Source organism: Succiniclasticum ruminis DSM 9236 (genome assembly GCF_900112895.1).
GTDB classification, from domain to species: Bacteria; Bacillota; Negativicutes; order Acidaminococcales; family Acidaminococcaceae; genus Succiniclasticum; species Succiniclasticum ruminis.
Genome location: NZ_FONL01000008.1, coordinates 57,672 through 112,887, shown reverse-complemented (window position 1 = coordinate 112,887; position 55,216 = coordinate 57,672). Strand labels below are relative to the sequence as shown.

Here is a 55,216-nt window from a genome sequence, read left to right as displayed (position 1 = left end):
GTCAGGTCGGCTTTGTTGATCGTACTGGTGGTATTGTCCGCATACGTTACGTTGTAGTTCCCGCCTTCATTGCCGTCACTGACCGTTGCTCCGGAAACCGTCACGGTTTTATTTGTTCCGGCGTTCTTGTCCGTGAAGGCGAAGGTTCCGCCGCTTACGCTGTCATCGCCGAACAGTTCACCGGCAGAGACTTTCCATTTCCTGTCTGCAGAAGCTACTTCCGTCGTCCCATCGTAGGTCTTCGTTACGTTTTCCGCCATCAGCGTTATATCAGCTTTTGTTATGTCACCGGTTCCCACTGCCGCAATGCTGTAGTTTCCTGCATCTGTTCCGGTCAATACGCCAGTATCAGTCGTATAAGTTACCGACTTGCTGCCGCTAACGTTCACGTTTTTGTCTTCATACGCACCGGTGACCTTACTGCTATCAAAAATAACAGCGTCACCTTCAATGATATCTGTTGCTAAAGCTATATCGCCGGCTTCCACTTCGGTTGTTCCATCATATGTCTTGCTCACATGGGCCAAAGACAGCTCTTTTGCCGTAATGGTTCCCGACCCTGTAACAATTGATGCTATTAAATAATTATTTGCATCTTCTCCAGTCAATGCGCCAGCATTAACTGTATAAGTCACCGTCTTACCGGTGCCTGCATTTTTATCCTCATATACTCCGGTTACTTTTTCTCCATCTAAACCAACTGCATCATTACCAAATATGTCGTCTCCGTTAATGCTTATTTCAGATGTCACATTTTGATTACCGTCGTACACCTTACTCACATCTGCAATACTCAGCCTCTTCGGCTGGATAACCAATATTGTATCCCCGATATCGTAGCCTCCCTGTTCGGAATAATACACTTTATATCCCGGATTATTATTATCCGTGTTATTGCCAAAATATTTCCCGGCATCCGTGCCTTTTACCAAATCGCCACTTTCCGTCGCATAAATATGGTTAGCTGCGCCCTGTGCCAGCGTATTATCAAATGTTTGCTCCGTACCGTCATATTCCGTAGCTGTCACAACGTCTTTTGTTTTCAAAAACGCAGTCAGAAGAGGCCCGGTCTGCCCTTCGTAGATACGCCAGACTGTTCCGGAGCCACCTGTTTTGGACATGTTAGATGCTAAACTGGTTCCTTCAAAAGTAGCAAACTCTTTTAGTTTGCTTTCATCACTAATCAGTGTACCTTTCCCATTATTATTACCCTGGGTAAAAAACGATGCGATGGGACCGGTACCACTGTTATAACCGACAATTCCTCCAAGATTAGATCTGCCGGAAACCGTTCCAGTATTATACGTATTCTGTATACTTCCACTAGAGCTATTAGAGCCGGCAATTCCACCTACATAAGATCCTCCCTCTATCGTTCCTGTGTTATAGACGTTAATAATACTTCCACTATTTGTTCCTGCAATACCGCCGGTATAGTTTCCACCCGTTTTTGTGCCGACGTTTGCTGAATTATAAGCTTCACTGATACGGGCTCCTGAAGCGTTTGAACCGGCAATACCGCCTACATTGGAACCGTTATTGTTATTACTCCTTACCGTCCCTAAAACATAAGCCTTTTCAATAATCCCTCCAGGTAAAGGAACACCTTCCTGCGTGTTTTTCCCGTCTTGCGCCCCTGCAATTCCGCCAACATTACGGTTTCCTTCTACCAAGCCTGAAAAATAGACGTTCCGGATAATTCCGCAGCCCTTATTTGCCCCTACAATGCCGCCAACCCAGCTCTTCGATGACAAATCTACGGTACCATTGACCACGCCAAAATTTTCCACAGTACCGGCGTTGCTGCCGATGATCCCTACATCAGTGCTATAGGACTCATTATTTGTATTTGTAATATTAATATTCCGGATCACATGATTCAAACCATCTAATCTTCCCTGGAACATACCGGGCTGGCTGCCCCAATAGTTTCCTTTGCTACCAAGAGATTTAAAATATCTTATAGTCCAGTTTCCATTTTCATCAATAAAATCGATATCGTTCGCTAGCATATAGTTGCCGGTAAGATTATTGTTTATATTCTGCAACTCATAGGGGTTACGTACAAGCATGTACTTGACAGGCGTAACATTTGTCGAGTTATCAAGTCCCTTGAAATTCCAGTTTGTCAGATCCGGCTCATTGACTGTAGTATATTCTGTACTGTTGATTGCCGTAGCGGCTGTTGCATCGTTGGCAAAGCCTACATGCACTTCGCCGGAGGCACGCACGTTAATGTTATTCGTTGCCGTAATATCCGCATAATTCTTAAAGGAAACATTGTTGCCTTCCACCGTAATGTTGGCTGCTTTTAATGTTCCCAGGTTTGCAATATCACCCACTGCTGCGGTTACAGTTGTTCCAAAGGGATTGGTCCCACTAACAGTGAAGGCATCCAATTCACTTTGGGCAAGACTCCGCGAAGATAGATACAGATTCCCGACATTCACCTGCGCATCGGAGCCAAACAGCATCCCGTTGGGGTTGATAAGATAAATGGCGCCACCACCCTTTAGCGTTCCGTTAATTTCCGACCGCCCATGGCCGGTCACGTAGTTTAGGTAGTTATTCTCGTCAAACTGAACGGTGCCGCCACTGCCGATGGAAAAGTCAATCCATTTCAGCACGTTATTTAATTGTATACTGCTGATTGCCATGGTATTCGCTGTCGTCGCGGAATCAATCGTAACATCGGCAGAAGCTCCTCTGTAATCCAGCTGCGGCATCACGTCAACAGCAATAGTGAAGGCCTTCCCATTCGTTGGGGAGTTACTAAATGTATAATTCTTAAATGTGTTATCTGTACTGTAAACCCCATTCGCCTGATAGTCTCCGCTTTCACTGTCTTTCAGCATGCCAATGACAGCATAACTGCCAGCCATTGTTGCTCCCGGTGTGGCAAGTTCAAATTTTAAATCATCTTGTGAAGCAAGACCCTCTTCTCCCACAAACCCTATTACGTTTCCTGTAAATGATGTGGGAACCGCTTCACCGTTTTTGATTGTGACTTTATCTGCCACAAGGGTCAGTTCTTTCGGCGTAATGCTGTTACCTGTAACCGCTGCATCGGAATCAATCGTGTAGTTCCCTGCCTTAGCGCCCGAAAGAGAAAGCCCTGTATAATTAACATCTAAGTTATCACCTACATTTTTATCACTATAGGTTGCGCTCGTTGCGGAAATACCCAGGTCCAACAAATCGTCCTCTATCGCATTTGTCAACGCATAAACCGTTACCAGTGCATGGTCTGTTCCGTCATACACCTTGCTGACACTGCCCATGGTCAGAGGTCTTGCTGTAATTTCGTTGCCCGTTGTGCTAGTCCCGTTGGCTGCAATCGAATAGTTCACCGACTTTGTGCCGCCCAGCGTCAGACCCGAATAATCCACGGTTTTGCCCGTCCCGGCATCTACGGCATTATCGCCAGTGTAGTTAGCCGTCACTCCCGAAATCGACAGGTCCGCTGCGTCACCATCAACCACGCCAATCAGATTATTAAGCGTCAATATTGCTTCGGCAGTACTGTCGTATACCTTGCTGATATTGCCTACTGTCAGGGTTTTCGCTGAAATCGTGCTCGTTGTGTTCTGGGCTGTCGTTGCTATGCTGTAGTTCCCTGCGTCAGTGCCACCCAATGCGATGCCACTGTAGTTTACCGTCTTGTTCCCCGTTCCTGCAGTTGGACTGGCATATGCTGCGGCGATGTTGGCCGTATCCAACGTTACCGTATCGCCCGAAATGATATCATCAGTTGAAAGGGTCCCCGTACCCGGCGTTGCGTTTGTGTTTCCATCATATGTCTTACTGATATCAGCAAACGAGACTGTAAGCGCTTTTGCTGTAATCGTGCCTTTGCCTTCCGCCGTCTCGGCAATGCTGTAGTTCCCTGCATCCGTGCCGCCCAATGCGATACCACTGTAGTTCACAGTTTTATTTTCGCCAACATTTTTATCTGCATACAATGCATACATGTTAGCCGTATCCAGCGTTACCGTATCGCCCGAAATAATGCCTGCCGTTGATAGAGTGCCTTCGCCGGGCGTTGCCGTAGTACTCCCGTCATACGTCTTGTCTGTATTGGCAAACGACACGGTAAGCTCTTTCGCCGTAATCGTGCCTTTGCCTTCCGCCGTCTCGGCAATGCTGTAGTTCCCTGCGTCAGCGCCTCCCAATGCGATGCCACTGTAGTTCACAGTTTTATTATCGCCAACATTTTTATCTGTATACAATGCAGAAATGTTGGACGTATCCAACGTCACCGTATCGCCCGAAATAATAACTGCAGTTGAAAGCGTGCCATCGCCGGGCGTTGCCGTAGTATTTCCGTCATACGTCTTGTCTGTATTGGCAAACGACACGGTCAGCGCTTTAGGCGTAATCGCGCCTGCACCTGTTGCGGTGTCAGCAATTATATAATTGCCTGCACTCGCTCCCGTCAACGCAATATTACTGTAGGTAACATCCTTGTTCGTTCCAACGTTCTTATCTGCAAACACACCGGTAATCCCGTCCGCAAAATCAACTGTATCTCCACTAATTTTACCTGACAGACTCTTTGTATCTGCTGTTGCTGTTGTGTCTCTGTCATATACCTTGCTGATATCTGCAAATGTAGCCGTCAGTTTCTTCGGCTGGACGATAAGCTTCATGTCTGCAATATCGTATCCATCCTGTGTTGAATAGAATAAACGCTTATCATATTGACCATTCGCTGAAGAAGAATAGTCTAAAACTCCTGCATTTGTAACGTGTATCTTTATCCAAGAATTTACTGGACCTTTTTTAATATTAATATCATTGAATATCTCATCATTATAACTATCTATCGTATGAGGTTGACCATCATATTCATATACCTTTATTAAATCTTTTGGCTTTAAAAACGCAGTCAATAAAGGATATGGATAGGCTGTGCTGCTTGTGTTTTGTCCCTGATATAATCGCCAGGTCTTACCCGATCCCCCCTCAGCAGAAATATCCCAGCCTTCAAAAGTGTCAATTTTGTGCAAATCCGCGTTTGTTTTGAGCGTACCATAGCCATTATCGTTGCCATTGCTGAAATACGATGAAACAATATTAACATTAGAACCCGATGGCAATACACTTCTTCCAAAAATACCTCCACCAGAACTATCATCGTTTTTATTCGTGACAGTACCTGTATTGTAGGTTTGTTTAATATGAACAGCAACACCCTGATTATATGTGGATGCGCTCATTCCTAAAATACCCCCGACACCAGTACCCCTTCCTGCAACCGTTCCTGTGTTATAAGCATTTTCGATTGTTGTTCCAGTACTGCATTGACCAACAATCCCTCCACTATTTCCGGCACTACTAATAGAACCAGTATTATAAACATTATTTATGTTCGAACTTGGGCCAGGATTAAACCCTGCAATACCGCCTGCGTTACTATCGCTTGCAACAACGTTACCCGTATTGTAAGCTGTTTCTATTAGCGAATAATTCTGGTTAGCGCCTGCAATACCGCCAACGGCTCTTGTCCCTTTTACATTGCCTGTATGATAAACATTTCGGATTGTTCCATTGGTGTTCCAACCAACAACACCTCCGACAGTGTACGTTGTAACATCTATATTCGTATTTTCAACGCCTACATTTTCAATCAGACCACTGTTAACACCAAACAAACCAATATTATGATCAACAGGATCTTCATCTGTTGATACTGCCTCTAATGTGGCATCTGTAATGGTTAGGTTTCTAATTCTAAAATTCAAGCCATCAAACTTTCCTCCGAATCTATGGACTGTTTCACTCGAGCCATTGTCTGAATATCCTATTGGTTTGAAGTTGAAGCTGACATCATTAAAATCAATATCATTCGCCAGCATATAATTGCCTTCAATTCTATAATTTCTATCACTAACCTTTGTCTTTCTGTTTTGCATATTCTGCAACTCAAAAGCATTGCGGACAAGCATGTATTGCGTTGGTTCGACTGCAGCAGAACTATCCAGCCCTGTAAAACTCCATTTTGAAAGGTCCGGTGCAGTAATATTCCCATCGGTATATTGCGTAGCATTTACTTCATTGACTGCTTCACTGGCGGCATAACCCACATGCACTTCACCGCTGGCACGCACGTTCACAGCAGTTGCCGGCGTAACTTCCTCCACATTTTTAAAGGAAATATTATTGCCTTCCACCGTAATGTTGGTCGCGTTCAGCGTACCCAGGTTGACGATGTCGCCCGCGGCGGAAGTTGCTGCCGTGGCAAGGGGATTCGTGCCGTTTTCAGCAAAGGCGTCCAGTTTGCTCTGGTCAAGTTCCCGCGTGGAAAGATACAGGTTCCCAACATCCACCTGCGCAGTGGAACCGAACAGAATCCCGTTCGGGTTGATCAGGTAAATACTACCCGTACCTTTTAACGCTCCGTCAATTTCCGAACGCCCGTGGCCGGTCACATAGTTCAGGTAATTATTCGCGTCATACTGTACTGTGCCGCCATTTCCGATGGAAAAGTCGATCCACTTCATCACATTGTTTGTCTTTGTACTGGAAATGTTCATGGTAGCGGATGTGTCAGAAGAGGTGGAAGCAATCGTCACGTCCGCTGTTGCGCCACGATAATCCAGCGTCGGCATCACCGGCGCAGCTAACGCAATACGCACTGGCAGCAACACGGAAAACATGCCCGCCAGCAAAGAGGCGCCCACCATCGACAGTGTAACAGGGCTCACTTTCGCGCCGCAGTTTACGCTGGTACAGCTCTTGCCGTTGCGTTTTGCGATTTCCGATACTGCTACGTAACAGTTTCTCACTTTGCTCCAGATCACTTTGTAAATCTTATTCATGGTGGCTTCTCCTTTGCAGTACAATGATGTTCACAAATCTGTGGGGTAACGCCTTCCCTTTTTCTTCACCAACGGATTACGCTAACACTGGAATCTGACACATACTGAAAATTACATACTTATCCATTAAAGATTATACAACGGTTTTCCGGCGATTTAAACCTCTTCGCTTCATTTGTCATTGACAATTTTTTGGGAAAAAATGACACTTTTGTCAACAGTTTGTCGTTTTTTAATCCCCGCAAAGCAGGATGGTTACTTGCCTGGCAGCGCATTCTCAAATGTTGCAAACTTTATGGAACTAAAGCGTTTCGCGGGCAGGAGGGAGGGGTTGACGGCTTCTTTGTTTTATAATCCAAATAGTCCGCACCCCCTATATAGCAAAAACTGCGGCCTGCCATTTCTGACAGAGAGCAGTGGAAAGATAATATTTAAAGTGCCTCCAAATTACCTAAAATTGGCTAAGTCTACTCATAAGTCTACTTTTCAGTAGACTTAGCCTTGTTTTTTGGTAGACTTAGCACTTAGGCAAGGCCAAGTTTAAACTCCTGTCTTTCATTTTCCGTTCCAAGATTCATGACGATCCTCCCAAGGTTCTACCCATACAATTAGCTGACAGTTAAACGTTCTGATGGTGCTTTATTGGAATTATATCATAAATTTCATCGCTAAGTCTAATATTTAGTAGACTTAGCAGTAGACTTTAAAAAAGAAGAACGGGCGACTTAACGTTTTTTTTACTTCACTTTCACCGTAGGCAAGTAGCGGAACCAAATCCCAGTATCCATGCAGGTTTGCGCTTCAAGGTTGGTCGTTTTACGACCAACCCCAATACCGGATGCCGTCTTAGAGCCTTCGAACCTCTGATTCCCTCTCCCGGTCACTTTAGTGACCGGACTTTTTTCGTAACTCCAGTCATGGTGCGGTTTTCCAGCCTGCTTTCTGTTATAAATATAGACAGCGTTATTTGTCTGTCTCCAGGTGACACTTCTTTCGTTCATCTTATTGCTTTGTTCGGGAAAGCTGCCACTGCGCCGACGCGTAAATTTCAGGCTACGCAATAAAAATGATACAACGCGATTTACACCTCTCCGCTTCATTTGTCATTGACAATTATTTGGACAAAAATGACACTTTTGTCAACAGTTTGTCGTTTTTTAATCCCTGCAAAGCAGGATGAATACTTGCCTGGCAGCATATTATCAAACGTCGCAAACTTTATTGTACTAAAGCGATTCGTTGACAGGAGGGAGGGGCTTGACGGCTTCTTTGTTTTCTGTTTTTATGTTACACTGGTAACAGACAGATATGACTTACGTTTTCTACAAAATCGGATGTTCCCCTTGCGCGTCGCATACGCCGGAAAGGATACGCTCATGAAACATCTCATTGCAGATAAGCTGAATTTTTTGATGAAGGCCACCGCCACCAGGAACAATATGCTGAGCCGGGCCCTTGCCTTTGATGCGTCTCACATCAGCCGCATCCGGAACGGCGAGCGGGGCCTGCCCAGTCATCGCGAATTTATTCTGCCGACCGCCGGCTTTTTCGCCCGGGCGGTCCGCACGGCGTCCCAGAAGCGGGTCCTGGCCGCACAGCTCTGCCCCGGCAAGCCCTGGCCGGAATCGGTGGAAGCTGCCACGCGTTTGATTGCCCGGTGGCTGGGAGAAGGCAGGCAGATCGATCACGATGAATGGAATCTTTATCTGGAACAAGCAGACCCGAATGGGGTACCGGCTAACGGCACGGGTGCTTCTGCGGAGGCTTACGTCACAAACTACTATCCGGGCGACGAGGGCAAGCGCCAGTGCGTCCTCCGTTTTCTTTCAGACCTGGTTGCGGCGGAAGAACCGGTGACACTGTTGCTCCATTCGGAAGAGCGCATGGAATGGATTTACGAGAATCCGGATTTTGCAAAACAATGGGGCGCCTTGCTGGTCACGCTGCTGCAACGCGGCAGCCGGATCGTTATCGTCCACACCATCAACCGTTCCTTTGAGGAAATGGTGGAGGCCGTGTCCAAGTGGGCGCCCCTGTATGCCACCGGCGCCATTGAACCCTATTACACGTCCCGGCTGCGGGACAACGTGTTCCAGCGCACCCTGTTCATCGCCAAAGGAAAATCGGCCATCATGGCCACAGCACCGGCAACCCCGGCGTGAACCGGCTGAACATTCTCACCACCGATCCGGTGGCGGTCAATGTGCTGGAGCAGGAGTTCAACGATTTCCTAGCCATGTGCCAGCCGCTCATGCAGATTTTTACCCCGTCCAGTTTCCTGAAGATTATTCCGGTGCTGGGCACGTTCCGTAAAGCAAAGGACGCCCTTATGCAGTTACACATCACCCCGTCCCTGATCACCCTGCCGGACGCCGTGGCGGAAAGTCTGTCCACCCGGCCCGGCTGCCAGGATTTCAGCGAGTACCTGGCCAATCATAAGAAGTGGCTGTTTCTGCGGGGCAAGGCTCCTGCCGGCGACATTAAGGATATCATCTGCCTGCCGGAGATCTCCACTGTACTGGAGGGAAAAGTGCCGGTACCCCTTCCGTCATGTTCTACACCAGGGAACAGTTCCTGACTAATTCTTTCTGGGAATACCTGAACCAAATGATCAAAGATGCGCCTACGCTGGAAGAATCCATGGACAGACTGCAGCAGTATATTGATAAATTGAAAAGCACGATGGAAACGAAAAAAGACAAATGAAAATGGACAGGTGAACGAAATACAATCGTTCCCTAATCCAAATCGTCCGTCCGGTCACGTTACGTGGCCGGGCATTTTTCGTTAGCGCAAATACAAAACCACTCCCATATAGCAAAAAAAAGCAGCCTGCCATTTCTGACAGACTGTTTTCACAGTTTTATTGCATTTCAGAGTAACGCAGCGCGCAAAATGTGATATAATAAGGTATTACAGATTTAATCTGATTCTTTGCAAAACATTCAAGGAGTACCTATCATGTTTTTTAAATCATATTTGCCCAAACAATATCTGGTCGCAGCCATCGTCGCGTCCCTGTTGCAGGGTGTTGTGACCGCTGCTCCCGTGTTTGCGGAACCGGCCGCGAAAACTGAAGCAACGGTTACGCAGGAAGCTACAACTGCACAGGAACCCATGCAGAGCAAAGCATCAGCGGCATCAGATAAAAGGTCTTCACTGGCAGACACGGCTGAGCAGAATACGATTGATCATTCCGCCGAATTCAAACCGATTCAGAATGAATTCCTGAAGGAAGGAGAAGGCATTCCCGGCAGCGAGGTTCCCTATCAGAGCGAAAGAGCCCTCTCACGCGAAGAATGGAAAACAGTAGCGCAATTGGAAAAAGATGTCCGGATACTCCAGCGGGAACGAGAAAAATTTATCAAAAACCGCATAAAAGAAAAGGATGAAAAAGAAAAAGCGTTTACCAATGCGTTTAAGGGCAGACAGGAATACAGTATCGTGTTTAATCCGGAGGATTATTCCACAAAAACAATGAATGCCAACGGCGAAGACGTAACTTTCCGTGCCTACGAGCATCTTGTATACGTGAAAAAGCCGTATGATCCGGAAAGCCAGATGCTGAGCATTTATATTCCGGAAGCGTACCTGAAAGGCGGAACCGTAAACGGCTTTACCGCAGAAACGGCACCCATCTTTATGCCGAACGGCGTGGGCGGGTATATGCCGGGAACCATTGCAGAACCCCAGGAAGATTCCCGTTACGGCGGAGCCAATGCCGCGTTATATGCGTTGAGCAACGGTTACGTGGTGGTCTCCCCTGCGATCCGGGGCCGGTCCCTGAAACATAAGAACGGCTATGAAACCGGTAAGGCGCCTGCACTGATTGTCGATTACAAAGCCGCTGTACGTTTTGTGCGATTCAACCGCAAGGCCGGGCGCATTCCCGCTGGCGATACGGAAAAGATCATCGCCAGCGGTACCAGCGCGGGAGGCGCGTTGTCTGCATTGTTAGGGGCAACGGGAAATGCTAAAGATTATGATCCCTATCTCAAAGAAGTGGGCGCAGCCAAAGAACGGGACGACATTTTTGCTTCCATGGCCTACTGCCCTATCACCAATCTGGAAAATGCAGATATGGCCTACGAGTGGATGTTCCATAACGCGAATGAGTATTACAACGCAGGCCCGGCCAGAAGAATATCGCCTGCCAGCAGTAACGCTGCACCCGAAAGCAACGTACAGAACCGTCCGACCAACGCACCGGTGGAAGCTGCCAAAGGCACTGCCATTACACCGGAACAAAAGGAAATTTCTGCAGAATTAAAAGAGAATTTCACAGATTATCTGAACAAACTGAATTTACGCGATTCCCTCGGCAACCGGCTGAACCTGGCACCGGACGGATACGGTCTATTCCGCGAGTACATTGAGTCCCTGTATCTGGAGTCAGCCCAGAACGCCATTGACACCGGGGAAGATATCAGCAAAACCCCCTGGATCACTGTCAGTGAAGGGACTGCAGTCCATATGGATTTCGACAAATACGTTGCCACGGTAAAGCGCCTGAAAGGAGTTCCCGCTTTCGATGCCTTTGATATGACAACAGGTGAGAATAACGAATTCGGCACCTATGACATTCCGAATAAACATTTTTCACGCTACGCGCTGGAACACAGCCAGCTTGTTACGGTTCCTAAATTAGAGGAAGAAAAAGAAATTGCCCAGGAAAAAGCGCGTCAGTACAGCCTGGCCCTTCCTGTTGAAAAACGTCAGTTGCAGAAAGCAAATCTGGTGGAACAAATGGAAAGGGATAAAATTGATCTTTCCCAATACATGGCAAACTGGCAGATTATAAAAATGATGAACCCCATGTACTATATCGGAAATCCTGATGTTCAGACTGCCCCTAACTGGCGTATCCGTCACGGCAGCCTTGACAGAGACACAGCGTTGGCAATCCCCGCAATCCTTGCCTTGAAATTAAAGAATAAGGGTAAAGCCGTTGACTTCAAGGTGGCCTGGGGTTACGGCCATGCCGGAGATTACGATCTGCCGGAACTGTTCGCCTGGACAGACCGTATCTGCAAAATCAAAGACAAAGCGGATGCAATTTTAAAAGAAGGACAGAAAAAGAAAGCTGAAACAGATAATACAGATACCGATAATGACGGAAGTAACAGAATAGAAAAGAATCGCGTTTCGACGGAAAACAAAATTCTTAACAGCGAACTTTCGAAGGAACCGGAAGATACCGCTGCTGCTGTTAACCCGTCGGAAGGTGCAACCGCTGTAAAAGAACTTGAGGGAACCGCAACGGCTAAATCTTATGAAGACACAAGTACTGCGAAAGAACAGTCGGAGATTGCGGCAAAAGAAACTACAGCCATATAACTTTTTTAATTCTTCAATGCATAAAAAAGCAACAGCAGATTATATTACAACGTCTGCTGTTGCTTGTTTTTTGTTTCAATTTTGGAAATCACTATTTTTCTTGCAGTTTTTATTCAAAGGCCAGATTTAAAAATCCGGATACATCCCACTACTCTGCATCTTTCTTCAGCGCCGGCGGCGTAATAGGTTCCTTGTCAATGACCCGCACAACCAGCAGCGTGATGGTGCAGATGATCCATTCAAAGTAAATGGGATGCGGCAGAATCCGCACCGACGGGAATATCTGCCAGGCCAGAAGACCGATAAGCCCTACCAGCGTGGTATAGAACGCCGTATTGCGGCGGCACAGGTCCGGCGCAAACATGGTAGCCAGAAAAACAAGTGTGAAAGCCGTGGTCAGGCTCAGTCCCGTCAGCATCATCTTCACAATGCCCACGGCGTTGAAAGCCATCCAAAGTGTCACCAGACCAACCGCGAAAATGATGAAGCGGCTTGCCTTCATGTATTTATCCGGTGTGATGTCCGGATTGAAAAAGCGTTTGTAAATGTCCTGCGCGATTAGAGTACCGGCCCCCAGTAAAATAGTACATGCTGTGGAGACGTCCGCTGCCCACAGGGCCGCCAGGGTGATACCGGAAGAAAACGGATCCAGACTCATGATGATCTGGGGCAATGCCAGCGTAGGATTGATGTCCGGATAATGGGCCTTGGCCGCCATACCCAACACAGCGGAGAAGAAGCCAATGGGGAAAATGATGAGGCCGCCCAGGATAAAGCCGTTCCGGGCCGCACTTTCCGATTTGGAGCTGGTGGCAATCTGCACCGGCGCACCGCTTACAGTCTGGGTCATCATGACGATGATCCAGCCCATCAGCATGGCCATGGTCAGGCCGCCGAAAGGATCCGCCCAGTCAAAAGGCATAGGCGGCAACTTGGCCACGATGCCCGCCATCCCGCCGTCACGGATCAGGATTTTCACCATACAATAGATGATGCCCAGGTAAATGATCAGCACGCTCAATACACTGGACAGGCCCGAGGACCACATACCGCCGATGACCGTAATGCCGATAAACACAACGGCGCTGGTGATCATGCCCGTCTTCATGGTGAACACGTCGGGCATCAGGGTGGAAAGGATGGAACCGCCCGCCACATATTGCAGCGAAGTGATGCAGGACAATATGATGGCCAAGCCGATGACGCTGATGATACGCGCCTTTTTGTCGTAGCAGCGTTCAAACAGTTCCGGCACCGTTGTACATTCCAGAGTGCGGTACTTGCCCGCTGCCACCAGACCCATGAAGATAGCGCCGATGGACCAGGCTCCATTGTACCAGCCGGCAGACAGGCCGATACGGGTAGCGCTTTCCGCCACGCCTACGGTGGAAGCCGCACCAACCGCCATGCCGGTAACACTGACGGCAATCAGCAGCGCGCCAAACTTACGGCCCGCGAACTGGTATTCCGTGGCGCTGGTTTCCGCCCTGCGCTTCACATAGAATGAAATCGCGAACAGCATCGCAACATACAACACAACGATCATTAACTGAATTGACATGATAAAACAACCCCTCTTATTCCGCCTTACAGCGTATATGTGAAGTTATTCTAACATAAATTTTAAAAAAAGAAAATATTAACACTGATAATTTTTAACCTTGAGGTCATAATTACTAAAAAACATCTTGTAACTATCTGCTGATTTATGCTAAAATTTAGTGTATGTTAATTGCATCATGCCTGCTTTTATCGCAGGTTCAGAGATGACAGACTCAATTACTGCTATTTGCCTGTTTATGTCTGCATCTTTTTTAATTTTATTCAATGCAGGCAGTAGCATTGGGAAAAGAGGAGATAACATGAAAGAATACAAACCTTTTAAATCCGGCAAGGTCCGGGAACTGTACGATCTGGGAGACAGCCTGATCATGGTCTGCACTGACCGCATTTCCGCATTTGATGTGATTTTGAAAGACCCGGTGCCGGAAAAAGGCGCCGTTCTGAACAAGATGTCCAAGTTCTGGTTTGATTTCACCAAAGACATCGTGCCGAACCATATGATCTCCATCGATACAAAAGACATGCCGGAATTTTTCCAGACCCCGGAATTTGAAGGCCGCAGCATGAAGACCCAGAAGCTGGAAATGCTGCCCGTAGAGTGTGTAGTGCGCGGCTACATCACCGGCAGCGGCTGGGAAAGCTATAAAAAAGAAGGCAAAATCTGCGGCATCGAACTGCCGGAAGGCCTGAAAGAATGCCAGAAATTACCGGAACCCCTCTTCACCCCTTCCACGAAAGCCCCGGTAGGCGAACATGATATGAACATCTCCATGGAAGAAGGCGTTGTGTGGGTGGAGAAGTTCTTCCCCGGCAAAGGCAAAGAGTACATGGAAAAGATGCGTGACCTGACCCTGGCCCTGTACAAAAAATGCGCAGACTATGCGCTGGAGCGCGGCATCATCATCGCCGACACAAAATTTGAATTTGGTCTGGATGAAAAAGGCAACGTAGTGCTGGCCGACGAAATGCTGACGCCAGATAACAGCCGTTTCTGGCCCCTGAAGGGTTACGAAGCCGGCAAATCCCAGCCTTCCTATGACAAACAGTTTGTCCGCGATTACCTGAAGGCCAACAACGCGGAAATCCTGCCCCAGGATATCATCGAAAAGACCATCGCCAAGTACAAAGAAGCGTACGAATTACTGACCGGCAAAAAGTTTGCGTAAGAATATCTTCACAAGTTTCTTGTAATAAAACGGAAAACGCCGACTATATCTCATGCGAGATACAGCCGGCGCTTTTTTATATCTTGAAACGTTTTAGTAAAAAGCTAAAGGACCAGGCAAAAGCAAAACTTAGGAACCGATTGCGTCATTCCATGAGATGAAATGTGCCTTGATAGCGAGACTGTCTGAAGGGCGAAGCCCTGAGTTTCGAAGCCATAGGCACATAAATCCATGGAATAGCTATCTGTTTTTGCGTTGCCCGGTCCTTTTCTTTTTACTAATAATGATTCAACGGTTACTTAATCAGCCCATGCCATTCCTGCAGCGACAGCACCTCGCTGTTGCCGTGCTTGTTCATCTGGTTGATGCCTTCCGCCGCCGCCTTGGCCGCCACCATGGTGGTAATGTAGGTCACCCGGTGTTTGATCGCGCCCTTACGCAGGTAACTGTCGTCGTGAGCCGCCGTCTTGCCGGCCGGTGTGTTCACGATCAGCTGGATCTTTCCGTTGATGATCCAGTCCTCAATGTTGGGCTGGCCTTCGTAAATCTTGTTGACCCTTTCAACTGGAATACCCGCTTCACTGATCAGTTTCGCCGTTCCTTCCGTGGCGATGATTTTGAAGCCGTCTTCATGGAACGCTCTGGCAACGTCCACAGCCCCGTCCTTATCCGCGTCGCTGATAGAGAGAAGCACCGTCCCGCTCAGAGGCAGCACCGACTTGGCGCCTTCCTGGGCTTTAAAATAGGCTTCGCCCACGGTTTCAGCCAGGCCCAGTACTTCGCCCGTAGAACGCATCTCCGGTCCCAGGACAGGATCCACTTCCGGGAACATGTTGAAGGGGAACACCGCTTCTTTTACGCCGTAATATGGAATGTGTTTTTCTTTCAGGCCCGGCACCGGCGACGGACGCCCGGTGAGGGAACCGGTGATGATATCGGTAGCGAGGGGCACCATGCGGATGCCGCAGACCTTTGACACCAGCGGCACGGTCCGGGACGCGCGGGGGTTCGCTTCCAGCACATACACCTTGCCGTCCTCGATGGCATACTGCATGTTCATCAGGCCTACTACGTTCATCTCTACCGCAATCTTGCGGGTATATTCTTTAATGGTATTCAGGTTTTCTTCGGAAATCTGCCGGCTGGGCAGGATGCAGGCGCTGTCTCCGGAATGGATGCCGGCCAGTTCGATATGTTCCATCACCGCGGGAACAAAAGCGTCTTTGCCGTCGGAGATGGCATCCGCTTCACATTCCAGCGCGTTGTGCAGGAACCGGTCGATGAGGATGGGGCGGTCCGGCGTTACACCGATGGCTGCCGCCATATAGTCTTTCATCTGCTCGTCGTCGTGGACCACTTCCATGCCGCGGCCGCCCAGTACAAAGGACGGACGCACCATAACCGGATAGCCGATGCTGTGGGCCAGTTCAATAGCCTGCTCCACCGTGCTGGCCATGCCGGATTCCGCCATGGGGATGCCCAGCTTGTCCATAACCTTGCGGAACTGGTCACGGTCTTCCGCCAGGTCGATGACTTCCGGCGTGGTACCTAAAATGTTCACGCCCTCTTCTTTCAGCTTATCTGCCAGGTTCAGCGGAGTCTGGCCGCCGAACTGGGCGATGACGCCTACCGGTTTTTCTTTATAGTAAATGCTTAACACATCTTCCAGCGTCAGAGGTTCGAAGTACAGTTTATCGGACGTATCGTAGTCCGTGGAAACCGTTTCCGGGTTGCAGTTGACAATGATGGTCTCAAAGCCCAGCTTCTTCAGGGACATGGCCGCATGAACGCAGCAGTAGTCAAACTCGATGCCCTGGCCGATGCGGTTGGGACCGCCGCCCAGGATCATGATCTTCCGTTTATCGGAAACGGGATTGTTGTCCGGCGCGTTATATGTGGAATAGAAGTACGCGCTGTCCTGGGTGCCGCTGACATGGACGCTGTCCCAGGCTTCCACTACGCCGATTTTTTCCCGGGCATGACGGATGTCGTCCTCGGATACTTCCAGAATTTCGCTGAGATATTTGTCGGAGAAGCCGTCCTTCTTGGCCTGCGCCAGGGCTTCTGCCGGGGGCACCGTGCCTTTGAACTGCAGCAGGGCTTCTTCCTCTTCCACCAGTTCTTTCATCTGCTCTACGAAGTAATGCTTCACCCAGGTGATGTTGAAAATCTCATCTACCGTGGCGCCTTTGCGCAGGGCTTCGTACATTTGGAAGTAACGTTCGGAAGAAGGCGTGCGCAGCAGGGTCAGCAGTTCTTCTTTGCTGAGTTTGTCAAAATTCTTTACATGACCCAGGCCATAGCGCCCTTTTTCCAGAGAACGGATGGCTTTCTGGAAGGCTTCCTTATAATTTTTGCCGATGCTCATGACTTCGCCCACGGCGCGCATCTGAGTCCCCAGTTTGTCGTCTACGCCTTTGAACTTTTCAAAGGCCCAGCGGGCAAATTTCACAACAATATAATCTCCGTCCGGCACGTACTTGTCCAAAGTGCCGTATTTTCCGCAGGGCAGGTCCTTCAGGGTCAGGCCGCTGGCCAGTTTGGCAGATACCAGCGCGATGGGGAAACCGGTGGCCTTGGATGCCAGAGCGGATGACCGGGAGGTACGGGGATTGATTTCAATGACGATGATACGGCCGTCTTTCGGGTTCCGGGCAAACTGTACGTTGGTGCCGCCGATGACGCCGATATGTTCCACGATTTTATAAGCCTGGCGCTGCAGCTCCTGCTGCACGTCTTCCGGAATGGTCAGCATGGGCGCTGTGCAGAAGGAGTCGCCGGTATGCACGCCTACCGGATCTACGTTCTCGATGAAGCAGACCGTGATCATGTTGTTGTCCTTGTCCCGGACTACTTCCAGTTCCAGTTCTTCCCAGCCCAGGATGGATTCTTCCACCAGAACCTGGCCGATGATACTGGCCTGCAGGCCACGGGCGCAGACGGTTTTCAGTTCTTCCTTATTGTAAACCAGGCCGCCGCCGGCGCCGCCCATGGTATAAGCCGGGCGCAGCACGACGGGATAGCCTAACTCATCCGCAATGGCCAGGGCTTCTTCCACACTGTAGGAAACCTCGCTGCGGGCCATGCCGATGCCCAGTTTGTTCATGGTTTCCTTGAACTCGATGCGGTCCTCACCCCGCTCGATGGCATCCACCTGCACACCGATGACTTTTACGCCGTATTTATCCAGCACGCCGGCTTTGTACAGTTCAGCGCACAGGTTCAGGCCGGACTGGCCGCCTAAGTTCGGCAGCAGGGCATCCGGACGTTCTTTTGCGATAATCTGTTCCACCCGCTCCACGTTCAGCGGTTCGATATATGTCTTATCCGCCATCTCCGGGTCCGTCATGATGGTGGCCGGATTGGAATTCACCAGTACAATTTCATAGCCCAGGCTCCGCAGCGCCTTGCATGCCTGGGTACCGGAATAGTCAAACTCGCAGGCCTGGCCGATTACAATCGGGCCGGAGCCGATGATCATTACCTTATGGATGTCTGTTCTCTGTGCCATAGTTCTCTCCCCTGCATAAAAATCAGCCGTATAAGAAGCATTTGTACCTTATACAGCCGTAAACCAATGTGACTGAATAAAAAGGACCTTCGATTATTTTGTTGCTTTCCCATTTTACTCTAACAGATATTTTACCATATTTACCCCTAAAAAAAAAGTGCGGCAACGTTGCAACCGCACTTTTTTGACTCGCACTGTTAAATTATTTGATGCCTTCCTTGCATTTCGTCAGGGCCACGGTCCCGGAACGGGTGATTTCCACGATTTTAATATGGTTGATGCTGTCCAGGAATATCTGGGAACGCTCCGGCGTATCGCAAATCTGGATGGTCATCATGTTGTTGCCCATATCAATGATCGTTGCGTTCATGACCGCGCAGTTATCAATAATATCCCTGCGGTTATCTCTTGTGTATTTCACCTTGATCAGCATCAGTTCGCGGCAGACCGCTTCCTTTTCGTCAAACGTCTTGACCTTGATTACATCAATTTTTTTATTCAGCTGTTTTTCAATCTGCTCCTGGGTATGGTCGTCCCCCGTACTCACAATGGTCATGTTGGAAATGGCATTGTCTTCCGTTTCGCCTACTGCCAGAGAATCAATGTTGAAGCAACGTCTCCAGAACAAACCGGAAACTTTACAGAGAACACCGGACTGGTTTTTTACTAATACGTTATAAATTCGTTTCATGTCAGGCCACCTCGTTCGGATCTACATCGCACTGGAGTAAAACAGATTCGTCGTTTTCCAGGAACTCCTTGATGGTTTCAGCCATCTTCGCTTCATCATTCAGATGCAGGAACTTCATCCCGTACGCCGCGGCGATGGATTCCAGTTCCGGGCTTCCCGTAAGGTCGATAACGGAAAATCTGTCTTTGTAAGTGAAATGCTGATACTGGCGCACCAGGCCCAGCACATTGTTGCGGATTACAGCGATTTTTACCGGCACGTTATACTGGCGCATGGTCCCCAGTTCCATCATGCACATCTGGAAGCCGCCGTCGCCGCACACGGCAACGACCTGCCGGGACGGATCGCCCAGCTTGGCACCCATGGCCGCCGGTACGGAATAGCCCATGCAGCCCATGCCACCGGTAGTAAAGAAGCGGCCTTCCCGGATGATGCAGTTAGCGCAGGACCAGAGCTGGTTCTGCCCTACGTCTGCCACGTATACCGCATTTTTATCCATGGCGTCGGACAGCGCATGGATAAAGTATGTCGGGTCTACGGTCCCCGGCGTGATCACCAGGTCCGCTTTGGCCTTCTTCGCTTCTTCCGCCTCTTTCCGGTAGCCTGCCAGACAGTCAAGCCATTCCTGGGTGGCCGGACGGATATCTTCCTTATCCAGTTCCATAAACACGTTCTTCAGGTCGCCTACCAGCGGAATGGTCGGTCCTGCGTTTTTCCCGATCTCTGCCGGGTCCACGTCGATGTGCACGAGGATCTTATTGGTACTAATCTCGTCGGGGCGGGCAATGGAACGGTCCGCCACCCGGGCGCCGGCCATCAGGATCATGTCGGCCTGATTCATGGCACGGTTACCGTAAGCCTGGCCGTTGTTGCCTACCATGCCGAAAAACATGGGATGTTCCGTAGGCATGGTACCCAGTCCCATCATGGTGGAGACAACGGGAATCCGGTGTTTTTCCGCAAAAGCACGGATCACATCCGCCGCGCCGCTTAAATGGGCGCCGCCGCCGGTGCAGATCAGGGGGCGTTTGGCCTTTTTCAGTTCCCGCACTACCTTATCGATCTGTTTAATGTTTCCTTTGACTGTCGGTTTGTAAGAAGCCATGGAAACACTGTCAGGATATTCAAATTTATTTACCTTCTGGTTCTGTATGTCAATGGGGAAATCAATCAGCACAGGTCCCTTCCGTCCCGTGCCGGCAATATAAAAGGCTTCCTTCACAATATGAGGAATATCTTCCGCGTTGCGGACGATGTAACTGTATTTTACAAAAGATTCGCAGGCGCCGGAAATGTCGGCTTCCTGGAACACATCGCTGCCCATCAGCCGACTGTCTACCTGGCCGGTGATCACAACCAGCGGGATACTGTCCGCATAAGCCGTGGCGATACCGGTGATTACATTGGTGGCGCCGGGGCCGCTGGTAACTGCCACTACGCCGACTCTGCCCGTAAGACGCGCATAACCGCTGGCCGCATGGGCCGCGTGCTGTTCATGGCGTACCAACACTGTCTTAATACCGGAGTTCAGGATGCTGTTATAAAAGGGGCAGATAGCCACCCCCGGATATCCAAATACGAACTCCGTGTTTTCCATTTCCAGACACTTTACAATTGCGTCCGCTCCGTTCATGTTTTTCCCTCACTTTAACCCAAATTATCTTATGCCAGCGGCATATTGGAATTATGATAGCATAATTTACTAATTATTGCACGAAAGCTTTACGATTTTTATAATTTTTTTGATATTTTTATCAAATCTGTATCAAATATTATACTTTTATTAAAGACAATGCTTTAATAAAAACGCTTCACACCGGTGGGTCGAGTTCAGACTGTCATCATTCCGCTGTCTGCAAAACCTGTTGGATAATTTTTTCCAGGTTTTCCGCCGAAAGGGCTCCCTGCACCCGGCCAATCACATTCCCCCTGCGGTCAATCAGGTATGTGGTAGGGATAGCGCGGATGCCGTATGCTTCGAACAGCTTGCCTCCTTCGTCCATCAGAACAGGATAGGAATAGCCGTTTTTATCCATAAACGCCTTGATGCCGTCTTCATCTTTTTCGCTGCCCAGTTTCGGTGCGGCCACGCCTAACACAATCACTGCGTCCCTGCCGTCCCGGGGAGAACGTTCATACAGTTTCTGGATGTCCGGCATTTCTGCCCGGCAGGGCGGGCACCACGTGGCCCAGAAATTCAGGAAGATGATCTTGCCTTTATAGTCGGCCAGGGTGTGAGTTTTGCCGTATTGGTCTTTTAACGTAAACGGAATCGCAGCGACTGTATTTTCGTCTTTCTTCTCACCTTGCGTTGCATTTTGGGTTTGCGTATTCTTTTGTAATGCATTATCTGTCTGCTGCGTGTTCTGTGTTGCATTTTGCTGCGGTGCGGCAGTGCCGGTGCCGTCCAGTTTTCCACTAAACAACAGCAACCCCAGCGCAATCATAAGGACACCGCCCGCTTTTACCGTAAACCTCATAACGCCTTTATGTTTTTGCACCAGGTTCAGTACGGTTTCCGAAAACAGTCCCAACAAAAGAAACGGAATCACAAATCCCAGCGTGTAAAACAAAATCATCACCATTCCCTTCTCCGACTCTGCCGCCGCCAGAATTAAAACACTGCTTAACATGGGCCCCACGCAGGGGGTCCAGGCAAAGCTGAAAACAAAACCGAAAACGAATGCCGTAACAGGAGATGCTGTCATCGTTTCAAACCGGAACGGCAGCCTCCGCTCTTTAGCCAGAAAGCCCCACTCCCCCAGCAGACCGGACTGGTACAGCCCGAACAGGGTCATAAGGATCCCGCCGGCGCGCGTAATCACTTTCTGGTGTCTGATCAGCACGTTGCCCGCTGCCGAAGCCCCCAGACCCAGCAAGAAAAAAGCCGCGCTGATGCCCAAAATAAAAAACAATGTATTTATGATGGCCCTTCCGCGGTCAAAACGCAGGGAACCGTCCGCATCCCGCCCCGCCGTCCCACCGGACAGATAGCCGAAATATACCGGCAGAAGCGGCAGCACGCAGGGAGAAAAGAAACTGAAGAGTCCCTGCAGGAAAACGGCAATGGCCGAAATATCAGAAGTTAAAACAGCATTCATGAAAAACCTCAGTTCACGTCCCCGGTCACTTCAGTGACCCGGTTTTTCCGCACTTATCCGTAACAGCCAGCCCGCCGCAGCCAGACAGAGGAACTGCAATACGGCCATCCCCTGAGGCGATATGGAAAAGCCCTTATAAAAGACGCCCGGCAACAGACAGCCGGCAGCCAGGCCGAACATCATGCCAGGATACCGCGGCTTGCACCAGTGTACCAGCCGCAATGTCAACGGCATGGTCATGTTAAAAGCCAGAACCAGAAGCACGGATGCAACCAGACCGGACAATTGCAACGCGATAAAACTCAACAGGAAAATAAAAAGGATGGTATTCCGATAACCTGCCCTGTCGCAGATAATGCCGCCCAACGCTTTCCCCGCTGCAAAGACGCAAGGGAAAAGCATAACATATGTACTGGCAGCGCTACCGCTGCCAAAGCCACGCAGCACAATACAGCCTAACAACAGAACAAGGCAGATGCCGGCAAGCCAATGTCGGGGAACAGTTTGCACTGTAACGGCTTCGGGAATTTCCGTACGCCACAACCTGTACGTCACCATAACGCACAGCACGGCGCAGGCAAGCAAAAACGGATACGTGCCTACAATGCAGTTTAATCCAAGGGCCAGCCCTACTGCGCCGCTGGAAACAAAAATCCCCAGTTCCTTGTAGGTCGTGTAACGCCGCAATACCAGACTGCCCGCTGCCACATGGAACACGCTGTTGCCCGTCCCCAGCAGCAGCGTTTGCGCTTTGATGCCCAGCGCGGCTTGCGTACCCGTCCCTAAGGTCACAAGGACAAACAGGAACGCGTAGCGTATCCAGTTTTCTTTTTTGTCAAAAATCCAGCCCGTCAGCCACTGCGTGCCAAAGGCAATGGCGTTATACAGGCCGAAATAATAGACGATGGGTGCCAGCGACGGTTCCTGCACGGCATAAGCCGCCATGGCCGCCGCACAGATGCCATCCACCAGAAAATGCAATGCCGTAAAGATTGCTAACAAACTCTGCCTCGCTTAGCTGTAAACACTGTCAGAAAGAAACAACTGCAACTCCAGACAATCACTATACTAATGAGATGAGAAAAATAAACGCACCTGCGCCAGAAGTAAACTTATAATTTTTTTAATACCCGCTTTCCTTCTTCAAGTGTCAATTCATAAACACCTTCTATCGATTCGATTGTCGAATCCGTATCAATAATTTTCGGACCATAGCGGGTTTCCTGGAAACGGTACAGGCAGAAGTCCACAGATACCAGAAGCTCCGCTTTCTCTCTTCCTTCCGGAAGCTGTAAGGCAAATTCCCGGCTGTCTGACTTCGTTTTTAAATCCTGAACAGAATATCCTCCTCCGCCTGCAATCTTCTTCAGATCACTGTCAATCCACGCATACACTTTGTATTCCCACTCACAGGGACCGGGCAGGGTCACCTGCAAAAGATACGTATCCTTCGTTTCTTCTGCCTTTTTCAGTGTAAATCCAGGTTCACGCATTTTATAAACCTTCGTCACCGGAATCGGATCTATTTCAGGCCGGTGCGGTCTCCGGTACGGATTCCCCGGGTCGATTACATCCGCATGGACAACGGGAAAGAACGATACCAGTGACAGAACGACAGTCAGTAAACCTAACAATAACGTGCGCATAGCCTTCCTCCTTATTTTATCTTTATATTGCAATCCTACTGCGCTTCCCGTTTCAGAATATCCGCAAGCACTTCGATGCCTGCGCAGATGGCTTCTGTCTTTGCAAATTCTTCCGGGTTGTGACTGATGCCGCCCTTGCAGGGAATGAACAGCATGGTAGTCGGACAGATGGCCGGCATATGCATGGCGTCGTGACCGGCGCCGCTGTTCATGTGCAGGAAGGATTTCTTCTGTTCTTTGCAGATGGCTTCCGACTGGGCAGCCAGTTTTTCATCCAAAGCCACTGGCTTGTCAGAGGTCAGCATTTCTTCTCTGATTTCCACGCCGTCGGTCCGGGCCGTGCCCTGGGCCGCCTGCCGGATTTCTTTCAGAGTGCGCTGAATGCTTGCTGTATCCACGCCACGTACATCTACCCAAAGGGTAACCTTGCCAGGAACCACGTTAATAGATCCCGGATCCACTTCTACAATACCGACAGTGCCTACCGTCCCGTTTTCCTTTTCATTAATAGCCGCCGTCTCCACAGCCAGGACCAGCTTGGCCGCGCTGACCAGCGCGTCTTTGCGGTAACCCATGGGCGTCGCGCCGGAATGATCGGCCGTCCCGGTTATGTGCAGTTTGAAACGGGTGGGCGCCGCGATGTTATGGACAATGCCGATCTGGTTCCCGGTTTCTTCCAGTACCTTGCCCTGTTCGATATGCATCTCGGCAAAGCATTTATAGGCTCCCGGTTTCAGCAAGGCCTTTTCATAAGCTTCCAGATCGCCGCCCCATTCTTTCACCGCTTCCTTAAAGGTAATGTCGTCCTTTCGGCAGGCGTTGGCGAACTTCTCCGGCGCAGCTTTCCCTGTAATCAGTTTGCTGCCTATGGTTGCAAACCCGAAACGGCTGGACTCTTCCGCCCTGAATACGATCACTTCAATACTGCGCCGCAGCGTTTCATCCGCCAGCATGTGCAGCGCTTCCAATGCGCCGACAACACCGCACATTCCGTCATAGGCGCCGCCGTGAATCACCGTATCCAGATGGGAGCCGCAGGCTACGGGAGGAATGTTCGGATCCAGCCCCGGACGGCGAAGGAACAGATTCCCCAGCACGTCTTCCCGCACTTCCAGATTCAGATATTCAATCTGCTTCAGCAGCCACATCTGGGCCGCTTTGTCCGTACTCGTATACGCCAGACGGGTAATACCCGCATCGGTTCTGCCGAATTTTGCCAGGCCGCCAATCAGTTCTTCCACACGTTTTTTGTTAACAGGCAACATACATTTTCTCCTTTTGCAATATGCAACTCAACTACGCAACTTTATTTTCTGTTTTAGTCTGAAAACCTGAACCTTACCCTTTCATACGCAAATCACTGCAACAGGTCTAACTTTCTCACTTTCATTATGACAAAAAAAGCTGCAATTGTAAACATCGTCTGATGCTGTACAATTGCAGCTGATTGTTTTACGCGCTGTACTTCACGGCCAGTTCTGTCAGAGTCGCGGCCGCCTTCCAGATTACTTCCTCATCAAAGTCGAAGTGACTGTTGTGGTGCCCAGCCGCAATCGGCGTTCCGTACATCATGTACGCCGCTTTGCCGCCACGCTTCTGCACCCGGTCCATAAAGTAAGTGCAGTCTTCGCTGCCGCCCATGTCCACATAGGTCAGCACATGGGCGTAGCCGCACTTTTCTTTCACCAGCGCCGCAATTTCTTCTGCCAGTTCCTTATCATAAATGCTGGCCGGAGCGCCCCCCGCTAACGAGATGTCTACTTTCACATCATACAAATCCGCAGCCGCCTGCAGCATACGGCGGGCCTCTTTCACCATGAACTCATTGATTTCCGTGTTGCCGCCCCGGGTCTCAATTTTCATGGACGCGATATCCGGTACAACGTTCCGCCCGGTTCCCGCGTTAAGCACGCCTACATTGATGCGGCTGGAGCCCTGGCTGTGCCGGGAGATTGTACTTAAACTGATTGCTGCCTGGGCAGCTGCCAGCAAGGCGTTCTTCCCCTCTTCCGGCGCCGCTCCCGCATGGGCGGAAACGCCGTGGAACTCTGCGTCCATCTTCGTCGTGGCCAGGAAGCCGTCGGTCATGGTGACCAGCGTATCCGCCTGGGTGCATTTGAAACCAATGTGTCCCCCGAACAGGAAATCCACATCGTCCACCACGCCGGCATCTACCATGGCCAGCGCGCCCCGCACACCTTCCTCCGCAGGCTGGAAGATCAGTTTAATACGTCCGTTCAGTGCGTCCATATTTTCTTTTAACAGTTTCGCCACGGCGAGGCCGATAGTCACATGCCCGTCGTGCCCGCAGGCATGCATGGCTTTCGCATGGGTGGAACAAAAGCCTTCGGCCGCGGGACGGTGTCCCTCTCCTTTTTCCTCTTCCACATCGTTGCAGTCCATGTCAAAACGGAAGGCAACCGTCTTGCCGGGTCTGCCGGTATCCAAAATGCCTACCACACCGGTTTTGCCGCCGGCCATCTTTTCCACCAGCACAGGGTCCGCGCCTTCTGTGATGGCACGTTTCATATATGCTTCCAGTTCCTTAACGGATGGACGCCCCATCATGGATTTTTCCGCCACCACTTCAGCGCCAAAATGCATTTCGTAGCCCAGTGCTTTCAGTTCATTGATTATCAGGGAAGCCGTGCGGAACTCCGTCCAGCCTGTTTCCGGATGGGTGTGGAGATCACGCCGCCTGGCAATCAATTCCGGTTTTAATGCTTCTGCCTGTTTCCAAATTGTTTCCATAATATCAGCCGTTCCTTTTCTTTAAACTGTCAGTGCCAATAATTATATGTTCCGCGTACCCGCACTGTACGGATACGCGGAAACTTATCAACTTTAAAATATTAATATTCTTTAATCAAATCAGAATGCCAGGAACATCATGCCGATGATCATAGCGAAGACCATGGGGATCGCATTGCGGCGGGTTACTTCCATGGGGCTGATGCCTGCGATACCGGCTACGATGATGGTTGCGCCGGCAATCGGGGACATGGTACGGCCCAACGTGCCGCCCAGGGTCGCCATGGAACCCATCTGCACGATGGACATGCCGAAATCAGCAGCATGGGGAGTAACTGCTTCGTTGAAGGCAAAGGTTGCAGCGTCGCCGGAACCGGTGATCAGGCCCAGCAGGAAGGGACCTACGGATGCGCAGATTTTAACGATGGAGGGGTTGTTGGTCATGGCAGCGATGAAAGCCTTGACCAGACCCATGGCATTCATACCGGCTACGAACACACCTGCCGCCAGGATGATACCGATGATGTCGCCATAAGCTTTGCCCATGCCGTCAAAGAAAGACTTGGTCAGCGCCGCCGGGTTGGTCCGGGTCACGATGCAGGTCAGGATCGCACCGATGACCATAGCCTGTGCTACGCCCATCTTGAACATGGGAACCATCTTGGTAGCGCCTAAAATCAGGATTGCGATAGGAACAACAGGCATCAGGGCATACAGAGGATTAACTTTAAATTCCGTGTCCAGTTCCAGACCTTCCACAACATGACCTTTATTTTCTTTCAGGAAATAAGCAATTGCAGTTAAAACTACAGCGCCTACAATCAGGGAAGCAATATTGGCTTTGTAATGGAAAGCGATGACGTCCATTACATTTACACCGGCAATCTTAGCTACAAACGGGTTATGGGCCAGGCCCGGGTTCAGCATGGAACCGTAGGTGCCGCACTTAACGGCAGCCGCAGCCATAGCCGGATGCACACCGGCGCCCATCAGAATGGGAATAAAGATGGCGCCTGCCGCCGCTGCCGTTCCTGCCGCACTGGGCAGCGCCACGTTAACGGCATAGGTCCCAAAGATTACACCGGGAATCAGCAGCCAGTTTACTTTTAACAGCAGTTTTGCCAGGGCATTGATCAGGTGTTTATCGCAGCCTGTAAAACGCATGGCCAGCGCAAAACCCATACTGGAGCAGGCGGAAGAAATCATGCCACTGCCCATGCCTTTGGCAAAAGCGTCCAATGCTTTCATGGGAGCCCCCGACGCCAGGCACATGACGATACCGGCACAAACCAACACCATTCTGGCCTCATAGCGCTTTACCAGCAGGAACAGCGCTGCCAAAACAATAAGACAACCTAAGATTAACTTAACATAACCCCCTTTGCCGGTATTGTTATAACAGCAACAACTCCGGCTTCACTTAAATAATCAGGCAATGCGCCAATAAAAAAGGCATATTCACCTATATTATTATTAGTTTACAGTATATCACTGCCAAAAGGACTTAACAATATTTTGGGCGCAGGAATACTGTATACACAACAACGTACTGCCAGACTGTTACACTGCAAACATTCCAGAAAGAAAAACGGAAAAGCATGGCGCTTTTCCGTTTTTCAAAATGAATTCTTCTAAATTACAATCTTTCCTTTGCCGTCCGCAATCTGAATCGCAGTTCCGTATTCTTTGGACAGATTCGCAATATCCGCCAGAATCTGTTCTCCATATTTCGCATCTGCCAGTTCCGGACGTCCCCGCAGGCTTCTTCCGTTCTTAAAGCCCAAACTCAGGGGCTGCAAATCCACTTCCCGGATTGTGCCGTCTGCCAGCGTAAAGGAAGCCAGCGCCGATTCAAAGACGAAATGATCCACCGCCAGGCCCCTGGTCCCGTTGGCGCTGCGGGCATCCAGGCCGTCCGCCACCGTGTTGTCCGGCCCCAGGTCGTATAAATCGTAAAATTCTGTGGGCTGGCGTTCCACCGAATCATTTTGGAAAATAAAATCGCCCAGACTGTAGAATACGGGTTTATCTTTGTAAATCTCAACGCCGCGCCAGATATGGGGGCCGTGCCCGATGTAGGCAGAGGCTCCGGCATCGATGCAGAGCTTTGCGAAATCGCGGCAAAAATCCGCCGGCCGGTTCTTCGCCATTCCTTTACGTTCGTGGCTGTGGTGGCTTACAAATACAAAGTCCGCCTGCCGTTTCGCTTCTTCGATGGAACGGACGATCCGGTCCGCGTCCTTTTTGTTCATCGTGGTGACGGTGCCGGGCTTCTCCCCGCGACCCGTGGCTTCAAAGCGAATCTTCCCGATCAGGTAACCGCCGGTCAGGGGCTTATTGAACCCTTCTTTTTCCAGCAGCATACGGTCGGCATTTACTTCGGTCTGATCAACGATTTTGCGAAGGGTGTCCAGTTCTTTCGGTCTGACTTTGTGGACCGTCTGGTACCGCAGCACGTTGGCGCCGGGCCTGCCCAGTACATCCCTGCGCGGATTGGACGCCATCCCCCACTCGTTCATGGTGGAAGTGACACCGATAATCGCCACCCGCCCCTGAGGCAGATCCAGGTACCGCGGCTGGGCCGCTTCTTCCAGATTGATCCCGCAGCCGGCATGTACAACACCGGCAGCGTCCAGATGCTTTTTGGTAGTGAGGATGCCGCCCAGATTCCAGTCGATGGTATGGTTATTGGCCCAGGTATAGAGGTTGAATCCAAGATACTGCAGATCCTGCAGCACGGCCGGACGTGCGCAGGCCCAGGTACCGCCGCTGACAGGAGCGGGGAACACTTCAAAATCATGAAGCAGGATCTCAAAATTGGTAAAACGCACATCAAAACGTTCCAGATAGTTTTTCAGCGCCGCCAGCTTTGCGTCCCGGGGCAGCCGCTGCGTAATAAACGAATCCCCTGCCAGCACCATGGAAACTGTTTTTTTCATTTTTTGCATGATATCCCCTCCCCTTAACAATTAAAATTAAAACAACTTTCTATGCTTTCTGTTGTGTCAGCAGTACCACCGTCTCCACATGATGGGTCCTGCTGAACATGTCACAGGGCTGCACTTTACGGATTGCAAAACCGTGTTCCCGCATATAAGCCAGGTCCCGGGCCAGTGTCGCCGGGTTGCAGGAAACATAGACCACGCGTTCCGGTTTTACTTTTGCAATCGCTGCCAGGACCCGCTCTTCACACCCTGCGCGGGGCGGGTCCAGAACCACCACGTTGGGATGCATGCCTCCCGCAGCCAGTCTTGGCATTTCCACGGCTGCATCTCCCAGCAGGAAATCCGCGTTATCAATATGGTTTGCCCGGGCATTCTTTTTGGCATCCCGTATAGCGGACGGTACTATTTCAATCCCCAGAACCTGCTTTGCCTTTTGTGCCATAAAAAGAGTAATGGTTCCGGTGCCGCAATACAGGTCCACTACGGTTTCCGTCCCGTTCAAACCCGCAAATTCCAATGCAGTGTTGTATAATTTTTCCGCCTGCTCACTGTTGACCTGGAAAAATGACTGGGCCGAAATATTGAATTTCAGGGCGCCGATCTTATCTTTAATTGTCAGACTGCCTGCAATCAGCCGGGTTTTCTCCCCTAAGATTACATTGGTAGTCCGTTTGTTCACGTTCTGCACTACGCTTTTCACGCCGGGAACCGCAGCTTTCAGCATCTTAACCAGTTCTTTAAGATGCGGCACGTTTTCCTGTGCCGTTACGAGACAGACCATAATCTCCCCGGTGTGTACACCCACTCTTCCCATGATGTGACGGACCGTACCGCTCCCTTTGTCTTCATCATAGGGCATGATTTTGTATTGCTTCATCCAGGTCCGTACGACGGCAGCAATCTCATTGTTTTTCTGTTTCTGGATACAACAGTCGGTTACATCGATTACCCGGTGTGTATTCAGGGCAAAGCAGCCGATTTGCAGCCGGCCGCTTTTTCCCGCTACGGGAAACTGCATTTTATTACGATAATATAGTGGATGTTCCGAACCGATTACAGGCATTACTTTGACATCATGAAGATGCCCAATTCGTTCCAATGCCGCTTTTACCTGCTCCCGCTTTTCCTTCAGTTCCGCCTCATAAGAAAGATGCTGCAGCTGACAGCCTCCGCAGGCTTCGTACACAGGGCAGGCGGGAACAACCCTGTCAGGAGAGGGAGTCAGTATTTCCTTTAATGTCCCGATAATAAAACTCTTCTTTATTACCGCAGCTGTCGCCGTAACTTTTTCGCCCGGCAACGCTCCCTGAACAAACACTGCGATATCCCTGAACCGCCCTACACCTTCCCCGGCGCTTCCCAGTCCCGTAATCTCCAGTTCCATCTCCTGCCCTTTCAACACAGGGGAAACCGCCCGGGGCTTTACAGGGGCTTTGCCGTCTGATTTATTATTATCCGGTTTTTTCTTCACCATGGCTCTTGTCATTACATTATCTCATTTCATCAGTATTTTCATAAGAAACAGAAAAAAGTTGCGGACATGCCATCCGCAACTTAATCATACCCTACTTGTTTTTGTTTGTAAACAGATACATAAATTTCAGGAAAACTAATTCCTTTACCAGCATATTTTACATCATAATTACCGGATTATAATTTTTTGCTGATTTTATCCGGTTTCCTGCCTTCTGCTTTGGCCTGCTCCACTTCCCGTTTTTTCGCTTCCAGTTCTTCAATCTGGCATTCCGGGCAGACTCCCTGGAACACGATATTATGGTTTTCCATACGGTATCCGGTCATCTGCGCGATTTTATCGTCCAAATCCTGGAAATAATCCAGGTCATCCACATTCATAAACCTGTGGCATTTCACGCACTGCACATGATAATGCTTTGTCAGCATATGATCATAGCGGTCTGCGGAACTGGGAACCGATACACGATGCAGCAGGCCGCTGTCAACCAGTGAATTAAGATTTCTGTATACAGTACCCTTGCTGATATCCGGATAATCCAGGACAATACGATTGTACACTTCTTCTGCCGTAGGATGGTTGCTCAACGAACGTACTGCAGAAATGACCAGCTGGCGCTGAATGGTATTCCTCTTTTGCACAGCCATACCTCCAATCAATACTTGTTACTAAAAAGGCTTTTTTTTACAAAACATAAAAAATACAGCGTATTAATCGTTTTATTTTTTTCTTTCTAAATATGATTTTACCATATTTTTTTGTTTTGTAAAGGCTGTTCTCATTTCGAAGAAAATATAATTAAGATTTTTTACTATTTTAAAGTCTGTTCACAGTCCAGAAAACGCGAATCGGAAGATTGGAAGCACCCGGCGGCGACCAGATAAACTCCGCGTCTTTCCTCTTATGGTTCGGCACATGGAGAAAAGCGTCATCCACCTCATCCCCTTTGCCAAAAAATATCTTTTTGCCAGGAATACTGATAATGTCTGCTTTTTCCTCCGAAAGCATGAGTCCTGCTCCATAAAACTCACCACCCCAGGGATTGATTCCCATCTGGATGGGATGTTCGCCAGCCACACTATAAATCAGATGATAGACAACACCGTAATTACCATGGTTTACGGTCTCCGTGCCGGTCATCCTGTCTGTCCCTGTCAGGAAATACAGATCATCCGAGCCTGCCATGCACAGGGCCCTGGCCTGATACCATTTCATCTGTATCGGTTCTTTGATTATGTAAGTCAGGTCCGCGTTCCGGTAAGTTCCCCGCAGCGGATGTTCATCCATGGGCAAAACAGCGCCATCCTTTGAGAATTTCGCAACGTCCTCCTCCGGATCGCACATCATGATTACAACTTCGACCGGATGATTCGCATGGAAGTCAAACATGCCGGTGAGCAGCTGTTCCGGTTTCAGGCGAGCACCGGCGTGCTGCATATTACGCCCCTGTGACAGAACCTCCAGATATTCCCCCTTTGCCAGCGTTGTCAGAGGCAAATCGGAAACTTTTTGATAAAAGCTGTAATCCGGCAGTTCCTTGTTGCGCGCAGTGTTGTTCCTGCGCTTATCACGTTTTTCTTTCAATTCATTCTTATGAGCTTTCTTCCATAATTCTTTGTAATCGTTAAAGTACCGCGTCTGTCCCTTTCGCGCAGAAACATAATACAGTTTATCCGGATCTCCGATTCCCCGGCATCCCCAGGTAATGGTAGTCCGATTATTAACAGGACGCATCAGGACGGCAAGTTTTTTGGTGTTCCTGGTTCCGTTTACATGATGGAAGAACACCCTGCCTTCTCCTTCCACAATGTCCTTGTATAAAATCCCGTCTTCATAAACCATCTCCGGACTGTCAGAAAAGAGCAGTGTGGGACCGTTTTGCAGTACTCGGACGTCCACGTCCTGATACTTTTCAGGCGCTTTCCGGTAACCCGCCTCTGCGGATGCAGGAGAAAAAACGCCTCCCAGCATGCCGACACCTGCCAGCACTGCCGCAATGCGTGAGGGTAATTTGAAAAATGAAAGCCAGTTCATTATGATTCCTATCCTCCGGAAAAAAAATACGGATGGACGATACTGCCGTGCATCCGCATAACTAATAATCAAAAAGCACACAATGTATTTTTACAACTCGGTATTCCAGGGCGTACCAATACGCGCCTCTTTTTTATTTCAGGCTGTTACGGTAATCTTCCATAAACTTTGCCAGCCCTTTATCGGTCAGCTCATGTTTAATCAGTTCACGCAGAACTTTTGTAGGAATCGTGGCGATATCCACGCCAGCCAGCATCATCCTGTCAACATGTGCCATATTGCGCACGCTGGCGGCAATAATTTCCGTTTTGAACTGGTAGTTGCGGAATACTTTTACCATATCTTCCACCAGCTTTGAGCCGTCCTGCCCGATATCGTCCAGACGCCCGATAAAGGGGCTCACATAGGACGCGCCGGACCGGGCTGCCAGAAGCGCCTGGCCCAGGCTGAACACCAGCGTCACATTCGTTTTAATGCCTTCCGCTGCCAGAATCTTGACCGCCTTCAGCCCTTCCGTGATGCAGGGGATTTTTACAACCACGTTATCCGCGATTTTCACCAATTCCCTGGCCTCTTTTACCATACCTTCGCAATCCTGGCTGATAACTTCGGCGCTTACGGGTCCGGGAATCAGCGCGCAGATTTCCGGAATCACTTCCGCCTGTGTACGTCCGGACTTGGCAATCAGCGACGGATTGGTCGTCACTCCATACACGATACCCATATCCGCAAATTCCCTGATTTCTTCTACGTTAGCCGTATCCATAAAAATTTTCATAGTTCACGCCTCTCTCTCTTTACTATTAATCCTCACTAAAACAATGTCAGCTGGTCATCGTCCGTCGGCAGCATCAGATCCAGCTTCGGTTTTTTCCGGTTTTCATTGGTGACCCAGTTACCACACTTCGGACAGTTCATCTCCATATCAGGAAGGGCCCAGGCAAGATGTGTCCCGCACTTCGGGCAAATAAATTCCACCTGCATGCCCGGCCGTATTTCTTTATCTTTCTGCCTTTCTGCTTTTTTCAAGAAAATGCCTCCCCTTTTCTTTTCAAATCTATTATACAATACTTTTGTTTCATGGTAAAATAAAAATAACAAAATAGTATGGAAACACGGAGTTAATGAATTTGAGCGATGACCGGTCGTGCAGACAGAAAAATCACTGACTCTATATTCTTACGTTACGAGGAGGATAATTGATTATGTTAGATTTACCCAAAGAGTTTTCCCTTTCAGGTTTTCTGGAAGAAACTGAGGAAGACGGAACAGTACTGTACGTGATGGACTTTCCGGATGATGTGTATATTACCGTCACCGATGACAACGGAAGAACACCGGTACGCGCCAAACAGAACCTGGTACTGGCCTGCTACGACGGCGACGGCCGTTACCTCTGGGGAAGCGAGTTCAGGACCTTCATGGAACTGCAAAAGCTCTGCCAGGACAATCCTGCAGGCTCTCCGGAGCTGCTGCAGGCGTTAAAGGACGCTTCCAAAACACTGAAGGAAACGTAATAGCGCATCCCGTTTCATTTGCTAGTTTTCACAACGGAAAAACCAAATCCGCCGGATTCGAAAATCCGGCGGATTTTTTTACTGCAATTTTGCAACATTAATCATTCCCGGCAATGAATTCTATTCTTCCATCAGCCCCAAATGTTCAAACAGATGGAACAGCAGGCTTAACAGGATCGCAACCAGCGTGGCCAGCACCATGCCCTGTACCGTGATGGTGCCAAAGGTCAGCTTGGCTCCGGAAAGACCGACGATCATAACCACTGCCGTCATGGTCAGGTTACGGGATTTGCTGTAATCCACCTGCTGCTCTACCAGAAGGCGGAATCCGGATGCGGCAATGACACCGAACAGCAACATGCAGACGCCGCCCATGACCGGAGAAGGAATACCATGAATCAGCTGGCTTAACTTGCCGATAAACGATAACAGGATGGCAAACACCGCAGCGCCGCCGATGACCCACACACTGTACACTTTAGTGATTGCCATGACCCCGATATTTTCACCGTAGGTCGTATTCGGGGTTGCTCCGCACAGACCGGATAAAATATTGGAGCAGCCGTCCGCGAACAGGGACCGGTCCAGACCGGGTTCCTTCATCAGGTCCCGTCCCACAATGTTCCCGGTCACCATCAGGTGCCCGATGTGTTCGGTCAGCACGACCAGCGCCGCCGGCGCAATAATCGCAATGGCATCCATATTAAAGGTCGGTGCGGAAAACTGCGGAACAGCGAACCAGGGCGCATTGATAACAGGAGTCAGGTCCACCATACCCAGGAAAAAGGCCAATACATAGCCGCAGACAACCCCGAACAGAATCGGGATAATGGCCATGAATCCTTTAAATGCAACGGACCCGATGACAGTGACCAACAAAGTAAATACAGAGACCATTACGTTGTTCATTTCAATTTTATCCCCGACAAGCCCTGCCATGGAAGCAGCGGTCGGTGCCAGTTCAAGGCCAATGATGGAAACAATGGCCCCCATAGCAGCAGGCGGGAAGATGAAGTCGATCCATTTTGTTCCCATCATCTTAACAATAAATGAGAACAGGACGAACAACAGGCCGAATACGATAAAACCGGACTGCGCATCCGAATAGGGATGTGTCGCCATAATCAGTAAAACCGGAGAAATAAAGGCAAAGCTGGAGCCCAGATAGGAAGGAATCTTACCCTTCGTCAGAAAGATATAAAGCAACGTTCCTACACCGTTCATAAAAAGACAGGTGTTAGGATTTAATTTGAACAGAAACGGTACGAGCACCGTCGCGCCGAACATCGCAAACAAATGCTGCAGGCTCAGCGGAATATTCATTAATAGCGGCACGCGCTCTTCAACCTGGATAACTTTTTGAGCCATAATATTACCTCCTGATTATCCTCGTAAAAAACGGCTGCCATTAAGACAGCCGTTTGTTTTAAAATTTACCTTCCCAGCCAGGAAGTTTTCTTCGCAGCCTGTTTCTCTACATCCACCCGGGCCGGCGCATACATCATGATGCTGTCGCTGACCTTGGAAATGCTGGCGTTTACTATATAACTTACGCCGCACATATAATCAAAAATACGGATACGGGTTTCTTTGTCTACTTCCGAAAAATCCAGCATGACAGCGCTGCCTTCCATCAGCTTGTCCGCATAGGAAACCGCGTCTTCATAGGTATGAGGAGTACGCACCAGGATATCCAGCTGCCCGGGCCGCACAACATACGGACCTGCATATGTATCGGCAGGTTCTTCATTATTGAACAGTTTCATCGCGGAATTTTTAAAATCCATAATGCGAAAGCCTCCATCCCAACTGATTTAATGATCCACCAAAAAACTTCTCTATACCTATATATTGTAGCAGATTCAGAAAAAAACACAATATGTTTTCTTAAAAATTGTGCCGAAAAAACAGGTTTTTTCAGGTTTTTTGTATAAAACACAGGATTTACGGATCTGAACACTGGATTCTTTACTAAAAGCAGGACATATTGCCATCTTATTTATCGGCAACAGCGGCATTTTTGGCACGGCCGCGGATACGGCTGCGCTCTACCCGGTCCAGGATCCGTTTCCGCATGCGGATGTTTTTCGGAGTTACTTCTACCAGTTCATCATCTTTGATATGTTCCAGCGCCTGTTCCAGCGAGAAGAAAATCGGAGGAATCAGACGAATCGCGTCGTCGCTGCCGGAAGCGCGCATGTTGGAAACATGCTTCTTCTTGCAGGGATTGACGTCCATATCATCTTCACGGGAATTTTCGCCGATTACTTCTCCCTGATATACATTCTGTCCCGGTGTGATGTACATGGTACCCCGTTCCTGACAGTTGCCGATGCCGTAAGCGCAGGTCTCGCCGTTTTCAAAAGCCACCAGGCTGCCGCGGGTGCGGCCCGGGATCGGTCCTTTGTAATAATCATATCCGGCATACACATGGTTCATAACACCGTTGCCCTTGGTATCGGTCAGGAACTGGTTGCGGAACCCAATCAGGCCTCTGGCGGGGACCTTAAACTCCAGCCGCATGTAGCCGGCCATCTCGTGCATATTCACCAATTCTGCTTTGCGGGTTCCCAGGTTTTCCATCACAACGCCCATAAAATCCTGTGGCACGTCAATGGTCAGTGCTTCCATGGGTTCCATAGTATGTCCGTCTTTATCCTTGCGCAGGATGACCTTGGGCTTGCCTACCTGCAGTTCAAAACCTTCCCGGCGCATCGTTTCGATTAAAATGGACAGATGCAGTTCGCCCCGGCCCTTTACGATAAATGTATCGGTATTATCCGTTTCTTCCACCCGCATTGCAACATTAGTCTGGATTTCTTTCATCAGGCGGTCCCGGAGATGACGACTGGTCACATACTCGCCCTCTTTGCCTGCAAAGGGGCTGTCGTTAACCAGGAATTCCATAGACAGGGTAGGTTCGTCGATTTTGATGCCGGCCAGCGCTTCCGGCTGCTCCGGATCTGCGATGGTGTCCCCGATTTCCACATTGCTCAGGCCTATAAGTGCCACAATGTCACCGGCCTGTACCTCTGCGGTCTCCACGCGTTTCAGCCCCTGGTATGTATAAAGGCGCCCGATTCTTTCAACGGAGACCTTCTCTTCATGCATCAGCGCAATCTGCTGCCCGTTTTTAATTGTTCCCCTCACAATGCGGCCAACCACGATGCGGCCAACATAGGAATCATAGTCCAGAGTGTTGGCCAGCATTTGCAAAGGCTGGTCCGCTTCCACATCCGGCGCGGGAATGGTATCCAGAATGACCTGGAATAAAGGTTCCAGGTTATCGCTGTCATCATCCATGGATAATTTGGCAAAACCGGAACGGGCAGACGTGTATACCACTGGGAACTCCAGCTGTTCGTCGTCGGCTTCCAGTTCGATAAACAGATCCAGAACTTCATCCACCACTTCCGTGGCGCGCTGATCCGGGCGGTCAATCTTATTAATGACAACAATAGGTTTCAGATGTTTTTCCAGCGCCTTGCGCAGAACATATTTCGTCTGTGGCATGGGGCCTTCGTAGGCATCTACCAGCAGAAGCACGCCGTCTACCATGGTGAGCACCCGCTCCACTTCCCCGCCGAAGTCCGCATGGCCCGGCGTGTCCAGAATATTGATCTTCGTTCCCTTATGCATAACGGAAGTGTTTTTGGACAAGATCGTAATGCCGCGTTCCCGTTCCAGATCGTTGGAATCCATCACTCGTTCCGCTACTTTTTCGTTTTCGCGGAAAATATGGCTCTGTTTCAGCATTGCGTCTACTAACGTGGTTTTGCCATGATCGACATGGGCGATGATGGCAATGTTCCGGATATCGTTTCTGATCATAGTTAAAAATCTCCTCTGCAATCCCTCATCCTGATACAAGAAAATATACCGGCGGTCCCGCCGTAAAATAACCCGAATAACTGTTTTGCCCAAAAGAATGAGGATGCTTATCAAAGCATCCTCGTCTATGACTTTACTATTATATTCGTTTTGTTTTTCGGTGTCAACTGTAAACCTTTGAATCATACACCGTCAGGCCGGATTTTTCCGTTATAGTTCTGTCCGCTCCTTACAACACCTTATTTCACAACGCTGGGAAGCCAGGTCGCCAGTCCGGGAACGAAGCAGAGGATCAGCATTTCAATACCCATAACGACAGCATAAGGGATTACGCCTTTCACGATCTGGGTCATCTTGCTGTCGGGGCTGACGCCCTGCAGCACGAACAGGTTCATGCCTACCGGCGGGGTAATCAGCGCCATTTCCATGTTGATCTGCAGGATTACGTTGAACCAGATGGGGTCAAAGCCCAGCTGCAGGATGATGGGATACAGGATGGGAACCGTGATGAAGATGATGGAAACGGTTTCCAGGATGCAGCCCAGGAACAGCAGCAGGCAGTTGATCATAATGAAGAATATCCAGCGGCTCAACTGCATTTCCGTTACCATCAGGGTCAGCGCCTGCGGTACCTGCAGGATCGTCAGCACAAAACCGAACAGAGTGGCGCCAATCATGATGCAGAAAATCATGGAAGACGTCTTTACCGTGCCCAGCAGGATGTTCGGCAAATGCTTCAGGGTCAGGGTTTTGTAAATGCAGAACGTAATAAAGAGGGAATACACGGTGCCCACAGCCGCCGCTTCCGTCGGCGTGAAGGCGCCGGTGTAGATGCCGCCTACCACGATTACTGGCAGCATCAGGCCCCAGATGGAGCTTTTCAACGCATCAATCCGTTCCTGCCAGGAGGCTTTCGGCTCCAGCGGCAGGTTACGGGATTTGTAAACTACCACGCCGATAAAGAAGATTGTCAGCATGAAGCCGGGGATAACGCCGGACATGAACAGCTGACCGATGGATTCGCCGGTAATGGCACCGTAGAGGATCATGGGGATGGAAGGCGGGATCAGAATGCCCAGGGTACCGCCGGCCGCAACCGCGCCAAGCACTACTGTCCGCTCGTAATTCCGTTTCAGCATCTCCGGAATGGCAATGGCACCGATGGTAACCGCGCAGGCGGCGGAAGAACCCGTGATGGCGGCAAAGATACCGCAGGCCACGATAGTCGCCGCGCCTAAACCGCCGGGCAGATGCCGCAGCCATTTATTGCCCAGTTCGAACAGGTCGTTGCCCACTTTGCCTTCCAGCAGGATCTGGCTCATCATAACATACAGAGGCACCGCACAAAGCACAAAATCATCAAGCGACTTGTAGGCCAGCAGTGGGATCTGGTTCAGGGTACCATCCCCTCCCATAAAGAGAAGCATACCCACCAATCCGCCCGTTCCCAGGGCAAAGCCTACCGGGAGACCGATGGCCAGAAGAACCAGCAGCATAACGGTGAACAAAATAATCATTTTGCCACCTCCCCTGCCGCCGCGGCCGGATCATAGTCCGGGTCTCCCAGCATGATCAGGTTTTCCAGGAACGTCCGGATAAAATGCAGGAACATCAGGCCGAAGCCGATGGGCAGCGAGGCCTGCGGAATCCACAGCGGAGTGCGCAATGTGGTAGGGGCAATCATGCCATGCTCAAGCGTCATTGCCACCATTCCGATGGAATAGACGGTAACGATGCCGCAGAACACCATGCCGATGAAAGACGTGACGACTTTCAGAATCTCATTGGTGCGTTTGCTCAAATGGGAGAGCAGAATGTCCACCTTTATATGTTTATGGGCCACAAAGGTCACTGCCATGCCAAAAAAACCGGCAATGGTCACACAGTAAGTAGAAATCTCCACTACCCACTCTGTAGGGCTGTTGAACATTCCCCTCATAATAACTTCATATACGACAGAAAACGCGGGAATAAACAGCAGCAGGCCGGCAATGATGCCTACCACGCGGGTCAGTCCCATTAAAAATTTTCTGTAAACAGCTAAAAAACTTTTCACGACAGTCTCCCACAACAGTTATTTCGTGCACAGATCCAGAATCTTTTTGCCCTGTTCGCCGGCGTGTTTCGTGAAGATATCCCAGACCGGCTTGGTAGCTGCCTGCCAGTTTTTGATTTCGCTTTCAGGAACTACATACACTTCCATACCTTTGGCTTTCAGGTCTTCCAGGCCCTTCAGGTCTTCTGCCTTGGCATTCTTGCGCAGGGTATCACGGACTTCCCTGGCCGCTTCCATGAAAGCTTTCTGCTGCGGTTCGCTCATCTTGGCAAAGGATTTGTCATTCATGGCTACAATGAATTCCGGAGAAGCATGGTTGGTAATGGTCAGATATTTGGTAACTTCATACATCTTGCGGTCGCGCATAGCGGAAGTGCCGGAAGACTGTCCGTCAATGGTGCCGCGCTGCAGGGCCATGTAAACTTCGCCGGCGCCCATGGTTACCGGGGAAGCGCCCAGGGCTTTAATGGTTTCGGAAGCCAGTTCGCTGTAACCGCGGATCTTCAGGCCTTTAAAATCTTCCGGTTTTTTGATGGGTCTCTTATTGTTGGCATACTGAACGAAGCCATAGTCGGCCCAGTAAACAACTTTAACATGTTTTTTGGCAAGTTCTTCTTCCAGAATCTTGCCCATGCCGCCGTCGATCGCGGTATCAACTTTCTCGTACCCGGGGAATACGAACGGAACGTCAAACACTTCCATAGCCGGAATGATGGTTGCCCAACGGCCCACCGTGTTCAGGCCCATATCCACGCCGCCGGTCATGATGGCGTCGTTCATGGTTTTATCATTGTACAGCTGGCCTGCCGGGAAAGAGGTAATTACTACTTCGCCTTTGGTTTTATCCTTAACTTTCGCGATAAAGCTTTCTACGCCTTTAGCCAGCGGATGATTGGCCGGTAACGCGTAAGCCAATTTATATTCCACTTTTTTGCCTGCCGCCGGAGCAGCCGCTTTTTTATCGCCGCCACCGCCGCAGCCTGCCATGCAGATCGTCGCCAATGCCAATGTCGCTACTGCCGCCGCTTTAAACCATTTTACAGATTTCATAATTTCTCCTCCACTCCTCATTTGAATAAAATTTAAAATAAAAAGCCCCTGTCGGAAAATTCCGGCAGGGGCGTTATTAACGCGGTACCACCCTACATTATACTCCTGGCCTGTAACGCCGCCGCAGCGCTTTATCCTAAAGCCTTAACCTTTCAGATAAAGAGTTCCCAGGTGAGAGGTTTCAACGCTTCCACCGGCTTGCACCAGCCGCCGGCTCTCTGCAGTCCGCAATCAGAACCATTCCTGTTCATAACTTCTGTTTGAAATTAAGTCAAGTATAGCAAGGCGGTTTTTAAATGTCAATCACTTTTTTCACATTTTGTTTACATTTAATGTATGAAACATCAATACTTTGCAACGAAAAATCAAATGTTCCCCAGCATATCGTCCATATAACGGCGGACCTTTTCCAGCTTCTTCCGCAACTGATCCGCTTTGGCGCTGTCCCGGAGAGCAATCTGCTCAATCTTGTTACGATACTGCATATAATTCCGTTCCACGGCGGAAATCGAGTCCTGCAGTTCCGCCACTTCCGGAGTCGTCTCAACCTCAGGCGCCGCTTCAATCACATAATCCGTACCGTCTATGACAATGCTGTCTCCAAACTTGGGAATATAGGTTGCCGTTCCCATCTGCATCTGAAGGGCTTTGGACAATTCCGAGGCGGCGTCAAATTCACCGTGGGTCACGAAGAAAATTTTGGGTTTCTGCGGCATTTTCTTGTACCATTCTATGAGCTGGTCTTTATCGGCGTGGGCAGAAAAGCCTGTCATATTGACTATTTGTGCAGCAACATGGATGGTCTCGCCCATAATTTTAACTTTTTTTACGCCGTCAATCAGATTCCGGCCCATGGTTCCTTCCGCCTGATAGCCGGCAAAGACCACAGAACATTCCGGACGCCAAAGGTTATGCTTCAGATGATGCAGAATACGGCCTGCATCCGCCATGCCGCTGGCAGACAAAATAATCTTCGGACCTTCCATGCCATTAATCATGCGCGACTCTTCCGCCGTCGGCGTAAAATGCACATTTTTCATGGCAAACAGCCGGTCTCCCTGGAATTCCACCAGCGCCCGGGTCTCCGCATCATACTCTTCTTTATTTGCCAGCGTGATCCCTGTTGCCTTGGTAGCCAGCGGGCTGTCAACATAAATTGGCACATCCGGAATTTTACCTTCCTGCGTCAGCTTCTGGAAATAATACAGCAGGACCTGGGTACGCCCCACCGCAAAGGCAGGAATGACTACATTGCCTCCCCGTTCTACGGTTTCATTGATAATTTTAGCCAGTTCCGCTTCCTTATCATACTCTTTATGCTTCCGATTCCCGTACGTGGATTCCGTTACAATAAAGTCCGCGCCTTTCAGGATAGAAGGATCTTCCACGATTGGCTGCTTCGGCTGCCCCACGTCACCGCTAAAAATCATGGTCGTCTTTTTCCCGTTTTCCTCTATTTCCAGGCGTACCACCGCGCTGCCCAGGATATGACCCGCAACCCGGAGCTTTGCCGTTACACCCGGAATCACTTCAAAAGGTTCCTCGAAATTATGAACGTAAAAAGACTGCAGCGCCGTATAGGCATCGTCTACCGTAAACAGCGGAAGCACCTGGGATTTTCCTGCCCGCAGGCCTTTACGGTTGGCATATTCCGCATCGGATTCCTGGATATGGGCGCTGTCGGGTAACAGGATCGTACACAGCTGCTGCGTGGATTTTGTGCAGTGAACACGGCCTTTAAAACCCTCTTTCACAAGACGGGGGATCAGACCGCTGTGATCCACGTGCGCGTGTGTCAGGACCATAGCGTCAATTTCTCCCGGGTTGAAGGCAAAGGGTTTTTCATTAAAGTCTTTGACAGATTTGGAACCCTGGAACATACCGCAGTCCACCAGCATCTTCTTTCCGTTTGCTTCCAGCAAATAACAGGATCCTGTTACAGTCCGGGCCGCGCCTAAAAAAGTCAGCTTCATAAAAACAACCTCCTGAACAGCACACAACGTTTATAAAATCGGATTCCCAATTAACTCTCCTGCGACAAGCCAGCACCTTGCCTGAATGATATGGAAATATCGGAACAATGACTCAATAAGATTACAAAACCTCCACCAATTATGTTATTCTCTGCCGAAAACATTTTTCCTGCTAAAAGGCGTTCAATAATCCGGATCATTTCGGAAAAAATCTGTGAACTGTTTCCACCAGCCTGATGTACAGCAGTAACTGCACTTTCCGCAGTTTTCCATGCGCGTTTCCCCAAAATAGCGCAAAATATAGTTACGCAGGCATCCGTCATGATGACAGTAATCCCACATGGCCGCGAGGAGCTGCAACGCCCCTTCCGGTTTTTCCTGCTGCTGCGCCAGAGCTTTACCGATTCGCAGGTCTTCACCGCTGCAGAACAGGGTGCAGCGCGCATCCGCCCCGTTACGGCCCGCCCTCCCCGCTTCCTGATAATACTCTTCCAGGCTCTGGGGCATATTGTAATTGATGACGAAAGAAATATCGGACTTGTCAACACCCATGCCAAACGCGCTGGTGGCAACAATAATCTGCATCTGACCGTTTATAAAGGCAGCCTGTGTTACCGTCCGTTCTCCCACAGACAATCCGGCATGATAGCGGGCAGCGCTGTATCCGTGCTGCCGCAGTAACCGGAAACACCGTTCCACATGATGATGGGTAGAACAGTACACGATGCCGCTTTTTCCTTTTACTTTCTCCAATTCATCCAGCAGCGCCCTGTCTTTATCTGCAGGGGATTTTTTGGCAAAAAACAGATTGGGGCGGTCAAAGCTGCGGAGGATCACCGCCGGATCCGCAAGCCCCAGGCTGCTGATTATATCCTGCCGCACCGCGGGCGTAGCCGTGGCGGTAAAGGCGGCATACAAAGGCCGCTTTGGCAGTTGTTCAACAAACTCCCGTATTTGCAGGTACGATGGCCGGAAATCATGTCCCCACTGGGATACGCAATGGGCTTCATCCACTACCACGAAATCCGGCGGATTCTTTAAGGCAAAGCGGATAAACCGTTCATTCTGCAGCCGTTCCGGTGAAAGGTAAACCAGTTTATAAACACCGGTATGAATATCATACATGATTTCATTATAAGTATGCTTACTCATACCGCTGTTGATACAGACGGCCGGAATGTTGTTCTGCTGCAGATGGGCCACCTGGTCTTCCATCAGGGAAATGAGAGGTGAAATAACATAGGTCAGTCCGGTCTGCATCAGGGCGGGTATCTGGAAACAGACGGATTTTCCCGCGCCGGTTGGCAAGATGGCCAGACAATCCCTGCCGCTGAGAATCGTATCCACCACCTCCCGCTGTCCGGACCGGAAGCTGTCATAACCGAACCATTCTTTTAAAATTGTTTCTGGTTGCAAATAAGCACCCCCTGTATTGTATATTACTTTTTATCTTCTTTGTTTATCAGATTCTTTTCTTTAAACGGACACAGCTGCAGGCATACGCACTCATCACACAACGGTTTGCGTGCTTTGCAGGTGAGACGTCCGTGCCAGATGAACCAGTGATGGGCGTCCGCCCATTTCTTTTTGGGAATCAGTTTCTGCAGATCCAGTTCCGTGGCTTCCGGTGTTTTTGCTTCCGACAGCCCCAGACGGTGGGAAGTGCGGAACACATGAGTATCCACTGCAATAGCCGGAACCTTGTAAACAACGCTGGCAATTACGTCGGCAGTCTTTCGCCCCACTCCCGGCAGTTTCATCAGGGTCGGAATATCCTTGGGAATCACGCCGCCGAATTCTTCTGTCAGCATGTGGCACATGCCCAGCAGGTTTTTGGCTTTAGCCCGATACAGGCCGCAGTCACGGATTTCTTCTTCCAGCTGTTCCTGCGTCAGCGCCCCCATCTTTTCCGGTGTGTTCAGCCGAGGAAAAATACGTGCTGTAATCTTGTTGATCCGTTCGTCCGTACATTGGGCCGACATGATGACGGCACACAGCAATTCAAAGGGGGAATTGTAATGCAGCGCCGTACCGGTTCCGTTGTACCGTTCTTCCAGTGCGGCAATGATTTCCTGTTTGTCTTTTTTACGCATTTCATGTACCTCTTTGTAAAAAAGCAGCCCTCAGTACAGACCAAGAGCTGCTTCGTCTTATCAGTTCGTCAGGCTGCGCACCGGAGCCGGAATACGGCCTCCTCTGGCAATAAAGGTGTCTGCCTTAAATTTGCTGACTGCCATAATAGGTGCATGTCCCAAAAGACCTCCGAATTCAACTTTATCGCCCACGCCTTTACCCGGAACGGGGATGACGCGCACTGCCGTAGTCTTGTTGTTGATCATGCCGATGGCAGATTCGTCCGCAATAATGGCCGCAATGGTTTCTGCCGTAGTATCGCCGGGAATGGCGATCATGTCCAGACCAACGGAGCAGACGCAGGTCATGGCTTCCAGTTTTTCCAGGCACAGGCTGCCGCGTTCTACCGCCGCAATCATGCCTGCGTCCTCGCTGACGGGAATAAAGGCGCCGGACAGGCCGCCCACATAACTGGACGCCATCAGCCCGCCCTTTTTCACCGCGTCATTCAGCATAGCAAGGGTTGCCGTGGTACCGGGACCGCCGCAGCTTTCCAGACCGATTTCTTCTAAAATGTGCGCTACCGAGTCGCCGACAGCCGGTGTGGGTGCCAGCGACAGGTCGATGATACCGAACTGTGTGTTCAGCCGTTTCGCTGCTTCCTGGGCCACCAGCTGTCCTACCCGGGTAATTTTGAATGCCGTACGTTTGATTACTTCCGCCACCGTGCCGATATCCTGGCCGCGGACGGCTTCCAGCGCATGTTTTACCACCCCGGGTCCGCTGACGCCCACACTGACAACGGATTCCGGTTCCGTTACGCCATGGAAAGCGCCGGCCATAAAGGGATTATCGTTTACCGCGTTGCAGAACACCACCAGCTTCGCACAGCCGATGGCATCGCTGGCTGCCGTCTTTTCCGCAGTGTCTTTCACCACGCGGCCCATCTCCGCCACCGCGTCCATGTTGATGCCGGCCTTGGTTGAACCCACATTGACAGAAGAACAGACCACGTCCGTTGTGGCAAGCGCTTCCGGAATGGAAGCGATCAGGTTCCGGTCTCCTTTGGTATAGCCTTTGTCCACCAGCGCACTGAAGCCGCCGATAAAGTTTACCCCCACTTCATGGGCCGCTTTGTCCAGTGCTTTGGCCAGGGGCACATAATCATCTGTGTCGCAGCTTTCGCCCACCATGGAGATCGGCGTTACGGAAATGCGTTTATTGATGATCGGCACCCCCAGATCAGATTCAATATCTTCCCCGGTCTGCACCAGCTTTTCCGCTTTTTTCGTAATTTTATCATAGATTTTATCCGCGCAGACTTTCACATCCGGATGCCCGCAATCCCGCAGGCTGATGCCCATGGTGATGGTACGCACATCCAGATTGTGATGCGTAATCATCTGCGTGGTTTCCAGCACATCATTAAAGGTTAACACTGACATGACGATCCCTCCGCTTAAATCTGGTGCATGGCCGTGAAGATGTCTTCACTCTGCACGCGAATCTCCAGACCGATTTCTTTCGACAGTCTGTCCAGATGTTCTTTCAGTGTCTTAATGCTCATTTTGGAATCCGTCATATCCGCAATCAGAACCATGTTGAAGAATCCGTCCATAATATTCTGGTTGATATTCAGGACGTTGACCTGATTATTGGCGAGTATATTGGTAACTTTGGCAATAATGCCAACCTTGTCCTGACCTACTACAGTAACAACAATACGCATTGTTCTGCCCCTCTCCTTTGCTCTCCGGCAAATATATAATGCAGGAAACAAAATGACTCCGTTTCCTGTATGGCCTGCCGCCATAGTGATTATTTTACCACACTTTTTATTATATGTGCAGAGTATAAAAAAACTTTTATAAATACTTCTGTATTTCTGAAGGCTTCTCTATAATCATTTCCGCCTGCTGTTCTTCTAAAAATTTCTTTCCCTTAAAGCCCCAGACCACGCTGATACAGGGAATGCCCGCATTGGCCGCCGCTTCCATGTCCACTTCCGAATCGCCAACATAAACCGCATTTGAACTGTCAGCCTGCAGATTTTTCATCGCTTCCAGGATCAGGTCCGGCGCAGGCTTTTTGGCAACGCCCTGACGTTCCCCGGATATCGAAGAAAAGATATCCGGAAAGTATTCGGGAATCAGATCCTGCACCGCAAAATCCGGTTTGTTGGAAACCACGCCCAGAGAATAACCCTGTTGTACCAGTTCCTGTAACATCTCCATGATACCGGGATACGGACCAGTATGGTCTTTACAATGGATTTTATAGTAAACGTTAAAATCCTGTCGGACCTTCTCCAGCGCAGCTTCAATCTGTCCGTCCGGCACAGCCCGTTCGATCAGCTTGCGCGCGCCGTTGCCCACAAACCGGCGAATCTCATCCAGGGTCCGCTCCGGAAAACCGTTGACGTGCAGCGCGTAATTCGTTCCCTCCGCCAGATCTGTCAGCGTATCAAGCAGCGTGCCATCCAAATCAAAAATAATTGCTTTGTATCGTTTCATTTAATTTCCACCGCATCTTCCAGCGCTTTTACATTTCCCGCTTTCAACAGTACCACCTCTTTGCCCTCCGGCAGATCGGTAAACACACAGAGGCACACATCCGAAGGGGCATTGGCTTTCACATAGGCAGTATCAAACGTCATCAGCTTATCGCCCTTCTTCACTTCCTGCCCGTCTTCCACAAATACGGTGAAGCCGTTGCCTTTCAGATTTACCGTATCAATGCCGATATGCAGCATGTACTCCTTTCCGTCTTTTGCGTTGAGTCCCATAGCGTGCTTCGTTTCAAAAACAAAATTCACCGTGCTGTCAGCTGGCGCGAACACATCTCCGTCAGCAGGCTGAACCATAAAGCCATCTCCGTTCATCTTTTCAGCGAAAGCTTCATCCGGTGTTTCCGTTATGGCACAAAGCTTTCCCGTAAACGGGCTTGCAAACGTATCTTTCTTTTTCCCAAATATAGAACCAAACATAACCCTGATCCTTTCATTTTCTAACATTGAACCATCAGCGGAACAGATGCGCCAGCAGGCTTAACACAATGCTGATGACGATACAGCTTACCCAGGGAAAATAGAAACTGCCATGCTTTCCTTCCATGTGAATATCTCCCGGCAGGTTGCCAAAAGGAAATATCTTGCTGCCAAAGTGAATGACCAAGCCCGCAATGATTAAAACAAGCCCAAGCTGGATTAACATTTTACCCAAACCGCCAGACATGTTGCACCTTCCTTAAAAATTTAGTAGCATTTCTTTTCGTTTTATTATAAAATATATAGCAGTAAAAACCAACTGTTTTTTCGCAGATTCCATATGTCATTTCAATTTCGAGAGGAGATTTTTATTATGCCTTATGTAAACATCAAAATTACAAGAGAAGGTAACGTCACTCCGGAACAGAAACGCCAGCTGATTGAAGGCGCCACCAAACTGCTGGCCGATGTGCTGCACAAAAACACCAAAACCCTGGTTGTAACCATCGATGAAGTTGATATGGATAACTGGGGTATCGGCGGCGTGCCGGTAACGGAGCTCCGTAAGATTGCCAAAGAAAAAGCAGCGGCGGAAGCAAAAGCTGCCGAAGCGGCCGCTAAAGAAGAAGCCAAAGCAAAAAAGAAAGCAGAAAAAGAAATGGCCAAAGCCGCCAAAGCGGAAGAAAAAGCGAAAAAGGAAGCCGAAAAGGCTGCCGCCAAAGCCGCTGAAGCAGCAGCCAAAGAAGAAGCCAAGGCAAAAAAAGCGGAAGAAAAAGCCGCTAAAAAAGAAAAAAAATCAAAGAAAAAATAACAAACAGTTAACGCCTGCCATCCGGCAGGCGTTTTGCAACAAAAAACGTTCTGCTTCCAGAACAAACGATAATCAAAGGCTAAAGACAATGGAAATCATGCAGGCAAACAATCATACTGTTAAACATAATAACAAATTAGCAACAAAATGGCTTTTTACCAAAAACCGATCCTGCAGCTGCACCATGCCCGGCGTATGGCGTGCAGTCAGCTTCTGCGACGGCTGCGCGGTCATTTTCCACAGTCCGTTGGGCTGCGCCCATGTGGCAACGCTGATGGATCTGGGAGCCCAATACCGTATTATCGGCGATCACCAAAACGAAAACCTGGACGCCGTACCTCTCATCTCTTCCAATCTGCAGGAAAAGGATACCATCTTCGGCGGCTCGGAAAAACTGCGGGGCTGCATCGCCCATGTAATGAAAACCTGGCAGCCCAAATGTCTGATCATTGCCACGTCCTGCGTAGCGGGCGTCATCGGGGACGACGTGGAACAGGAAGCCGAAGATGCGGAAGCAGAATATCACATCCCTGTCCTCTGCGTACCCTACGGCGGGTTTCTGGGCGGTGAATACTCCGACGGTTATTTCCAGACAGTGCGGCTGATTATGGAACGCTTCATCCAACCGCAGCCGAAAATCCCCGGCCATGTCCTGTTGTTCGGCGACCAGATGGGACCCTGCGGCCAGTATGCCCGGGAAGTAAAACGGCTGCTTGCCTGTTTTGATCTGGAAGTGAAATGGCAGTTTCCAGGCTACGTTCCCTTTGGGGAGTGGAACGAACTGTCCACTGCTTCCCTGCTTATCCCACTGAATTACGCGGGACAGACACAGGGCGGTCTGGAAAAAACAGCCACTGCATGGACAGAACGGTTTGACACCCCTTCCATCCGGGACGTGTACCCCGTAGGCTGGCAGAACACCTGCACATGGCTGCGTAAGATCGCGGAATTTGTGAAAGATAAAGCAAAAGGCGAAGCCGTGATCCGGCAGGAAGAAGAACGGCTGAAGGAGTATGTAAAATCCATTTTGCCCGTGACCCAAAACAAAATAGCGGTGCTGGGCATCGGCCGCGGTCCCCGCTGGTACAACCCGGCAGAAACACTGAACACCATCCAGCGTATGAATATGACGCTTTCGGCGGTAATCCTGTACGACAAACTAATGGCCGATGAAAAGGATGCGGTCATTTCCGCTGTGGAAGACTGGAAAAAAGTGTCTCAGTTTCCGGATATTCCAATAATCTCCAACGGCGATTATAAAGACTGCCTGGAGCAGGCAGACGTCCTGCTGACCACAGACGAACTGCCCGGCAATCCGGTAAAACAGTTCTTTATTCCCATGGTTCCCCTGGCCGGAACCGACGGCGAGTTAATTGTGATGCGTACCATTTACCGGTTACTGTGCCTGTACGGAAACAAAGGAGGGATTGCGTATGCGTGACAACGACTTCAAAACCTCCTGCCATCATATGTCCACCTGCGCCCTCACTGGCGCCTCTGCATTCTTCGATGCCATCCCCCGCAGTTTTATGCTGATCAACGGACCTCTCTGGTGTTATTTTTACGCCATGAAATATGTAGAGGATTACGATGCCTCCGCCCTGCGGCGTTTCCATTGCACCCAGCCGGAAGGCAATGCGCTGGTCTACGGAACGGAAAAAGACCTGCTGGCCGGTCTGGAATTTGTAAAAGCAAACTTTACGCCGGAACGTATCTTCATCCTCAATAACTGCAGCGTCAGTCTGGTTGGCGACGACATCGCGGGCATCGCAGACAGAGCAGAACTCCCCTGCCCCGTTTACGCCGCAGACTGCGGCGGCATCGCCGGTGATTTTGCGGAAGGATATGAGATTGCGCTGCTGCGGGTGATTAAGGAAGTGAAGAAGAACGCAAAAGCCAAAAGTAATTTAGCCTCACCTTCCGTGAACTTATTAGGCCTTTCCCCCACGTACTTCCGGGGCGAAGAAGACATAAAAGAAATCCGCCGCATTCTGGAAACGGCGGGCTATCATATCAACGCCATTCCCGGCGGCGGTTCGGCCTGGGACGAAATCATGGAACTGCCCCAGGCGGATTTGAATTTGGTTTTGCGTGACGAGCTGGCACTGAAAGCAGCCAAAGAACTGCAAGCAGAATTCGGCATGCCTTTCCTTTCCGTTGGCATGCCTTATGGGATTGCCGGAACGTTACGCTGGCTGGATATAATAAATACCGCACTGCCCGCCAAAAATACGGAAGCAATACGGCAAGAAGCGGAAACCGTCAACGCGCGGTTGCAGTTCCGCAGCAGCAACATGCAGTCCCTGTGGGGACCTCTGTGGTTTGATAACATCCTCATCGCCGCGCCGCCTTCGGAAGCGGCAGGCATCGCGGAAGCGGTACGGGGCGAATGGGCGGACACAGGAAACCTGGTAATCCATTTCACCCAGGAAACACCTCTGCGTCCCAAAGCTGCCACTAAAATCTGCATAGCGGGCAAAGACGATGCGGCCATGAAAGAAACTTTTGAAAACTGGACGGGCGGTCTTGTAATCGGTTCTTCCCTGGAAACGAGCCGTCTCGTACGTTTAAAAAAGCCTTTTGTTAATTGCAATATCGTATTGCCTTCGTACCACGAAATCATTGCCACGGATTTGCCTCTCTGCGGCATGCGCGGCGCCGCTTACCTGTTCGAAAGAATCTGGAACGCAAAACTGAATGGATGCATGGGCGAGGTTAAATCGGGATGTTAACTGTTTTCGAGAAATAATGCTAATAAAAAAAGAACAGGCATAAGCAAAACATAGGAAACGATTGCGTTTTTGCGATGCCTGTTCTTTTGTTCTATTTTCTTTTGATTCTACATAAACAACAACTCCGCCACATGCACCGCCTGCTTTCCTTCCGGCAGACCCTTCACCAGTCCAGAAAGGCAGGAGTTACAGTAACAGGCCACCCTGTCTGTTGTAAATCGCTGACAATAACCCCTAAGGTATGCGTCGATTTCTTCCGGAGATTTCGGCTGCATGTCCTTTTTGATTTCCGCAAAATGCTGTGGCGCCAGCGTAAAATTGTCGGCCCGTATGGGCCCGAGCAAAAAACTGCCGTCAAAGTTGATCTCTTCTTCTGTGCCGGGAAGCTCCACGATTTCCACATTCATTTTGCGGAGTACGCTGCGTACCGCCGCTTTCTCCGTTTCTCTTGCTTTGGCCCGGTAACAGTCCTGCAGTGTGATGCGTTCTCCTTTATAATCCGGGAACGAAAAATCCGGCAGACTGTCGATGAACTCATACAGGCTGATTACATTTGCGGCCGGACGGTTCTCCCCGATAATGATGCTGCAGGTTTCACAAACGGTAATTACGGTATCGTTCCAGCCCGACAACGCTTTATGCCCCGGGCGGCAGCAACCGACTACGCGCACCCCTTTCGAAACCATAAAGTTTTTTACCTTTTCAGAAGTTTCCGGGCGCAGTTTTGTAAAAATGCAGCTTGGAAAATAGTATCGCATAACGCTTCCCCTTTCTCATGCAAAACTACTCAGATGAGTCAATCTATTGTTTCTTAAATATTATAGCATGTATTCAAAAAACATTAAGAAGTGATTCTCTTTTTTTCAAAACACAAGTATTAAACGGCCTGAGTTTTCTTACAGCAGTGTTGCAAATACCGAGGCTGCGACGACCGTCAAAATCCCTGCCAGCGCAATGGACAGCGAGCTCATTGCTCCCTCCACTTCACCCATTTCCAGCGCCTTTACCGTCCCCATGGCGTGACTGGAGCAACCGATTGCGACACCTTTGGCGACAGGTTCATAGATGCCGAACATCTTGCAGACAGATTCCGCAAACATATTGCCAAGGATACCGGAGATAACAATGGAAGCTACCGTAATCGCAACATATCCTCCCAGTTCTTCGGCTACGCCAATTCCGATGGGTGTGGTAATTGATTTAGGCAGCATGGTCACGTAGGAAGCGTGGCTCAGTCCGAAAAAGCGGGAAAAAGCCAGCACCGAAACCATGGTGACAATGACGCTGGACGAGATACCGAACATGACAGCCTTAAAATTCTTCTTCAGCGTATCCAGCTGCCGGTACAAGGGCACCGCCAGGCAGATGGTAGCCGGCGTCATCAGGTAACTGATGTATTTTGCGCTGTTGTTATAGGTTTGGTAATTTATCCCGAAAATGTGCAGAAATAAAATGGTAAAGATAATAGCAAGCAGCATGGGATTTACCAGCGGATGTTTCACTTTCTGCTTCAGAAACGTGCCAATGCTATAAAAGAACAGCGTGATGAATACGCCGAAAAAAGTTGACACTTCCCAAAATGTGTTCATGATTCATGTTTCCTTTTCATTTTGATTTCGTAAAAACCATTGCGTAATCCGCCCCGTTACAACCATGACGATCAGCGTGACCGAAATAATAATGATGACATAGGCTGTCAGGGACGCGCGCAATTCGTCCAAGACATCGATCAGACCTACGGCCGAAGGAATAAACAGCAATGGCATAATGAAAATCAGAAAATCCGACACTTCCCTGACGTCATCAATCCGCAGCACGTTCCGCTCCAGCAAAAAGAACAGGAGCATTATTCCGTAAATACTCGCAGGTATCGGAAACGGAATCAGCGTATGCAGAACTTCACCAAGGAACGAGAGAAATATGATGATGGTAAACTGTTTAAATAGTTTCAAAGCAGATAACTCCTGTGTAGCAATTTATTAAAGAAGATATTCACGTAAAAACAACAGCAATATACACATAATCCTACATAATAATTTTACTGTAAGCTGATAATACAAAACAAGTGTATCACAGTTTTATAAGTAAAAAAAGCCCTGCAAATCAATTTGCAGGGTAATTATCTCTGGTGCGCCTGAGACGAATCGAACGTCCGCACCCGGTTCCGGAGACCTCTTAATAAATGCCTGCAAACCGCACGGTTGACACATTTTCAAAAGTCTCAACAAGCATATAACAAGCATTACCTATTTTCACAAGCATTAAGCTTCCCCGAATACCTCGTGATATTTCACCAGGGCATCCCGATGATCCGCAACGTATTTTTCCAGCAGCTTATCGGTTACCGCGTTCAATGTCTCGCGCTGCATATACGCGATTTTGCTGGCATTGTCTTTTACGCTTTGCCTTACCAGCACATTCATCCGCGCTGTTTTCTTTTCTGCATTGATTCCGTCAATCATCTTTGCATCCGTCTCCTTTCTTAATTCCTTTTTCGCATAATGTAATGATAGCTTTGTTATGAAGCAGAAAACAATGGCTCATAGAGAAACCGGTTTTTTCTGATATTGTTTCCCAGGGTTCTCCGTTGATATAGCGCCACTCCATAACAATCATCTGGTTATAATCAGGTTTAAGGTTATCAATAATGCTCTGGACTTCGTTAATAAGTGTTTGAAAGCTGCCTGCTATTTTACACAGTTTTCTATCTATCCGTTCAATGCTGACCATAGCATTTGCCATTTTATCTGACCGTAGTCCGTTCCGGTTCACACCGCCTGGACCGTCAAAAGATGGACTTTGATAAATAGCCCTGGAAAGCTTTTCTTTTTTTAACTCCAGCAGCCTATCAAACTCTTTACCGGCTTCCACATAAACAGACAAAGCTTTAATAACCTCTTCTGTTTCCGGTGATCTTAAGACTTTGGTTTTCATTTATTATCTATAACCGTTTTTGCAGATTTCTGCAGAACCGCTCCGCACCATATCGCGGTACTCATCCAGGATGCTCATATCGTTGCCCAGCATGGTATTTTCGCTGATGTTCTCATTGAAATACCGGATGCCGGCAGCGATCCGATCCAGCGCCTGAAGCTTCTCCTCTCTGGAGCCGTCATATAAGGCATGAATTTCGTTATGACTCTCCCG

At 49.6% G+C, this 55,216-nt stretch carries 44 protein-coding genes and 1 pseudogene (1 of these 45 running past the window's edge); 8 read left to right on the top strand and 37 right to left on the bottom strand.

Features of this window, described 5'->3' with window-relative positions; translation table 11 throughout:
• Nucleotides 1–6,821: YDG domain-containing protein (locus BM159_RS07215; protein ID WP_093913571.1), on the bottom strand; the 6,821-nt coding region annotated here is incomplete at its 3' end.
• Between the two features lie 1,376 nt (nt 6,822–8,197).
• Between BM159_RS07215 and BM159_RS07205 the strand changes: the two genes are divergently transcribed.
• From BM159_RS07205 to BM159_RS11970, 3 genes are all read left to right on the top strand, one after another.
• Nucleotides 8,198–8,983, top strand: coding sequence for a hypothetical protein (locus BM159_RS07205; RefSeq protein ID WP_093913569.1), 786 nt, complete (start codon nt 8,198–8,200; stop codon nt 8,981–8,983).
• Complete coding sequence (locus tag BM159_RS07200) at nt 8,980–9,399, top strand: hypothetical protein (protein WP_093913568.1); 420 nt, start codon at nt 8,980–8,982, stop codon at nt 9,397–9,399. The genes BM159_RS07205 and BM159_RS07200 overlap by 4 nt, the downstream gene beginning before the upstream one ends.
• A gap of 383 nt (nt 9,400–9,782) precedes the next feature.
• Entirely contained in the window at nt 9,783–12,158 is a 2,376-nt protein-coding gene (locus BM159_RS11970) for a subtype B tannase (protein WP_093913567.1), read from the top strand.
• 148 nt (nt 12,159–12,306) lie between these two features.
• On the opposite strand, the gene BM159_RS07190 is transcribed toward BM159_RS11970, so the two are convergent.
• Nucleotides 12,307–13,719, bottom strand: coding sequence for a sodium:solute symporter family protein (locus BM159_RS07190; RefSeq protein WP_093913566.1), 1,413 nt, complete (start codon nt 13,717–13,719; stop codon nt 12,307–12,309).
• A 301-nt stretch (nt 13,720–14,020) separates the two neighbouring features.
• Between BM159_RS07190 and BM159_RS07185 the strand changes: the two genes are divergently transcribed.
• Entirely contained in the window at nt 14,021–14,887 is an 867-nt protein-coding gene (locus BM159_RS07185) for a phosphoribosylaminoimidazolesuccinocarboxamide synthase (RefSeq protein ID WP_093913565.1), read from the top strand.
• A gap of 295 nt (nt 14,888–15,182) precedes the next feature.
• On the opposite strand, the gene carB is transcribed toward BM159_RS07185, so the two are convergent.
• The 15 genes from carB to BM159_RS07110 all read right to left on the bottom strand — a co-directional run bounded on the left by carB (nt 15,183) and on the right by BM159_RS07110 (nt 34,069).
• On the bottom strand, nt 15,183–18,398 hold the full coding sequence (gene carB / locus BM159_RS07180; RefSeq protein WP_093913564.1) for a carbamoyl-phosphate synthase large subunit: 3,216 nt from the start codon (nt 18,396–18,398) through the stop codon (nt 15,183–15,185).
• 202 nt (nt 18,399–18,600) lie between these two features.
• Nucleotides 18,601–19,089 (bottom strand): acetolactate synthase small subunit, encoded by a 489-nt coding sequence (gene ilvN, locus BM159_RS07175; protein ID WP_093913563.1) that lies wholly within the window; start codon nt 19,087–19,089, stop codon nt 18,601–18,603.
• Nucleotide 19,090: 1 nt separating this feature from the next.
• Nucleotides 19,091–20,722, bottom strand: a complete 1,632-nt coding sequence (gene ilvB / locus BM159_RS07170; RefSeq protein WP_093913562.1) for a biosynthetic-type acetolactate synthase large subunit — start codon at nt 20,720–20,722, stop codon at nt 19,091–19,093.
• Nucleotides 20,723–20,930: 208 nt separating this feature from the next.
• Nucleotides 20,931–22,190, bottom strand: a complete 1,260-nt coding sequence (locus BM159_RS07165) for a redoxin domain-containing protein (RefSeq protein ID WP_093913561.1) — start codon at nt 22,188–22,190, stop codon at nt 20,931–20,933.
• A gap of 30 nt (nt 22,191–22,220) precedes the next feature.
• Nucleotides 22,221–23,192, bottom strand: a complete 972-nt coding sequence (locus BM159_RS07160) for an MFS transporter (RefSeq protein ID WP_093913560.1) — start codon at nt 23,190–23,192, stop codon at nt 22,221–22,223.
• A 110-nt stretch (nt 23,193–23,302) separates the two neighbouring features.
• A complete protein-coding gene (locus BM159_RS07155) occupies nt 23,303–23,836 on the bottom strand; it encodes a hypothetical protein (protein ID WP_093913559.1) in 534 nt (177 codons plus the stop codon).
• 35 nt (nt 23,837–23,871) lie between these two features.
• Entirely contained in the window at nt 23,872–25,101 is a 1,230-nt protein-coding gene (locus BM159_RS07150; RefSeq protein ID WP_093913558.1) for a Zn-dependent hydrolase, read from the bottom strand.
• A 187-nt stretch (nt 25,102–25,288) separates the two neighbouring features.
• Nucleotides 25,289–26,587, bottom strand: a complete 1,299-nt coding sequence (locus BM159_RS07145) for an amidohydrolase (protein WP_093913557.1) — start codon at nt 26,585–26,587, stop codon at nt 25,289–25,291.
• Between the two features lie 120 nt (nt 26,588–26,707).
• Nucleotides 26,708–27,928 carry a C4-dicarboxylate transporter DcuC gene (dcuC, locus tag BM159_RS07140; RefSeq protein WP_245763672.1) on the bottom strand — a complete coding sequence of 407 codons (1,221 nt, stop codon included), beginning with the start codon at nt 27,926–27,928 and terminating at the stop codon, nt 26,708–26,710.
• A gap of 290 nt (nt 27,929–28,218) precedes the next feature.
• Nucleotides 28,219–29,535, bottom strand: coding sequence for a CapA family protein (locus BM159_RS07135; protein WP_093913556.1), 1,317 nt, complete (start codon nt 29,533–29,535; stop codon nt 28,219–28,221).
• Between the two features lie 40 nt (nt 29,536–29,575).
• A complete protein-coding gene (gene rlmD / locus BM159_RS07130) occupies nt 29,576–31,006 on the bottom strand; it encodes a 23S rRNA (uracil(1939)-C(5))-methyltransferase RlmD (protein ID WP_093913578.1) in 1,431 nt (476 codons plus the stop codon).
• A 176-nt stretch (nt 31,007–31,182) separates the two neighbouring features.
• The gene (locus tag BM159_RS07125) at nt 31,183–31,647 is read right to left on the bottom strand and encodes a Fur family transcriptional regulator (RefSeq protein ID WP_245763671.1); all 465 of its coding nucleotides are present in this window, start codon (nt 31,645–31,647) and stop codon (nt 31,183–31,185) included.
• Nucleotides 31,648–31,822: 175 nt separating this feature from the next.
• The gene (locus BM159_RS07120) at nt 31,823–33,040 is read right to left on the bottom strand and encodes a hypothetical protein (RefSeq protein WP_093913554.1); all 1,218 of its coding nucleotides are present in this window, start codon (nt 33,038–33,040) and stop codon (nt 31,823–31,825) included.
• Nucleotides 33,041–33,173: 133 nt separating this feature from the next.
• The gene (gene fsa / locus BM159_RS07115) at nt 33,174–33,818 is read right to left on the bottom strand and encodes a fructose-6-phosphate aldolase (RefSeq protein WP_093913553.1); all 645 of its coding nucleotides are present in this window, start codon (nt 33,816–33,818) and stop codon (nt 33,174–33,176) included.
• 35 nt (nt 33,819–33,853) lie between these two features.
• Nucleotides 33,854–34,069: a TFIIB-type zinc ribbon-containing protein gene (locus tag BM159_RS07110; RefSeq protein ID WP_093913552.1), complete on the bottom strand. Its 216-nt coding sequence runs from the start codon at nt 34,067–34,069 to the stop codon at nt 33,854–33,856.
• A 176-nt stretch (nt 34,070–34,245) separates the two neighbouring features.
• Here BM159_RS07110 and BM159_RS07105 point away from each other — a divergent pair, with 176 nt between their 5' ends.
• Complete coding sequence (locus BM159_RS07105; RefSeq protein ID WP_093913551.1) at nt 34,246–34,557, top strand: hypothetical protein; 312 nt, start codon at nt 34,246–34,248, stop codon at nt 34,555–34,557.
• A gap of 120 nt (nt 34,558–34,677) precedes the next feature.
• Here the strand turns inward: BM159_RS07105 and uraA are convergent, their stop codons facing one another.
• The 14 genes from uraA to BM159_RS07035 all read right to left on the bottom strand — a co-directional run bounded on the left by uraA (nt 34,678) and on the right by BM159_RS07035 (nt 48,773).
• On the bottom strand, nt 34,678–35,925 hold the full coding sequence (uraA, locus tag BM159_RS07100) for a uracil permease (protein WP_093913550.1): 1,248 nt from the start codon (nt 35,923–35,925) through the stop codon (nt 34,678–34,680).
• A 65-nt stretch (nt 35,926–35,990) separates the two neighbouring features.
• The gene (gene sepF, locus BM159_RS07095) at nt 35,991–36,344 is read right to left on the bottom strand and encodes a cell division protein SepF (protein ID WP_093913549.1); all 354 of its coding nucleotides are present in this window, start codon (nt 36,342–36,344) and stop codon (nt 35,991–35,993) included.
• Nucleotides 36,345–36,552: 208 nt separating this feature from the next.
• The gene (gene typA / locus BM159_RS07090) at nt 36,553–38,388 is read right to left on the bottom strand and encodes a translational GTPase TypA (protein WP_093913548.1); all 1,836 of its coding nucleotides are present in this window, start codon (nt 38,386–38,388) and stop codon (nt 36,553–36,555) included.
• Nucleotides 38,389–38,627: 239 nt separating this feature from the next.
• The gene (locus BM159_RS07085) at nt 38,628–39,905 is read right to left on the bottom strand and encodes a TRAP transporter large permease (RefSeq protein ID WP_093913547.1); all 1,278 of its coding nucleotides are present in this window, start codon (nt 39,903–39,905) and stop codon (nt 38,628–38,630) included.
• Nucleotides 39,902–40,444, bottom strand: coding sequence for a TRAP transporter small permease subunit (locus BM159_RS07080; protein WP_093913546.1), 543 nt, complete (start codon nt 40,442–40,444; stop codon nt 39,902–39,904). Before BM159_RS07080 ends, BM159_RS07085 begins: the two co-directional genes overlap by 4 nt.
• A gap of 18 nt (nt 40,445–40,462) precedes the next feature.
• On the bottom strand, nt 40,463–41,494 hold the full coding sequence (locus BM159_RS07075; protein WP_093913545.1) for a DctP family TRAP transporter solute-binding subunit: 1,032 nt from the start codon (nt 41,492–41,494) through the stop codon (nt 40,463–40,465).
• Nucleotides 41,495–41,859: 365 nt separating this feature from the next.
• On the bottom strand, nt 41,860–43,467 hold the full coding sequence (locus tag BM159_RS07070) for an MBL fold metallo-hydrolase RNA specificity domain-containing protein (RefSeq protein ID WP_093913544.1): 1,608 nt from the start codon (nt 43,465–43,467) through the stop codon (nt 41,860–41,862).
• 183 nt (nt 43,468–43,650) lie between these two features.
• On the bottom strand, nt 43,651–44,883 hold the full coding sequence (locus BM159_RS07065) for a RecQ family ATP-dependent DNA helicase (RefSeq protein WP_177205952.1): 1,233 nt from the start codon (nt 44,881–44,883) through the stop codon (nt 43,651–43,653).
• Nucleotides 44,884–44,906: 23 nt separating this feature from the next.
• Nucleotides 44,907–45,560: an endonuclease III gene (nth, locus tag BM159_RS07060; protein WP_093913542.1), complete on the bottom strand. Its 654-nt coding sequence runs from the start codon at nt 45,558–45,560 to the stop codon at nt 44,907–44,909.
• A gap of 60 nt (nt 45,561–45,620) precedes the next feature.
• Nucleotides 45,621–46,985: a PFL family protein gene (locus tag BM159_RS07055; RefSeq protein ID WP_218149543.1), complete on the bottom strand. Its 1,365-nt coding sequence runs from the start codon at nt 46,983–46,985 to the stop codon at nt 45,621–45,623.
• A gap of 14 nt (nt 46,986–46,999) precedes the next feature.
• A complete protein-coding gene (locus tag BM159_RS07050) occupies nt 47,000–47,269 on the bottom strand; it encodes an ACT domain-containing protein (RefSeq protein ID WP_093913541.1) in 270 nt (89 codons plus the stop codon).
• 136 nt (nt 47,270–47,405) lie between these two features.
• Complete coding sequence (locus tag BM159_RS07045; RefSeq protein WP_093913540.1) at nt 47,406–48,053, bottom strand: HAD family hydrolase; 648 nt, start codon at nt 48,051–48,053, stop codon at nt 47,406–47,408.
• On the bottom strand, nt 48,050–48,526 hold the full coding sequence (locus tag BM159_RS07040) for a PTS sugar transporter subunit IIA (RefSeq protein ID WP_218149542.1): 477 nt from the start codon (nt 48,524–48,526) through the stop codon (nt 48,050–48,052). Before BM159_RS07040 ends, BM159_RS07045 begins: the two co-directional genes overlap by 4 nt.
• Nucleotides 48,527–48,560: 34 nt before the next feature.
• Nucleotides 48,561–48,773: a DUF2905 domain-containing protein gene (locus BM159_RS07035; protein WP_245763670.1), complete on the bottom strand. Its 213-nt coding sequence runs from the start codon at nt 48,771–48,773 to the stop codon at nt 48,561–48,563.
• Between the two features lie 126 nt (nt 48,774–48,899).
• On the opposite strand from BM159_RS07035, the pseudogene BM159_RS12235 reads away from it, so the two are divergent.
• The 3 genes and pseudogenes from BM159_RS12235 to BM159_RS07015 all read left to right on the top strand — a co-directional run.
• Nucleotides 48,900–49,103: pseudogene (locus BM159_RS12235) on the top strand (tautomerase family protein); the annotation flags it as partial.
• Nucleotides 49,104–49,425: 322 nt separating this feature from the next.
• Nucleotides 49,426–50,778, top strand: coding sequence for a nitrogenase component 1 (locus BM159_RS07020; protein ID WP_218149540.1), 1,353 nt, complete (start codon nt 49,426–49,428; stop codon nt 50,776–50,778).
• Entirely contained in the window at nt 50,771–52,069 is a 1,299-nt protein-coding gene (locus BM159_RS07015) for a nitrogenase component 1 (protein WP_218149538.1), read from the top strand. The genes BM159_RS07020 and BM159_RS07015 overlap by 8 nt, the downstream gene beginning before the upstream one ends.
• A gap of 107 nt (nt 52,070–52,176) precedes the next feature.
• Here BM159_RS07015 and BM159_RS07010 read toward each other — a convergent pair whose 3' ends face one another.
• The 6 genes from BM159_RS07010 to BM159_RS06985 form a co-directional block, all read right to left on the bottom strand.
• A complete protein-coding gene (locus tag BM159_RS07010) occupies nt 52,177–52,827 on the bottom strand; it encodes a hypothetical protein (RefSeq protein ID WP_093913538.1) in 651 nt (216 codons plus the stop codon).
• Between the two features lie 138 nt (nt 52,828–52,965).
• Nucleotides 52,966–53,658 (bottom strand): LrgB family protein, encoded by a 693-nt coding sequence (locus BM159_RS07005; protein ID WP_093913537.1) that lies wholly within the window; start codon nt 53,656–53,658, stop codon nt 52,966–52,968.
• Nucleotides 53,659–53,661: 3 nt separating this feature from the next.
• Nucleotides 53,662–54,021, bottom strand: coding sequence for a CidA/LrgA family protein (locus BM159_RS07000; protein WP_093913536.1), 360 nt, complete (start codon nt 54,019–54,021; stop codon nt 53,662–53,664).
• Between the two features lie 309 nt (nt 54,022–54,330).
• A complete protein-coding gene (locus BM159_RS06995; protein WP_093913535.1) occupies nt 54,331–54,531 on the bottom strand; it encodes a hypothetical protein in 201 nt (66 codons plus the stop codon).
• Nucleotides 54,524–55,003: a hypothetical protein gene (locus BM159_RS06990; protein WP_093913534.1), complete on the bottom strand. Its 480-nt coding sequence runs from the start codon at nt 55,001–55,003 to the stop codon at nt 54,524–54,526. The genes BM159_RS06995 and BM159_RS06990 overlap by 8 nt, the downstream gene beginning before the upstream one ends.
• A gap of 3 nt (nt 55,004–55,006) precedes the next feature.
• Nucleotides 55,007–55,216: the final stretch of a hypothetical protein gene (locus tag BM159_RS06985; RefSeq protein ID WP_177205951.1), read on the bottom strand. 318 nt of this gene lie beyond the right edge of the window; the window shows 210 of its 528 coding nt (coding positions 319–528); its start codon lies beyond the right edge, outside the window; the stop codon is at nt 55,007–55,009.

What these genes read in the sequence shown, in the direction of transcription:
- BM159_RS07205 (WP_093913569.1), top strand. Translation starts at nt 8,198, where the DNA reads ATGAAACATCTCATTGCAGATAAGCTGAATTTTTTGATGAAGGCCACC.
- BM159_RS11970 (WP_093913567.1), top strand. Translation starts at nt 9,783, where the DNA reads ATGTTTTTTAAATCATATTTGCCCAAACAATATCTGGTCGCAGCCATC.
- BM159_RS07190 (WP_093913566.1), bottom strand. Translation starts at nt 13,719, where the DNA reads ATGTCAATTCAGTTAATGATCGTTGTGTTGTATGTTGCGATGCTGTTC.
- BM159_RS07185 (WP_093913565.1), top strand. Translation starts at nt 14,021, where the DNA reads ATGAAAGAATACAAACCTTTTAAATCCGGCAAGGTCCGGGAACTGTAC.
- carB (WP_093913564.1), bottom strand. Translation starts at nt 18,398, where the DNA reads ATGGCACAGAGAACAGACATCCATAAGGTAATGATCATCGGCTCCGGC.
- ilvN (WP_093913563.1), bottom strand. Translation starts at nt 19,089, where the DNA reads ATGAAACGAATTTATAACGTATTAGTAAAAAACCAGTCCGGTGTTCTC.
- ilvB (WP_093913562.1), bottom strand. Translation starts at nt 20,722, where the DNA reads ATGAACGGAGCGGACGCAATTGTAAAGTGTCTGGAAATGGAAAACACG.
- BM159_RS07165 (WP_093913561.1), bottom strand. Translation starts at nt 22,190, where the DNA reads ATGAATGCTGTTTTAACTTCTGATATTTCGGCCATTGCCGTTTTCCTG.
- BM159_RS07155 (WP_093913559.1), bottom strand. Translation starts at nt 23,836, where the DNA reads ATGCGCACGTTATTGTTAGGTTTACTGACTGTCGTTCTGTCACTGGTA.
- BM159_RS07150 (WP_093913558.1), bottom strand. Translation starts at nt 25,101, where the DNA reads ATGTTGCCTGTTAACAAAAAACGTGTGGAAGAACTGATTGGCGGCCTG.
- BM159_RS07145 (WP_093913557.1), bottom strand. Translation starts at nt 26,587, where the DNA reads ATGGAAACAATTTGGAAACAGGCAGAAGCATTAAAACCGGAATTGATT.
- BM159_RS07135 (WP_093913556.1), bottom strand. Translation starts at nt 29,535, where the DNA reads ATGCAAAAAATGAAAAAAACAGTTTCCATGGTGCTGGCAGGGGATTCG.
- rlmD (WP_093913578.1), bottom strand. Translation starts at nt 31,006, where the DNA reads ATGGTGAAGAAAAAACCGGATAATAATAAATCAGACGGCAAAGCCCCT.
- BM159_RS07120 (WP_093913554.1), bottom strand. Translation starts at nt 33,040, where the DNA reads ATGAACTGGCTTTCATTTTTCAAATTACCCTCACGCATTGCGGCAGTG.
- fsa (WP_093913553.1), bottom strand. Translation starts at nt 33,818, where the DNA reads ATGAAAATTTTTATGGATACGGCTAACGTAGAAGAAATCAGGGAATTT.
- BM159_RS07105 (WP_093913551.1), top strand. Translation starts at nt 34,246, where the DNA reads ATGTTAGATTTACCCAAAGAGTTTTCCCTTTCAGGTTTTCTGGAAGAA.
- uraA (WP_093913550.1), bottom strand. Translation starts at nt 35,925, where the DNA reads ATGGCTCAAAAAGTTATCCAGGTTGAAGAGCGCGTGCCGCTATTAATG.
- sepF (WP_093913549.1), bottom strand. Translation starts at nt 36,344, where the DNA reads ATGGATTTTAAAAATTCCGCGATGAAACTGTTCAATAATGAAGAACCT.
- typA (WP_093913548.1), bottom strand. Translation starts at nt 38,388, where the DNA reads ATGATCAGAAACGATATCCGGAACATTGCCATCATCGCCCATGTCGAT.
- BM159_RS07085 (WP_093913547.1), bottom strand. Translation starts at nt 39,905, where the DNA reads ATGATTATTTTGTTCACCGTTATGCTGCTGGTTCTTCTGGCCATCGGT.
- BM159_RS07075 (WP_093913545.1), bottom strand. Translation starts at nt 41,494, where the DNA reads ATGAAATCTGTAAAATGGTTTAAAGCGGCGGCAGTAGCGACATTGGCA.
- BM159_RS07070 (WP_093913544.1), bottom strand. Translation starts at nt 43,467, where the DNA reads ATGAAGCTGACTTTTTTAGGCGCGGCCCGGACTGTAACAGGATCCTGT.
- nth (WP_093913542.1), bottom strand. Translation starts at nt 45,560, where the DNA reads ATGCGTAAAAAAGACAAACAGGAAATCATTGCCGCACTGGAAGAACGG.
- BM159_RS07055 (WP_218149543.1), bottom strand. Translation starts at nt 46,985, where the DNA reads ATGTCAGTGTTAACCTTTAATGATGTGCTGGAAACCACGCAGATGATT.
- BM159_RS07050 (WP_093913541.1), bottom strand. Translation starts at nt 47,269, where the DNA reads ATGCGTATTGTTGTTACTGTAGTAGGTCAGGACAAGGTTGGCATTATT.
- BM159_RS07045 (WP_093913540.1), bottom strand. Translation starts at nt 48,053, where the DNA reads ATGAAACGATACAAAGCAATTATTTTTGATTTGGATGGCACGCTGCTT.
- BM159_RS07040 (WP_218149542.1), bottom strand. Translation starts at nt 48,526, where the DNA reads ATGTTTGGTTCTATATTTGGGAAAAAGAAAGATACGTTTGCAAGCCCG.
- BM159_RS07035 (WP_245763670.1), bottom strand. Translation starts at nt 48,773, where the DNA reads ATGTCTGGCGGTTTGGGTAAAATGTTAATCCAGCTTGGGCTTGTTTTA.
- BM159_RS07020 (WP_218149540.1), top strand. Translation starts at nt 49,426, where the DNA reads ATGGAAATCATGCAGGCAAACAATCATACTGTTAAACATAATAACAAA.
- BM159_RS07015 (WP_218149538.1), top strand. Translation starts at nt 50,771, where the DNA reads ATGCGTGACAACGACTTCAAAACCTCCTGCCATCATATGTCCACCTGC.
- BM159_RS07010 (WP_093913538.1), bottom strand. Translation starts at nt 52,827, where the DNA reads ATGCGATACTATTTTCCAAGCTGCATTTTTACAAAACTGCGCCCGGAA.
- BM159_RS07005 (WP_093913537.1), bottom strand. Translation starts at nt 53,658, where the DNA reads ATGAACACATTTTGGGAAGTGTCAACTTTTTTCGGCGTATTCATCACG.
- BM159_RS06995 (WP_093913535.1), bottom strand. Translation starts at nt 54,531, where the DNA reads ATGATTGACGGAATCAATGCAGAAAAGAAAACAGCGCGGATGAATGTG.
- BM159_RS06990 (WP_093913534.1), bottom strand. Translation starts at nt 55,003, where the DNA reads ATGAAAACCAAAGTCTTAAGATCACCGGAAACAGAAGAGGTTATTAAA.